Annotated in this window: 36 protein-coding genes and 1 pseudogene (1 of these 37 only partly in view); 15 read left to right on the top strand and 22 right to left on the bottom strand. The window is 45.7% G+C overall.

Annotated elements, in window-relative coordinates:
- Window positions 1–539: 539 nt before the first annotated feature.
- Window positions 540–1,448, bottom strand: a complete 909-nt coding sequence (locus ACED41_RS04695; protein ID WP_371724555.1) for a Tim44 domain-containing protein — start codon at window positions 1,446–1,448, stop codon at window positions 540–542.
- Between the two features lie 196 nt (window positions 1,449–1,644).
- Between ACED41_RS04695 and ACED41_RS04690 the strand changes: the two genes are divergently transcribed.
- The 3 genes from ACED41_RS04690 (at window position 1,645) to ACED41_RS04680 (ending at window position 5,194) form a co-directional block, all read left to right on the top strand.
- Entirely contained in the window at window positions 1,645–2,235 is a 591-nt protein-coding gene (locus ACED41_RS04690) for a TetR/AcrR family transcriptional regulator (protein WP_048613073.1), read from the top strand.
- A gap of 17 nt (window positions 2,236–2,252) precedes the next feature.
- The gene (locus ACED41_RS04685) at window positions 2,253–4,127 is read left to right on the top strand and encodes an MFS transporter (protein ID WP_102320179.1); all 1,875 of its coding nucleotides are present in this window, start codon (window positions 2,253–2,255) and stop codon (window positions 4,125–4,127) included.
- Window positions 4,128–4,273: 146 nt separating this feature from the next.
- Window positions 4,274–5,194 carry a YeiH family protein gene (locus ACED41_RS04680; protein ID WP_017060176.1) on the top strand — a complete coding sequence of 307 codons (921 nt, stop codon included), beginning with the start codon at window positions 4,274–4,276 and terminating at the stop codon, window positions 5,192–5,194.
- Window positions 5,195–5,327: 133 nt separating this feature from the next.
- Here the strand turns inward: ACED41_RS04680 and ACED41_RS04675 are convergent, their stop codons facing one another.
- Window positions 5,328–5,495, bottom strand: a complete 168-nt coding sequence (locus tag ACED41_RS04675; RefSeq protein WP_017060175.1) for a hypothetical protein — start codon at window positions 5,493–5,495, stop codon at window positions 5,328–5,330.
- 106 nt (window positions 5,496–5,601) lie between these two features.
- A complete protein-coding gene (locus tag ACED41_RS04670; protein WP_371724554.1) occupies window positions 5,602–6,480 on the bottom strand; it encodes a LysR substrate-binding domain-containing protein in 879 nt (292 codons plus the stop codon).
- A gap of 193 nt (window positions 6,481–6,673) precedes the next feature.
- Here ACED41_RS04670 and nagE point away from each other — a divergent pair, with 193 nt between their 5' ends.
- Window positions 6,674–8,119, top strand: coding sequence for an N-acetylglucosamine-specific PTS transporter subunit IIBC (gene nagE, locus ACED41_RS04665; RefSeq protein ID WP_371724572.1), 1,446 nt, complete (start codon window positions 6,674–6,676; stop codon window positions 8,117–8,119).
- Between the two features lie 145 nt (window positions 8,120–8,264).
- Here nagE and menE read toward each other — a convergent pair whose 3' ends face one another.
- From menE to ACED41_RS04635, 6 genes are all read right to left on the bottom strand, one after another.
- Window positions 8,265–9,701: an o-succinylbenzoate--CoA ligase gene (gene menE / locus ACED41_RS04660; RefSeq protein ID WP_371724553.1), complete on the bottom strand. Its 1,437-nt coding sequence runs from the start codon at window positions 9,699–9,701 to the stop codon at window positions 8,265–8,267.
- Between the two features lie 64 nt (window positions 9,702–9,765).
- Window positions 9,766–10,773 carry an o-succinylbenzoate synthase gene (menC, locus tag ACED41_RS04655; RefSeq protein ID WP_065583687.1) on the bottom strand — a complete coding sequence of 336 codons (1,008 nt, stop codon included), beginning with the start codon at window positions 10,771–10,773 and terminating at the stop codon, window positions 9,766–9,768.
- 75 nt (window positions 10,774–10,848) lie between these two features.
- Complete coding sequence (gene menB, locus ACED41_RS04650) at window positions 10,849–11,715, bottom strand: 1,4-dihydroxy-2-naphthoyl-CoA synthase (protein WP_017064079.1); 867 nt, start codon at window positions 11,713–11,715, stop codon at window positions 10,849–10,851.
- Window positions 11,716–11,820: 105 nt separating this feature from the next.
- Window positions 11,821–12,618, bottom strand: coding sequence for a 2-succinyl-6-hydroxy-2,4-cyclohexadiene-1-carboxylate synthase (menH, locus tag ACED41_RS04645; protein ID WP_371724552.1), 798 nt, complete (start codon window positions 12,616–12,618; stop codon window positions 11,821–11,823).
- Between the two features lie 9 nt (window positions 12,619–12,627).
- The gene (gene menD / locus ACED41_RS04640) at window positions 12,628–14,352 is read right to left on the bottom strand and encodes a 2-succinyl-5-enolpyruvyl-6-hydroxy-3-cyclohexene-1-carboxylic-acid synthase (protein ID WP_371724551.1); all 1,725 of its coding nucleotides are present in this window, start codon (window positions 14,350–14,352) and stop codon (window positions 12,628–12,630) included.
- A complete protein-coding gene (locus ACED41_RS04635; RefSeq protein WP_065583685.1) occupies window positions 14,349–15,656 on the bottom strand; it encodes an isochorismate synthase MenF in 1,308 nt (435 codons plus the stop codon). Before ACED41_RS04635 ends, menD begins: the two co-directional genes overlap by 4 nt.
- A 296-nt stretch (window positions 15,657–15,952) precedes the next feature.
- Between ACED41_RS04635 and ACED41_RS04630 the strand changes: the two genes are divergently transcribed.
- The 3 genes from ACED41_RS04630 to ACED41_RS04620 all read left to right on the top strand — a co-directional run bounded on the left by ACED41_RS04630 (window position 15,953) and on the right by ACED41_RS04620 (window position 19,513).
- Window positions 15,953–17,185: a pyridoxal phosphate-dependent aminotransferase gene (locus ACED41_RS04630; RefSeq protein ID WP_017060166.1), complete on the top strand. Its 1,233-nt coding sequence runs from the start codon at window positions 15,953–15,955 to the stop codon at window positions 17,183–17,185.
- A 344-nt stretch (window positions 17,186–17,529) separates the two neighbouring features.
- Window positions 17,530–18,114 (top strand): 5'-deoxynucleotidase, encoded by a 585-nt coding sequence (gene yfbR / locus ACED41_RS04625; protein ID WP_371724550.1) that lies wholly within the window; start codon window positions 17,530–17,532, stop codon window positions 18,112–18,114.
- Between the two features lie 55 nt (window positions 18,115–18,169).
- On the top strand, window positions 18,170–19,513 hold the full coding sequence (locus ACED41_RS04620; RefSeq protein WP_017060614.1) for an anti-phage deoxyguanosine triphosphatase: 1,344 nt from the start codon (window positions 18,170–18,172) through the stop codon (window positions 19,511–19,513).
- Window positions 19,514–19,539: 26 nt separating this feature from the next.
- Here ACED41_RS04620 and ACED41_RS04615 read toward each other — a convergent pair whose 3' ends face one another.
- Window positions 19,540–20,139, bottom strand: coding sequence for a tRNA-uridine aminocarboxypropyltransferase (locus ACED41_RS04615; protein ID WP_017060615.1), 600 nt, complete (start codon window positions 20,137–20,139; stop codon window positions 19,540–19,542).
- Window positions 20,140–20,148: 9 nt separating this feature from the next.
- On the opposite strand from ACED41_RS04615, the gene rrtA reads away from it, so the two are divergent.
- A complete protein-coding gene (gene rrtA / locus ACED41_RS04610) occupies window positions 20,149–20,697 on the top strand; it encodes a rhombosortase (protein WP_017060616.1) in 549 nt (182 codons plus the stop codon).
- Here the strand turns inward: rrtA and ACED41_RS04605 are convergent.
- From ACED41_RS04605 to ACED41_RS04570, 8 genes and pseudogenes are all read right to left on the bottom strand, one after another.
- Complete coding sequence (locus ACED41_RS04605; protein ID WP_371724549.1) at window positions 20,688–20,987, bottom strand: ComEA family DNA-binding protein; 300 nt, start codon at window positions 20,985–20,987, stop codon at window positions 20,688–20,690. The two genes, rrtA and ACED41_RS04605, sit on opposite strands and share 10 nt — an antisense overlap.
- A gap of 224 nt (window positions 20,988–21,211) precedes the next feature.
- Window positions 21,212–23,077 carry a peptidylprolyl isomerase gene (ppiD, locus tag ACED41_RS04600; protein WP_102429106.1) on the bottom strand — a complete coding sequence of 622 codons (1,866 nt, stop codon included), beginning with the start codon at window positions 23,075–23,077 and terminating at the stop codon, window positions 21,212–21,214.
- Window positions 23,078–23,295: 218 nt separating this feature from the next.
- Window positions 23,296–23,589 (bottom strand): HU family DNA-binding protein, encoded by a 294-nt coding sequence (locus ACED41_RS04595; protein WP_012604504.1) that lies wholly within the window; start codon window positions 23,587–23,589, stop codon window positions 23,296–23,298.
- Between the two features lie 168 nt (window positions 23,590–23,757).
- On the bottom strand, window positions 23,758–26,109 hold the full coding sequence (lon, locus tag ACED41_RS04590) for an endopeptidase La (RefSeq protein WP_017060619.1): 2,352 nt from the start codon (window positions 26,107–26,109) through the stop codon (window positions 23,758–23,760).
- A gap of 132 nt (window positions 26,110–26,241) precedes the next feature.
- Window positions 26,242–27,522 carry an ATP-dependent protease ATP-binding subunit ClpX gene (gene clpX, locus ACED41_RS04585; protein WP_009847283.1) on the bottom strand — a complete coding sequence of 427 codons (1,281 nt, stop codon included), beginning with the start codon at window positions 27,520–27,522 and terminating at the stop codon, window positions 26,242–26,244.
- Window positions 27,523–27,603: 81 nt separating this feature from the next.
- On the bottom strand, window positions 27,604–28,230 hold the full coding sequence (gene clpP / locus ACED41_RS04580) for an ATP-dependent Clp endopeptidase proteolytic subunit ClpP (RefSeq protein WP_004736080.1): 627 nt from the start codon (window positions 28,228–28,230) through the stop codon (window positions 27,604–27,606).
- A 105-nt stretch (window positions 28,231–28,335) separates the two neighbouring features.
- Window positions 28,336–29,634: a trigger factor gene (tig, locus tag ACED41_RS04575; RefSeq protein WP_017060621.1), complete on the bottom strand. Its 1,299-nt coding sequence runs from the start codon at window positions 29,632–29,634 to the stop codon at window positions 28,336–28,338.
- Window positions 29,635–29,928: 294 nt separating this feature from the next.
- Window positions 29,929–30,111 (bottom strand): annotated as a pseudogene (locus ACED41_RS04570) (hypothetical protein); the annotation flags it as partial.
- A gap of 163 nt (window positions 30,112–30,274) precedes the next feature.
- On the opposite strand from ACED41_RS04570, the gene ACED41_RS04565 reads away from it, so the two are divergent.
- From ACED41_RS04565 to ACED41_RS04555, 3 genes are all read left to right on the top strand, one after another.
- The gene (locus ACED41_RS04565; RefSeq protein ID WP_017060622.1) at window positions 30,275–32,095 is read left to right on the top strand and encodes an ATP-binding protein; all 1,821 of its coding nucleotides are present in this window, start codon (window positions 30,275–30,277) and stop codon (window positions 32,093–32,095) included.
- Window positions 32,096–32,124: 29 nt separating this feature from the next.
- Complete coding sequence (locus tag ACED41_RS04560; protein WP_102393527.1) at window positions 32,125–33,474, top strand: sigma-54 dependent transcriptional regulator; 1,350 nt, start codon at window positions 32,125–32,127, stop codon at window positions 33,472–33,474.
- Window positions 33,475–33,552: 78 nt separating this feature from the next.
- Window positions 33,553–33,726: a hypothetical protein gene (locus tag ACED41_RS04555; protein WP_017060624.1), complete on the top strand. Its 174-nt coding sequence runs from the start codon at window positions 33,553–33,555 to the stop codon at window positions 33,724–33,726.
- A gap of 54 nt (window positions 33,727–33,780) precedes the next feature.
- Here the strand turns inward: ACED41_RS04555 and ACED41_RS04550 are convergent, their stop codons facing one another.
- The 3 genes from ACED41_RS04550 to ACED41_RS04540 form a co-directional block, all read right to left on the bottom strand.
- The gene (locus ACED41_RS04550; protein WP_017060625.1) at window positions 33,781–35,142 is read right to left on the bottom strand and encodes a TRAP transporter large permease; all 1,362 of its coding nucleotides are present in this window, start codon (window positions 35,140–35,142) and stop codon (window positions 33,781–33,783) included.
- Between the two features lie 2 nt (window positions 35,143–35,144).
- Entirely contained in the window at window positions 35,145–35,900 is a 756-nt protein-coding gene (locus ACED41_RS04545) for a TRAP transporter small permease (protein ID WP_371724548.1), read from the bottom strand.
- A gap of 64 nt (window positions 35,901–35,964) precedes the next feature.
- Window positions 35,965–36,960 (bottom strand): TRAP transporter substrate-binding protein, encoded by a 996-nt coding sequence (locus ACED41_RS04540; RefSeq protein WP_016788636.1) that lies wholly within the window; start codon window positions 36,958–36,960, stop codon window positions 35,965–35,967.
- 346 nt (window positions 36,961–37,306) lie between these two features.
- Between ACED41_RS04540 and ACED41_RS04535 the strand changes: the two genes are divergently transcribed.
- Window positions 37,307–37,714 carry a thioesterase family protein gene (locus ACED41_RS04535; RefSeq protein ID WP_004736070.1) on the top strand — a complete coding sequence of 136 codons (408 nt, stop codon included), beginning with the start codon at window positions 37,307–37,309 and terminating at the stop codon, window positions 37,712–37,714.
- Between the two features lie 75 nt (window positions 37,715–37,789).
- Here the strand turns inward: ACED41_RS04535 and ACED41_RS04530 are convergent, their stop codons facing one another.
- Complete coding sequence (locus ACED41_RS04530) at window positions 37,790–38,602, bottom strand: 4'-phosphopantetheinyl transferase superfamily protein (protein WP_371724570.1); 813 nt, start codon at window positions 38,600–38,602, stop codon at window positions 37,790–37,792.
- Between the two features lie 721 nt (window positions 38,603–39,323).
- Here ACED41_RS04530 and ACED41_RS04525 point away from each other — a divergent pair.
- The 3 genes in view from ACED41_RS04525 to ACED41_RS04515 are tightly spaced (each overlapping or abutting the next) and all read left to right on the top strand, a layout consistent with a single transcriptional unit that may run on beyond the window.
- Window positions 39,324–47,177, top strand: a complete 7,854-nt coding sequence (locus ACED41_RS04525) for a phosphopantetheine-binding protein (RefSeq protein ID WP_371724547.1) — start codon at window positions 39,324–39,326, stop codon at window positions 47,175–47,177.
- Window positions 47,177–49,225: a PfaB family protein gene (locus ACED41_RS04520; protein WP_065583680.1), complete on the top strand. Its 2,049-nt coding sequence runs from the start codon at window positions 47,177–47,179 to the stop codon at window positions 49,223–49,225. Before ACED41_RS04525 ends, ACED41_RS04520 begins: the two co-directional genes overlap by 1 nt.
- On the top strand, window positions 49,222–51,844 hold the start of the coding sequence (locus ACED41_RS04515; RefSeq protein ID WP_371724546.1) for a beta-ketoacyl synthase N-terminal-like domain-containing protein. 3,296 nt of this gene lie beyond the right edge of the window; only the first 2,623 of its 5,919 coding nucleotides appear in the window; it begins with the start codon at window positions 49,222–49,224; its stop codon lies beyond the right edge, outside the window. The genes ACED41_RS04520 and ACED41_RS04515 overlap by 4 nt, the downstream gene beginning before the upstream one ends.

Genomic DNA, 51,844 nt, shown 5'->3' with positions numbered 1-51,844 from the left:
AAATCTGCCGGCACTGCCTTCGATGGTTCGAATCCGTCTCCCTCCACCATATTCTCCTTAATTGGAAAATCGAAAAGCCAACTCATTGAGTTGGCTTTTTCGTTTCTGAGCTTTATCTCTTACTAAACGTGTCTTCTAAAACAACCCTCAACTTCCTAAACACTAACCCGCTACTACAAATAACTAATCGAGCTAAATCATTCAAACATCAGTGATCCCATACTTCAGCATGACGCTCACAAACCAGATAAGCAGCGCAGCCTAAACAATTGCTCGATACATGTTCTTCGCATTCGTTCGCAATTATCTGTTTCTGCTGCAAAGTAACCTCAGGCTCCAATACGGGTTCAAAGAACTTTGTCATTACTCATTACATCCAAATAAAATCAGTTAGTTAGTCTCAGGTTAATCCAATCTTTAACTAAGATACATATCATTAGACGCAAAAAAGCCCCTGCTGATTTCTCAGCAGGGGCTTTCTATTATTTGGTGTTATTCCGAATAACTACATCCTATTGATGTTGAGTTAAATCCTGGAATTAACCTTGAATACCAACAATTAACCAAGGTGCATTGTTAGTTGTTAGGTCACGCTCTAGATGCCAGATATCAATGATATCTTCTTCAACGCCATCCGCTGTGTCACGGTAACGACCGCTAAACTGAAGGCTTAGCTGTGCTTTGCTACCATCGTGGTCTGCGCGAACGATTTCAGCATCAACGTACATTACGTCTGTGTGCTGATCACCGTCTAGCTTATTACGCTCAGCTTTTAGGTCTTCAAATAGGCTTGGAGATACGTATTCTTCAATCGTGTTTAGCTCGTTGTGATTCCATGCACCTTGCAGTGTACGGTAGTGCTCACGAGAACCATTGATGAATGCCGCTTGATCAAAGCCCGGTGGGTAGTTATGTGGAACATCGCTTTGTGCACCAAAACCGAAACCACCAGCAGCGCCTTGTGATTGAGGTTGTGTTTGCTCGAAGTTATGAACATTTGGTTGTTGCTTAGGTTGTTCAAACTTGTTCTGACCCATGCCGCCGAATGCTGGCTGTTGGCCACGTGCATTCTGCTGATTCATTGAGCCCTGCTTCGCGCCCAACATTCCACGTAGGAATTTAAACGCTAGGAAAGCAATCAGACCCATGATCAGAATATCCATGAACTGGATACCTTCAAATGCGCCACCAAAGAATGCAGCTAAAAGACCACCAGCAAGTAAACCACCTAGCAGACCGCCCATAAGGCCTTTCTTGCTAGAGTTAGCTGCTGTGTTCTTACCTGTTTGATCTTGACGGATCGAATTCGTGTTTTGTTGTTTTGGTGCTGGAGCCGTTTTAAAGCTTTTGCCAAATGACTTACCACCACCAAACTTTTTCGCTTCCGCGATTGGCGTCACCGCGACTGTTACCAACAGGATCGCGACTAGTGAGAAAAATCGTTTCATTATTATCCTTTATAGGTTTTTTATCTTTCGACACCTTAATCATACTCGTTAACAAAGAACAATGAAATATTCACCGTGTTTACACATGTATCATAATATTGCGGCTATTAATTGATTACTAAACTAGCGAAGGGATTGACGGCACTCAGGGGCAGCATTAAAATATTGAACGATGTTCATTTAATAGAAAGTACCCATGGCAAGACGAAACGATCATACTCGCGAACAATTAGTGCAATTAACCTTAAAAACGGTAACCGACTTCTTAGAAGAGCACTCTTATCACGAGCTAAGTCTACGTAAAATCGCCAATATGATTGGTTACGTTCCAAGTACCTTAGTAAATGTATTTGGTAACTACAACCTACTGCTTTTGCATGTGGTCGCTCAAACATTAGATGAACTGGCGTCAGAATCCGCTGCAACTGTTGAACAATCGAGCAACCCTCAACAAGCTCTATTCAACCTTGCCTACTGCTACCACGATTTTGCACAGAGACACCCTCACCGTTGGCAGCTTATCTTTGAGCACAACATGAACGGTGAAAACCTTCCTGAATGGCAATCGAACCGCATCGATAGAATGACAGGCATGCTAGAACAGTTGCTAGTAGCGATTGCTCCTGAACATACGAAAAGCGAAGTCGTTAAAGCCAGCCGTGTATTATGGTCTGGAGTACACGGAATTACTCTACTTAGCGTTGATGATAAATTTTTCGCCTCTGAGCCTATTGATGGTAAAGAGCTGATCAATAACCTAGTCTCAAACTACTTAACCAACTGGTAATCATCCAAGGAAAGACAATGAACAACAGCAGCCAATCTTCGCTGTTAACGCAAAAAAGGTTCCTACCCTACTTTATTACCCAATTTCTAGGAGCCTTTAACGACAACATATTCAAAAATGTCCTGTTACTGTTTGTTGCTTTCGCAAGCGTAGACACGCTGCCTATTTCCAGCAATCTATTCATTAATTTGGCCGCTGGCCTTTTTATTCTGCCCTTCTTCCTATTTTCAGCTTTGGCTGGTGTACTGGCCGACAAATACGAAAAATCGTGGTTTATCCGTAAAGTTAAGCTCCTCGAAGTAGTGATCATGTCACTGGGTGCGATCGGATTCATCTACGAAAGCTACGGAATATTACTTCTGCTCCTGTTCCTTATGGGAACGCAGAGTGCTTTCTTTGGCCCGGTGAAATACGCCCTGCTTCCACAACAATTAGAAACAAAAGAACTGGTATCTGGTAACGCTCTCGTCGAGACAGGTACATTCTTAGCGATCCTGATTGGTACTCTCGGCGCAGGCATCATTGCATCTGAAGAAGGCGCGAAGCTCATTGCTGCGGTGTGTATTGTTTCGTTCGCCGTGCTTGGCTATGTATCAAGCTGGTTTATCCCACAAGCGCCAAGTAATGCACCAGACCTTAAAGTAAAGTGGCAACCTGTAAAACTGACCCGCGCGACACTGGCGATTGCAAAAAAAGATCGCCCGACCTTTCAAGCTCTGATGTCTATCAGCTGGTTCTGGTTCCTTGGTGCGGCTTACCTAACTCAGTTTCCCAACTTCACTAAACTGCATCTAAACGGCACTGAAAGCTCCGTCGCCTTTTTACTGGCACTATTCTCGGTAGGCATTGCAATCGGCTCTTTAGCTTGTGATAAGTTATCTAATCACCGAATTGAAATCGGCATCGTGCCAATGGGCAGCTTAGGTATCTCGATCTTCGGTCTTCTGATGGCGATATCCATCCCGGAGTCTTTGCCTGACTTTAGTTCTTTCCATCAATTCGTAACCTACTCAGAGCTGTGGCCACTGTTTGCTTACCTTCTGCTTCTGGGTATCTCTGGCGGTGTCTTTATTGTTCCTCTGTATTCACTGATGCAGTTACGTGCCAAGCCCGACGAGCGTGCCCAAGTGATTGCCGGGCTCAATATCTACAACTCACTGTTCATGGTGGGAAGTGCGGTATTAGGTATTGTTTGCCTTAGTGTTCTAGATCTTTCAATTCCGCAGCTGTTTATCTTGCTCGCAGTGGGCAACACTTTGGTGATGCTGTACCTGTTTTATCAGGTGCCTATCTACGCTTTCCGCTTCTTTACGTGGGTGGTCACTCACACCATGTACAGAGTTAAACATAAGAACTTACATCACCTGCCAGAAAAGGGCGGTGCGTTGATTGTCTGCAACCATGTGAGTTATATGGATGCACTGCTGCTGAGTGCGGTTTGCCCTCGCTTGATCCGTTTTGTGATGGAAGAGGATTACACCAAGTTGCCGCCAATTCGACGCTTCTTGAAAAGAGCTGGGGTGATTCCAATCTCCGCGACCAACCGCAACTCGATTCGAAACGCTTTCAAAGAAGTAGAGCGTGCCCTGCATGAAGGTCACATCGTGTGTATTTTCCCAGAAGGAAAGCTCACCTCTGATGGCGAAATGGCTGAGTTCATGCGTGGTATGGAGCTGATCATCAAACGTTCCCCTGTCCCAGTGATTCCTATGGCTCTTAAAGGATTATGGGGTAGCTACTTTAGTCGTTACAAAGGCCGTGCCTGCAAAGGGTTACCCACTCGCTTCTGGACTAAGCTAGAGATAGAAGCTGGCGAGCCGATTTCACCTAAACAAGCCTCTTGTGAAACGCTTCGACAGTCAGTCTCTGACCTTCGCGGATCATTACGCTAGTTAACCAGCCCTTTATTCATATCAGTTGAACAAGCGTTAAGTTTTCCTTAACGTTTGTTCAATTCATTTAGACTTACTTATCATTTTATTGAACGTATAGTGGTCTCATCACAATAACGCCACAACAAAACAAGACTCTAAATACAATGAACCTAAAAAAGTCCGTTCCATTTTATCTTGCTGCACTGTTTTGCTTAACGCCTTGGGTTAGCTCACCGACAGCCCTGGTTATCGGTTTCCTGCTTGCTAGTTTAGGATTAGTCCCTGAACACTTGGAAGTCGGCAAGCTTACCAAAAAGCTACTGGCCTACTCTATTGTTGGCTTGGGTTTTGGTATTCAGTTTGAAAAAGCATTAGCAGTAACAGGCGATGGTATTGGGCTCATTGTAACGACGATTATCGGTACATTAGTCATTGGTTGGTTCTTGGCGAAACAAATGGGGCTAGACCGCACTACGGGCTATCTTATATCTTCTGGTACCGCGATTTGTGGTGGTAGCGCGATAGCAGCAGTGGCACCCGCGATCAAAGCAGACGATGAACAGATTGGCTTGGCATTAGCCACCGTATTCGTGTTGAACTCGGTTGCTCTATTCTTATTCCCGATGATTGGTCACGCGCTTGAGCTCAGCCAACAAACATTTGGTACTTGGGCAGCGATAGCGATTCACGATACGTCTTCTGTAGTAGGTGCAGCTTCAGCGTATGGCGAAGAAGCACTGACGACAGCGACAACATTGAAGCTCGCTCGCGCACTTTGGATCATCCCAATCGCTTTAATTAGTGCGATGATCTTCAAGAACGATCAAAAGAAGATTACGGTTCCCTACTTCATTTTCTTCTATTGCGCCGCTATCGCGGTGAGTGACTTACTGCCACAATTTGAGATGGTCTATCAAGGAATCTTTGATGTGTCTAAGCGAGCACTGGTCGTGTGTTTGTTCTTAATTGGCTGTGGTATTTCAGTTGAGAAGTTAAAAGCGGCAGGGCCGAAACCACTGATGTTTGGTATTACAATGTGGGTCATGATCTCAACGGGTTCATTGGCGTGGTTAACTCTCGCTTAGCCCGCATAGAAACGCTTTAGATGTTTGTTCGGTGAACTAGACACTCAAGTTAGCGAGCAACAAAACAAAAAGGCAAAGCTCTAATGGGCTTTGCCTTTATCGTTTGTGGTAAGGGTATTCTTTGTTGTAACAATCACGAATCAAACAGGGGCTTATCACTCTTCTTGCTCTCTCTTTTCATTAAAACAAGTACCACAACCAACACAAATGCGGTGAGCTCAGCCAACGAACGAGTCAACCCTGACGAGATGATTGCTTGGCCTATCTGCAGTAAAACCGCAATGGTGAGGGCAATTTTCATAGTAAGACCTTATTCTATAATCCGTTATTTATATGGCTTATTATGATGGATGGTTATAAAGATAATAAATTCTGTTTTGAACTATCTAATTGCTAAATTAACTAACCTAGCGCAACTGCCCTTCTAACCACTTAATAAAGGTTCTTACCTTAGGGCGTTTTTCCGTGCCTAGCGGGCAGATTAAGTCATACCCTTGGTCTGTATCCATGCTCGGATAAGGTGTTATCAGCTCACCAGTCTGAACATACTGCTTAACAAAATGATAGCGCCCCATCGCGACACCGATATTGCTGAGGGCACTTCTTACGCCCATATCCCGGTGGCTCACACAGTAAAATTGCTCAAACAAGTTCACATCTAAGCCGTGGTGTTTAATCCAACGCTGCCATACATCTGACCCTAGTGCATGAATTAAATTAATCCGGTGCAGCGATTCTAAGCCATCATCAAAGATGTCGTGTTCAGCCGCGTAACTCGGTGTACATACCGGAATATACTTTTCACCAAACAGGCGCTGTCGATGCATGTCTTTGAGATTTTCAGCACCATAGTAAATAGCGACATCGAGATGATTTTGATGAAAATCCTGCTCTTCTTGCGAGAAAATATTGAGATTAAACTTTGGGTATCGCTGTTTAAAATCAGCCAACCTCGGCAGTAACCAACTGTTGGCAAATGCAGGACTGGTACCGATATTGATCTGTCCATACAAGTCTGTGTTGGTAATGTCTTCGATCTCACCAAAAATAGAGCTTAACGACTTGGATAACGTTCGTTGAAAGCGCTGACCTTCTTCCGTTAGTTCCAGTTTACGAGTCCCTCGCACAAACAAGTTAAATCCGAGTTCACCTTCTAACACTTTGATTCGATGGCTAACGGCTCCCTGAGTCAAATGCAACTTTCTAGCCGCTAGCGTAAAGCTCATTTTCTCTGCAGCAACATTAAAAGTATGAAGATTTCTAAGTAAAGATTGATGGTTAGCCATACGAACTCATGCATTAAAAATTTTAATTCATACTACTACCCGTTTCGTTTGTTTGCATTAAGAAATAAGTTTTTAATAACCGCAGTTACTTAAAATCCTGCCTCGATCAATATTTGACTCCATACGTTGACGAGCAGAAACATTAAAAAAATTAATTACAAACTTAGGGGCACATATGAATATACTCGGGTATATGCAAAAAGTAGGTAAGGCATTGATGGTTCCCGTAGCCACACTGCCAGCTGCAGCAATCCTTATGGGGATCGGCTATTGGTTGGATCCTGTTGGTTGGGGTTCTGAAAGTATCTTAGCCGCATTCTTGATCAAATCTGGTGGCGCGATCATCGACAACATGGCGGTTCTATTCGCGGTGGGTGTCGCATTTGGTTTGAGCCGTGATAAGAATGGTTCTGCGGCACTGTCTGGCTTTGTGATGTTCCTCGTCGTCACCACGCTACTTGCTCCGGGCTCTGTTGCTCAGTTAATGGATGTTGAACTCAGTGAAGTGCCTGCGGCATTTGGCAAAATCAGCAACCAATTCGTAGGTATCATTGTGGGTATCATCTCTGCTGAGATCTACAACCGCTACTCAACGGTTGAACTTCCTCAAGCTCTAGCGTTCTTCAGCGGTAAGCGTTTGGTTCCTATCCTGACCTCAATCGCAGGTATGGCTCTCTCTTTTGCTCTACTTTACATCTGGCCAGCTGTTTACGAAGCTCTGATCGTTCTGGGTATTAAACTAGAAAGCATGGGTGCGGTGGGTGCTGGTCTGTTTGGTTTCTTCAACCGTTTGTTCCTATCAGTAGGTATGCACCACGCTCTTTACCCTGTGTTCTGGTTCGACGTTGTTGGTATTAACGACATTCCAAACTTCTTAGGCGGCGCGCAATCTATCGCTAACGGTACGGGTATTCCAGGTAAAACTGGCATGTACCAAGCGGGCTTCTTCCCTATCATGATGTTTGGCCTACCAGCAGCAGCATTGGCGATGTATCACTGTTCTGATGCGAAAAACAAAAACCAAGTATTCGCAATCATGCTTGCGGCAGCTATGGCTTCATTCTTCACGGGTATCACAGAGCCACTAGAATTCAGCTTCATGTTCCTAGCACCCGTGTTGTTCCTACTGCACGCAGTATTAACAGGCCTATCGCTTTACATTGCAGCAAGCATGGAATGGATGGCAGGCTTCGGCTTCTCTGCTGGTTTCGTTGACCTAGTACTATCAAGCCAAAACCCACTCGCGGTTAACTGGTACATGCTACTGGTTCAAGGTGTGGTGTTCTTCGCGCTTTACTACGGTATTTTCCGCTTCGCTATCATCAAGTTCAACCTACGTACTCCAGGTCGTGGTGAAGAGATGGAAGCAGAAAAAGAAACTGAAACGCCAGAAGCATTGGCTAACCTAACCAACAGCTACATTGAAGCGGTTGGCGGTGCAGACAACATTCTAGAAGTCGATAACTGTATTACTCGTCTACGCTTAACTGTGAAAGACTCAGGTGCAGCAGACAGCGAGAAACTGAAGAAACTCGGTGCGGCAGGTGTGGTACCGGTTGGGAAAGGTGGTCTACAAGTTATCATTGGTCTAGGTAAGGTAGATAAAGTCGCTGAACAAATGAAGAAGGCACTCGCTTAAGCTAAACAACCAGCTGGAAAGATAAAACCCTTAATGACCAGATAAAACAGTAAGAATTTGTGATGGCTTCACCACCGTCACACCCCCCTGAAGCGCAATTACGACTAGTCACCGTGTATTGCGCTTCATTTTATTGCTCTTCGCTCTATTTAGAACGGGTCTGCTGTAACCACTGCGCCAATCCAGCGCGCGAAACCTTAATACCATGTTGTTCCTGCTGAGGCATTCGATAATACTCAATAGGAAATTTGAACCGTTCAAGACGACCAGTTAACTGCTCGATAAACCACTCTTTGGTTGGCAACTCAGCACAATCGACAATCGCTGCAGGTCGAAATCCGAACTCATCATCTTCAATGGGAACAATAAAAGCCTGATTAACCTCAGACAATTGATTGAGTACTCGCTCAATTTCTTCGCAATGAATGTTCTCACCACCAGAAATAAACTGGTTGTCGGCACGGCCAATAATCGACACTTGTTCGCCAAGCCACTCACCAAGATCTTTGCTATCAAACCAACCGCTCTTATCAACTAATGGCGTTAAGTTACCTTGATAGTAATACCCGGACGCGAGCGTCTCGCCACCAATAAAGATACGTTGTTCTTCAATTTTTAGCTGGCGATGGTTAAGGACAAAACCGGCGGTGCTGCCGGCATCAACGGGCTTCGCGGTCACGGTTGAAGCCGCTTCAGTCATGCCGTATCCAAGCCATGTTTCGATGCCCATTTGTTGAGCTTCGAGCCCAAGTGCTTCTGGTATATGACTACCACCCAAAAGTACATGCGTTAAAGTAAGTGCTTGCTTACTCTTTAACAATCGATGTAGTTGAGTAGCGACCAATGAAGCATGACTGCATTCTTCTATATCGGTTTCAAGCTGACCTGTGCCTATTTTGATGCAACCACCAGCCGCCAACCAACGATGAACTATCGCCAGCCCCGACACATGGTACATAGGTAAACTCAGTAACCACGTGTCACCTTGTTGATAACGAAACACCTCAAGCAGCCCTGACGCAGAGCATAGGTGCTGCTCAAGTGTATGAGCGACCGCTTTTGGGTTTCCGGTAGAACCTGAAGTGAATGCGATGCTCGCTAGATTTTGCGGATTGAAATTGGATTCTTGAGGTGTCGTTATCTGCTCATCATCACCATCAAACTTCAGTTCACTTAGGCAAGGCAAGGTCACCAACTGAGTATTCAAATCGGCAGTCTCTGATTGCTCTATTCCGCTATTGCCCAAGAGCCAAAGGTAGCTCTGTTGATCTGCTTGATATAAGGAATCGAGCTTTTGCTTCAGGCGTAAACTAGGCTGAGGCATCGTAAACGCACAAACCACACCCAAATTGAGTGCGGCAAGATAAACAGGGATCACTTCAGCTTGATTCTTACCAACAATCGTCAGTACATCACCTTCAGATAGGCCTTGATGAGATAGCTGTTGTTGGTACTCACTAACCAACACAAACACTTGCTGCCAAGTATAAGTGCGGTGAGTGGTCACTAACGCTGGTTGAAGTGGGTTTTGCTGCGCCCACTTTACCCAGAGCGGGGGATGATTAGATTGTGGGCGCATCATATGATAACCAAAAATAGATTAAGAACTTGTTAAGCTAACTAAATAGCCATTCAAATAGCTCGGTCTAAGAAGACCAAATCAATTGTTGCTTTTCAAGCGTAGAGACAGGCAACTGACAGCCCGGCCAAGAAACCTCTAGCTGCTGCTTGAACAAGCCAATCGTATCCAACCCCGGCACTTCATTTGGCAAATATTGCTGCGCCAGACGAGCAATCTGAGTCAGACCTAGGCTCGACTCAATGCTTGAGCTCAATACAGGTTTCATTCCAAGCTTCTGTGCTCGCTCAATGATTGCCACGCAACGCTCGACAGAACCAATAAGAGTTGGCTTGATCACGACTGCTTTAACACCAGTAAGGTCGCTAAGATCAAATTCCGGGCTGCGCACCGCTTCTTGCAGTGTCTCGTCCCACGCAATCGCCACACCATGGTCAATGGCAAAGGCCAAACTGTCTTCTGGCTTTTGGCAAGGCTCTTCGATAAAGCTTATACGCTGGCGCATTGACGGCGAAATGTATTTAATGAATTGCTTCGCTTTCTCTGGCTTCCACGCACGGTTGGCATCAAGTCTTAGAATCAAATCAGGGATCGACTCAAGGAATAAGCTAACCAACATGCCATCGCGAATCGCTTCGTAGAGGCCGACTTTCACTTTCGCGACCTTCTCGCCTACCATCTCATTCAATACAGGAATCAGTTCATCTGGATCGCCTGTACACAAAGGCGCCGCTTGGTAGTTACCTTGAGCGTTAAGATCGCCTCGCAATTCCATCATCGCCATTGAAAAGCCAAACGCGACAGAAGGATACAGCTCGTCGAAAGGCGTTTGAGGCTTATTGTGGCTCCAAAGCTCTAATTCGTGTTGAAGCTGAATGCCAGCTTGTTCGGCATCTTCTTGGCTAAAACCGGGCAAAGGCGCAACTTCGCCAAAACCAGTTTTACCATCACACTCAAGTTGGATGATATAGCCAACACGTTCGTTCAACTTATTGTCACGAAGAACCACACCACTATCCATAGGTAATTGATAACGGTAAAGTTTAGCGTGACGCTGAGAATTCACTGAGTTCATAAAGTTTCCTAAAAAACGGGGAACATCAAAACAAAACGAGCCGCTATTAGCGACTCATTTTGAAGAGGAGAAAGACTATGGATTACGCGGGAACTTGTCGAAGTCCGGTCGACGTTTCTCGTTGAATGCGTTGCGGCCTTCTTGGCCTTCCTCTGTCATGTAGAACATCATGGTTGCGTTACCAGCCAACTCTTGTAAGCCTGCTTGACCATCACAGTCAGCGTTCAGTGCCGCTTTCAAGCAACGCAGTGCCATTGGGCTGTGTTGAAGCACTTCACGACACCAACGAACTGTCTCTTTTTCTAGGTCAGCAACAGGAACAACGGTGTTTACAAGGCCCATGTCCAGTGCTTCTTGTGCATCGTAGAAGCGGCACAAGAACCAGATTTCACGTGCTTTCTTTTGACCAACGATACGAGCCATGTAAGAAGCACCCCAACCGCCATCGAAAGAACCCACTTTAGGACCCGTCTGACCGAACTGCGCGTTTTCAGCTGCAATAGTAAGGTCTGCCATCATGTGAAGTACATGACCGCCACCGACTGCCCAACCCGATACCGCTGCGATAACTGGTTTTGGACAAGTACGAATTTGACGTTGGAAATCAAGTACATTCAAGTGGTGCGTACCTGAGTCATCTTGGTAACCGCCGTAGTCACCACGGATACTTTGGTCACCACCAGAACAGAACGCCTTCTCACCAAGACCAGTCAAAATGATTACGCCAACTTTCTCGTCATAACGAGCATCAGCCAGTGCATTGATCATCTCTTTTACGGTTTGTGGACGGAACGCATTGTGCACTTGAGGGCGAGCAATCGTGATTTTCGCAATACCGTCATCAGACTTGTGGTATTGAATATCTTCATATTGACTGCTTTCATCGCGCCAGTTAACGGCTGCGTAAAGTTCTTCTTCTGTGATGCCTACTGTTTTAGCCATGATGATTCCCATTGTTCTATTAGAGAGCGCGACTAGCGTAGAGTCGCGACGGTGTTGCTCTGCTTTCTATAGCGCTTGATACGATAGGTTCGCTCAGTCAGTTCATCAACGACTGGCGATACATTGGATGATCAGATTTGAAAACATCTCTGGTTGCTCAAAATGAACATTATGACCCGCGTAATCCACCTGACTATATTCAAAGCCACTATTCTCAGCTAGCTCCATGAATTTACGATCTTTTTCTCCACATACATAATGCAATAAATGCTCATGAGATTTCAATGTGGCACGTAAATCCGGTTGCTTAGCTAACGAAGTAGATAACAACATATTTGCTACGGATACTCCAAGGTTACCACTACGCTTTATGACCAAAGTTTGTCTTTGCTCATGATTTAGTGAAGAAAAGACGCTTTGTTGATACCAATCGTCTAAAACATCTTCAATCGACTGCTGTGCAAAGCGAACAGCCCATTGCGTATCGTGTACTAACCTTTGTGCTCTTTCTTCATCACATTCCAAGCCAAAGTTGCCACCTTCAATGATGACTTTCTCTAGGTTGAGTGCCTCAAAGCAAGGGCTTGTCACCCCATACATAGCGAGCCTTCCGCCCATAGAATACCCAATCACCACGATAGGATAATCGGCAGGAAGATCGTTGAGAGCCAGTTGGGATGTGATGCACTGGACTATCTTGGTACAGCAATGATCAAAGCCTACAGGGTCGATAAACCGGCTTTGTCCGTGTCCGGGCAAATCTATGCAAAGACGAGGAAAGTCTTCGAGGAAGGGGTGGCATGCACTCCAATCATCCCCGCTTCCGAGTAAACCATGTAAAAAAACAAGCAAAGGTTTGTCAGAAGATTCTTGTACTGCTGGGTAATAATTGGAGTAAAGCATGTAAAGTCCTTAGGCTAATGCCTCGGTGAGCATTGAGCTGAATTGCTTCAGCAAAGTAGACGCTTGTTCGGGAGGCGTCTTAACTTCTACGAGCAAGGTACCCTGACCTTGTTCAAAATGTTGTTCGATGAGCGTTTGATAGCAATTCAAGGTTTCTGGCGCCGCATAACCAAGATGGAATTGCGCAGCAGCATGTTCAAAATTGAAACCATGAGGCATTTGATATAGAGACTGTTTTTGTTGCTCAGGAACCGGCAAAAAATCAAAGATTGCCCCACCATCGTTATTGGTAACCACAATAACCATTGGTGTTGTGCTGTGAGTAAGTAGCGCCAGCGAATTTAGGTCGTACAACAAAGAGGTGTCACCAATCAGCATCATCAAAGGATTCTGGTTGGCTTTTATCACTCCCGCAGCCGTCGCCACCAAGCCATCAATGCCCGATGCACCGCGGTTGCTGTAGACTTGAGTCGCAGAGATTGATGACAGCATATCCACTAGCCTTACCATCAAGCTATTTCCCACAAAAAGCTCTCTGCCCTTAAGTCTAGACGACAAGTCAACGGCAACGCTCAACTCTGTCAGTTGGTCGTTATTAGAGATTTGCGCCAACGCTAACTGCTGAACCGTATTCGCGACTTTCGCCAAAGATGCCGCCCAGCCAGCATGTTCTCCCAACAGCGTTGGTAGATGTTGCTCTGATAACCAATGTTCGATATCAGCGACAATATGAGTTTGAGGCAGATGATCTTGATTAATACGATGTGCATCTGGTGAAACAACGATGTACTGCGATGAACAAAATGTGGCAGCTTGTTCTTTTACCCATTGGTTAAGACGCTTAGATACGATGCGCTCACCAAACTGGATAATAAAATCACACTGACTAAGCTGTGCTTTGGCTGCGTCACTTTGCATCCATAAATCATAGTGTTTCCAGTCACTACTGACACCCGATTGAGGGTCACAGAATACTGGCCAGCCCAAAGCTGTCGAAAACTGCTTGGCTTTAATTGCAGCTTCATTCTCGATAGAACCAATAATCACTGCGCCTTTACGAGCGACATAATCACTTGCTGAGACAGGCTGAGCGATTAAATGACTGGGCAAATAAGTGTTCGAGTAAAGGCAGGTTGAAGCTCTCCAAGCTGCCACGCTCTTTGTATAATCCGCATACATCTCGGCGCTATTAGCGGAATAAAGCGGTTCTGGGAACGGACAGTTGATATGAATAGCCCCACCGACGCTGCGCTGTTTCGCCAGTGCGTTATCAACCGACGTCAAAAGCCAATTCAAAGAAACTTGTGTCGTTGGACTTGGAAGGTTTAGTGCCGTTTCAACGTGAGACGAAAAGATACCCTGCTGCTGAATCGCTTGATTGGCACCACAGTCGACTAAATCAATCGGTCGATCGGAGGTCAACAAGATTAGCTTTTCTCGCGTTAATCCAGATTCAGCGGTCGCTGGTAGAAGGTTAGCTACGGCAGTTCCAGAAGTAACAACCACCGCAACGGGTTTGTTGCTCGCTTTAGCTAAACCTAAAGCCAAGAAGCCAAGCCCGCGCTCATCAAAGTGCGTATGTAAGGTTAGCTTAGAGTTAGCTTCGGCTTCGAGTGTTAATGGTGTTGAACGAGAGCCTGGCGCGATGCAAACATGTTCAACACCGCTGCGGGCAAGCTCTTCAAGTAATGTGTTACACCAAACTCTGTTTAATACAGCTTGGTCGTGATTCATGACGCCACACCTAATGGTGGGTGATCAGAAATGAGACTGAGCAGAGTCGACATCTTCTTATTCAGCTCTTGCCACTCATGTTCGGCAACCGATCCCGGCACGATCCCCGCGCCAGCAAACAGTTGTACTTGATCGTTTACAATCAAGGCGCTTCGAATCGCCACGCAGAATTCCGCTCGCTGATGACTGATATAGCCTACAGAGCCTGCATACCAACCTCGTGCAAACGGTTCGTGTTCAAGAATGAAATCCATCGCCTCTTTACGAGGTAAACCCGCCACCGCAGCAGTTGGCTGTAAGGCAGCAAGCAACTGCACACCATTAACGCCATTGTTGAGCTGAGCATGGATATTGCGCTTCAAATGCTGCACCTTACGCAAGCGCACTAGACGCGCATCCTTTTCAACATGGACCGTTTGAGAATGAGGAGTGAGACGCTCAATGATGTCGTCGACCACATACTGGTTCTCATTGAGGTTTTTGCTGTCTTGAGAAAGCCAGTTGGCCAGTTCCATATCCTCAGTAGCGTTCTCTCCGCGACCAATGGTTCCAGCAAGCGCCTCGGTATCAAGCTCCGTACCATGTCGGCTATATAAGCGCTCTGGTGTCGAGCCAATGAAACTGTGTTTAGAATCCAGCACCAACATAAAGTGGAAACTGTGGTGATTTTGCAGATAGCTGGCTTTAAGTAATTGAGCTGCGCAGATAGGCGCATCGAGTTGCAGTGTGGTTTTACGTGCTAAAACGACTTTTTTGTACTCTTCATCGCTAATGCCTTGCAGCACTTTATCGACAAGGTTGCCCCACTGCTCTCTTTCTGGAACGTGATTGATCTGTTCAATATGGGCAGACAAAGGCGCCAATATCGCGGCTTCTACAGAAAGCTTATTCAAAGCATTAATAGAAGAAACGCGATCAGGGGACAAATTAACCGCCAGCGACCAAGTATTGTCAAAGCGGATCAATTCAACCTGAGGAAGGAAGAAAAACGACTCCATGCAGCGACGGTTCTTTGCGGTGTGCCCATCAAACGAGCGTCCACCCCAGATTCGTTGGTCTTCACCAAGAATAGCGTACGCGGGTGCAGGATCTGAAAACGTATGTAACTGTCCGAGCGCAACAACCTCTTCACGAGTGTCGCGTGACTGCCAGTAGAACTTAGGAAAGAGCGGTTGAGCATGAAGCCATTCTATAAATGCAAACGATGGTTTTTGCGTTAGAACTTCAACACAACGAACTTCGCTTGCTTGGGCATTTTGTACTCGCTCAATCAAAGCGGAGATAGTTTGCTGGAAATGTGACAAATCGACCTCGTTCACATCTAAATTATTATTATATTAGTTTGATACTTTATGGGCAGTACCCACTTAGATCAAGAATGTACTATATCTTTTCAACATTCCTGTGATTTTAAGCGATCCCGCCCCTTTATTCATCTTAGCCAATAACCAAGAAAGCGATTAATTAAAATTTAGAAAAGAGTGACAACAAAAAGGCTAAACGTGACACTGAAATGCGACATTCATCAGATTTTTATTCTATCAAACGCCATTTTGCGGTACTTTAATAAAGTATTTAAATTAATTTCAGGAAATCGGCAATGCAAAATATCGGGATGTCGTCAAAACTCAACAGCGTATGCTACGAAATCAGGGGGCCTGTACTCAAACATGCTAAGCGCATGGAAGAAGAAGGGCATAAAATACTGAAGCTTAATATTGGTAACCCCGCCCCATTTGGTTTTGACGCCCCTGATGAAATCCTTGTTGACGTAATCCGTAACCTACCGACATCTCAAGGTTACTGCGACTCAAAAGGCATCTATTCAGCCCGCAAAGCGGTTGTTCAGCACTACCAGAAAAAAGGCCTACGTAACCTTGATGTAGAAGACGTTTACATTGGTAACGGCGCATCAGAGCTTATCGTTATGTCTATGCAAGCGCTACTGGATAACGGTGATGAAATCTTAGTTCCCGCTCCGGATTACCCACTATGGACAGCGTCTGTTGCGCTTTCTGGTGGTACACCGGTTCACTACATGTGTGATGAAGATGCTGATTGGTATCCAGATTTAGACGACATGCGCGCGAAGATCTCACCAAAGACGCGCGGCATCGTTCTTATCAACCCGAACAACCCAACAGGCGCGGTATACAGCCGTGATTTCCTATTACAAGTGGTTGAGATTGCTCGTGAGCACGGTTTGATCATCTTCGCCGATGAAATCTACGACAAAGTACTTTACGACGGTGCGGTACACACTTCAGTGGCAACGCTTGCTGAAGACGTATTAATGGTCACGTTCAACGGCCTATCTAAAGCTTACCGTGTATGTGGTTTCCGTGGTGGTTGGATGTTCTTAACAGGCCCTAAACACCTAGCGAAAGGCTACGTTGAAGGACTAGAAATGCTGGCCTCAATGCGTTTGTGTGCCAACGTTCCGATGCAACACGCTATCCAAACCGCACTCGGTGGCTATCAGAGTATCAATGAGCTGATTCTTCCAGGCGGTCGACTGCTTGAACAGCGTGACCGTGCATGGGAACTGATCAACAAGATCCCTGGCGTTTCTTGTGTGAAACCGAAAGGTGCAATGTACCTGTTCCCTAAAATCGACACCAACATGTACAACATCAAAGACGATCAGAAGTTTGTACTCGACTTCCTTAAGCAAGAGAAGGTGCTATTGGTTCAAGGTACGGGCTTCAATTGGCCGAAACCGGATCACTTCCGTATCGTGACTCTGCCGCACATCGAAGATCTAGAAATCGCAATTGGTCGTTTAGAGCGCTTCTTACAGACTTACAGCCAAGACGACCTCATCGAAGGTTAATGAGCACAAAGAAAGATGGCTACAATTTGCTGTTTTAAAAGACTTTAACTTGTATTCATTCACTTCTATGCTTAAAAGGCTCCTGTTTAGGAGCCTTTTTTGTATCCGCTGTCTCGTATCCCTGTGCAAACACAAGATACGAGTGGAGTATTGTTTATACCAATCACAGTAAGTAAGTGTTCAGAAATAGCGTAGGGAAAAAGCTTGAGAACAAGGCAGCTATTTTCGACAAGCAGCTTCGATAAGTAGTTATTCTACAATCAAAAATTCTAACATAGTTATCGAGTTTTTTAACAAGCTAGGATGACCAGTTATTTACTACGATTGGTACTATAAGGACATTTATGAAACAGAGCCATTTCTTTGCCCATCTCGCACGCATGAAGCTAATTCAACGCTGGCCCCTGATGCGTTCGGTATCAAGCGAGAACATTTCAGAACATAGCCTACAGGTTGCTTTCGTGGCACACGCCTTGGCACTGATCAAAAACAAGAAGTTTGATGGTCAGCTTAACCCCGAGCACATTGCTCTGCTTGGCATGTACCACGACACCAGTGAGGTACTGACGGGTGATTTGCCAACGCCAGTTAAATACTACAACCCGGATATTGCACAAGAGTATAAGAAGATAGAAGCCGCGGCAGAACAAAGACTGCTTTCGATGTTGCCAGAAGAGTTCAGAGACGACTTCGCCCCCTTCTTAATATCTGGTACTGCGAGTAAAGAAGAGCAAAGCATCGTCAAGCAGGCAGATACTATCTGTGCGTACCTGAAATGCTTGGAAGAGCTCAGTGCGGGCAATCATGAATACGAGCAAGCCAAGCGCCGATTGGAAGAGACACTCGAACAACGCAAAAGCCCAGAAATGGACTACTTTCTCTCCACATTCGCACCGAGCTTTGAATTATCACTAGACGAGATAAGCTAGCTGGGTATAAGTTGTTTTTAATTAGCTAAATAAAATCAATTTGATAGGTGCTATTTTGAATTCTCAACTCGAACCACCCTTTGTACTCGAACAAGAATGGCAGCATCGAAATGACGATGAACATAAAATAAGACGGGATGACCACCGCAGCCCGTATCAGCGTGACCGTGCGCGCGTGCTTCACTCTGCTGCTTTCCGTCGCTTACAAGCGAAAACCCAGATCCATGGCACCACGGTCAACGACTTTCACCGAACGCGCCTTACCCACTCTCTTGAGGCCGCTCAGCTTGGCACCGGTATCGTCGCTCAACTGAAGAAAAAGCAGCCCGAATTTCGAGACCTATTACCCTCAGACAGTTTGATTGATTCACTGTGTTTGGCTCACGACATCGGTCATCCACCCTATGGACATGGCGGCGAAGTCGCACTCAACTACATGATGCGCGACCACGGCGGCTTTGAGGGCAACGCTCAAACGTTTCGCATAGTCACACAGCTAGAACCTTACACTGAACATCACGGGATGAACCTATCTCGACGCACTTTGTTAGGTCTAATTAAGTACCCTTCTCTGCTGAGTGAGGTTCAAGCTAAATTGCAGTCTGAACCCGTTAAGCATCAACGACAACTCCGAGCTAAAGATTGGATGCCAGCAAAAGGCATCTACGATCATGATGAAGAGTTGTTTAACTGGGTGCTTGAACCGCTTTCAAGCAGCGACCAACAGCTCCTAAAACAGAAAAGAAAAACGCATACCGAGCCACTTGAGCACAACAAGACCAAATATAAGTCACTGGATTGTTCGATCATGGAACTTGCTGACGACATCGCGTATGGCGTGCACGATTTAGAAGATGCGATTGTGCTTGGCTCTGTGACCAAAGCTCAGTGGGTCGAATCGGCTTACCCTCAACTGAAAGAGATGGCCGACCCATGGATTTGTGAACACCTAGATTCAATTACAGAGATGCTTTTCTCTGGTGAACAGTATCGTCGAAAGGATGCGATTGGTGGGATAGTCAACGCACTGTTGACCAGTATCTCGATTAAGCGAGTGGAGGCTAACTTTGAGAATGTACTGTTGGCTTACAATGCGGTGCTCGAGCCGAGCATGGACGGCACACTCGATAAGCTGAAACACTTTGTCAGCGAGTTCGTTATTCAAGTGCCACAGGTTCAGGTCATCGAATACAAAGGTCAACAGATCATCATGGATATGTTTGAAGCATTCAGCGCAGATCCTGAACGCTTGCTGCCACTGCCCATCAAGAAGCAATGGCTACAACATCAAGATGAGTCTCGAAAAATGCGCGTGATAGCCGATTACATTTCATCGATGACTGATGATCTTGCGCAGAAAATGCATCAGCAACTGTTCTCAGCTCATACCGAGTTTTAATTCCTGACTCACTTTACTAAAACGGCTTAATCTAAGTAGTTTTTCTCAAACACGCCCGGCGGCATTTGATTGATTTGAAACTGAATCATTTGGTCAAATGCCGTTAGCAAAGGGCTAAAGTCGCCATCACGCTCTAACAAGCTAAGTAAATGATAGCCAGCTTCAACGGTTGAAAGGCTATTTTCACTGGGTGCTTTGCGAATTCGGTAATTACCCTTGAGATCTTTCGGTAAATGAACCGTGTTCAACGCATGCAAATTACTCGATACTTGCCACATCTTGAATGCTTTCTTCCACGTGCCATCCAATAAAATCACACGCAGCTTCTTATTGGGAGATGTCGCCGACTCAACTGAAACAGAGTTTTCGCTTGGGTATAAAATCACATGTTGATACTGTTCATCGCACAACAATGCGTTGAGTTGTTCGTTGTCTGAAAAGTCTTCGCCAACAAACGTCACGCTGTTATTAAGAGATAACGAGAGAATACGCGCTGTTCCCATCGGACGATGCTCTTCTGATGGGTGCTGAAGAATGATAAGCTCAACATTCGATTCGAGTGGTGTAACCCACTGACAAATACAAGCTTTCAAAGCCTTGCTGCATTGGGGGCAATAACGAGACATGGATTTAATGTGTACCCTGTTTTAATTTTCATTTCACTTTTATGCGTCTTATTCCAATTTGAGCCAATACAAGCTTGGGTCGTTTGGGATAGCAATGCGATTGCCGATGGGCAATGGTGGCGAATCCTAACAGGAAACTTTTCACATACCAACTACTCGCATCTTCTGATGAATCTAGCAGGCTTGTGGATCATCAGCTACCTGTTTCAACCGAGTAAAAAACAGCTTGTTGTTGCTTTGCTTGTGATCAGTTTAGTGACTGGCGTCGCTCTGTTGTTTTCAAGTATTCAGATCTACGTTGGCCTATCGGGCACTTTGCATGGGTTGTTTGGCTTATTCGCGCTCAGAGAGGCTTTAAACGGCAGGAAGTCTAGTTGGCTGTTAGTATTCGGATTAGTCGCTAAAATCGCTTGGGAGCAGCTTATTGGCCCTTCTAGCACGACTGGTGAACTGATTAATGCTCGTATCGCGATTGAAGCCCACCTAGCAGGTGCATTGGCCGGAGGCTTCATATCTATCGCTTCATTTCTAACAAGTAGAAAAACGGGTCAAAGTTGAATTCTTTCGCGGTTCTTTTCAACCGTCGCTTCACCTATCCCTTTGACACTCACCAAATCATCAGCAGTAGTAAATGCCCCGTTCTGATCTCTGTAATCGACGATTTCTTTGGCTTTCTTGTCACCCACGCCAACCAATAGTGCTGAAAGTTCTTCTGCCGTCGCGGTATTGATGTTGACCGTAATCTCAATGCCTTCGTAAACCTCAGCCTTGGTTGGGCTGTCTGCAAACACGGCAGGGCTTAAGAGCATCAGAAATGAAAGAATTAGTGTTGAATATATCGTGCGCATAAATAGTTCCTTTGTTCAAAAAACGTAACTTATGCATTTGCCGCGCTAGATAACACAATCACCAGATAAAAATAAAGCGGATCACCTAAGTGACCCGCTTCGTTATACATCTTATTTTCATCAGCTTGTTTGTTGGCTCACAAATCTGAATTAAAGCCTAACAATCACGTGTTGATTTCAGTAGTAAGCTCTAACTTGAGCTTGCTACTGAGGTAATCAAACGCTTACTGACCTTGACCCACTACGTAGTATTCAACGTCTGCGTTTTTACGAAGTACGTTTAATACGTTAGTCAGGTCTTGTTGGTTACCAACTCGCTCCAACTGTGCACCAATTTGAGTGCTGTAGGCTGGGTTGATCTCAGCCGTTACTTTAGAAAGCTCAACAACAACGATATTACCGTCTTGGTCTTTAGATTGACCGAACACAGCTTGACCTGCTTCTGGTTTCGCTAGAGCGAATACAGATGCCGCTAATGGCGAGTTACGGTCAATCGTTTCAAGTTCAGTGAACTCAAGGTTGTTGTCCGCTAGTACTGCTTCATTGCCTTGCTCAAGTTCGTTCACTAGAGAAACACCTAGCTCAACCGCTTGCTGCTCTGCTTGTACAGCAGACAGTGCAGCGACAACTTGATCTTTCACTTCAGCTAGAGGAAGAACTGTCTCATCACGAGTCTCTTCTACACGAACAACAATTACGTGCTCAGGTGCAACTTCGATAACTTCCGAGTTTAGACCGTCTTCTTTCACTTCAGGGCTCAAGATAGCTTGCATAACTGCAGGCGTCATCAGAACTTCTGGAGCGTCAACTTGAGAGATGAAATCTGTCGTTGTGATCTTCGCGTTGATAGCTTCTGCAGAATCAACTAGAGAATCTGGGAATTCAAACGCTACTTTTTCTAGCTCAGTTTGTTGCTCGTAGAACTGATCAACTGCGTGTTGGTCTAGAAGCTCTGTCTTAATCTCTGCCGCTACTTCAGTGTAAGGCTGAGCTTGAGACGCTTTTAGTTCGTCTAGCTTGATGATGTGGTAGCCGAAATCAGATTTAACTAGGCCAGTAGTATCGCCAATATTCTCAAGAGCGAAAGCCGCGTCTTCGAATGCAGGGTCCATAACATCGCGCTCAATCCAACCTAGGTCACCGCCAACGTCTGCACTACCGAAGTCGTCAGATTTCTCTTCCGCTAGCGTAGCAAAATCAGCGCCTGCATTTAGCTCGTCTAGGATTGCCTGAGCTTTCGCTTCGTCATCGCCTTGAACTAGGATGTGGCTAACTTTACGTTGCTCTTCCGTTGAGTACTTGTCTAGGTGCTCTTGGTAGTATTTCTGTGCTTCTTCATCGCTTACTTCAAGCTGAGACTTAAGCGCTTCAGCAGAAAGCTCAATGTAAGATACCTTAGCTTGCTCTGGACGAGTGTAAGCTGCTGGGTTCTCTTGGTAGTACTGTTCGATTTGCTCGTCAGTTAACTCGATGTCTTTTGCAAGGTCAGCAACAGACAGTGTCACTGTGCGAATGTCACGAGTTTGTGCGATAAGCTTGCTCTGAGTATCGATTTCGCCCTGAAGAACGAATTCACTGCCTTGAAGTGCAGTCACAAGCTGGTTGCGCATAAGGTCACGACGCATGTATTCAGCGAAGCTCTCTGCGCTGAAACCTGCACGACGTAGTGCCGATTGGTAAACTTCTTGGTCGAATTGACCCGCCGTTTGGAACTGAGGCATTTCTAGAATCATGGTGCGGATTTGAGAATCACTGATTCGTAGGCCTAGAGACTCAGCTTGCTGCTCAAGCAGTACGTCATTGATCATGCGATCAAGTACTGATTTACGGAAAGACTCTACGTAAGCAGGGTCTGCAAGCATTTGCGCGAAGTAATCGCCAAGTTGAGACTGCATACGATTACGTTCGTTTTGGTAAGCCTGTTCGAACTCACCACGAGCAATTTCTGTGTTGCCAACTTTAGCTGCTGCGTTGTTACCGCCACCGGTGATGTAGCTGCCTACACCTGCGAATACGAATGACAGGATAATCAACCCAAGGATAATTTTTACCGCGATGCTATTCACGCCTTCGCGTAATCGATCCATCATAATTTAAGTGCTCTCCGGATATGAAGCATTGGCTTCAAAATAAAAATCTATTCACGCGATATTATCAGAAAAAGAAATGCGCATCAGTAGGATGCGCATAATTTAAATAAGTTCAATGTGCTTTGTACACATACTGTTTAAGAATGAAACATCATTTTTCAAACAGTAAACGCATTTTACTGCCTTCCCCTCTTAAATGGAGGTTTCAGCAGTGAAAATTAGTTACATGCGTCTTTAAGTGCTTTACCCGCTTTGAAGCCAGGTACTTTAGCTTCTGCGATTTGGATCTCTTCACCAGTTTTTGGGTTACGACCTGTACGAGCAGCACGAGTACGAACACTGAAAGTACCAAAGCCAACAAGTGCAACTTGGTCACCAGATTGTAGCGTTGTGCCAACTGCTTCGATGAATGCGTCTAGAGCGCGGCCAGCTGAAGCTTTAGAGATGTCTGCGTTTTCTGCGATTGATTCTACTAGTTGTGTTTTATTCACTGTTTTTCCCCTATGTGTCATCTGTGACTACTTCTGATGACTGTACGTTCCATTTTGGTTTTAATTTAGCCGCAAGCCTTATTGCAAAAGGGCTGCCGCTTTGATCAATAACTTAGCGTCCAAAAAAAACGCTGACAAGCCTTTTCGGGCCTATCAGCGTAATTCTTTACTTATTTTTGCTATGCATCACTATTTTTTCACGTCAAACTCGACCCCTGACGGATCTCGTTCTAGCGCGACTTTGAGTACTTCATCAATCCACTGAACCGGGATCACCTTCAAGTCAGCGATTACGTTGTCTGGAATCTCTTCCAAATCACGCTCATTGTCTTTAGGGATCAGTACAGTTTTGATGCCGCCACGGTGTGCAGCAAGCAGTTTTTCTTTCAAGCCACCGATAGGTAAAACTTCACCACGAAGGGTAATTTCACCTGTCATACCGACCTCTGCTTTAACCGGGTTACCCGTCAAGCTAGAGACAAGTGCAGTACACATTGCGATACCCGCACTCGGGCCATCTTTCGGTGTAGCACCTTCTGGTACGTGAACGTGAATGTCACGTTTTTCGTAGAAATCTGAGTTGATACCCAGTTTTTCAGCACGAGAACGAACCACTGTCATTGCCGCTTGAATCGACTCTTTCATCACGTCGCCAAGTGAGCCAGTTTGCGTTAGCTTACCTTTGCCCGGCATTGCTTCGGTCTCGATAGTCAGTAGATCACCACCCACTTGAGTCCACGCTAGGCCTGTTACTTGACCGATACGGTTGCTTTCATCCGCTTTACCGAAGTCGTGGCGTTGAACACCTAAGTACTCTTTCAGGTTATCAATGTTAACCGTTACAGACTTAAGATCGCTGTCTAGCAAGATGTTCTTCACTGCTTTACGACAGATCTTTGAGATTTCACGCTCTAGGCTACGTACACCCGCTTCACGCGTGTAGTAACGAATGATGCCGATGATTGCAGAGTCTTCAATCTCAATTTCATGAGGCTTAAGACCGTTGCGTTGAACTTGCTTGTCCAGTAAATGGCTCTTAGCAATGTTCAGCTTCTCATCTTCTGTGTAACCAGATAGACGAATCACTTCCATACGGTCCAGTAGAGGCCCAGGAATGTCCATCGAGTTCGATGTTGCCACGAACATAACATCTGACAGATCGTAATCTACTTCTAGGTAGTGATCGTTAAATGCGTTGTTTTGTTCTGGATCTAGAACTTCTAGAAGTGCTGAAGATGGGTCGCCACGCATATCAGAAGACATCTTATCGATCTCATCTAATAGGAACAGTGGGTTCTTAACACCAACTTTAGACATCTTCTGGATCAGTTTACCCGGAAGTGAACCGATGTACGTACGACGGTGACCACGAATCTCAGCTTCATCACGAACGCCACCAAGTGCCATACGCGTGTACTTACGACCCGTTGCCGCAGCAATCGAACGACCTAGCGAGGTTTTACCTACACCAGGAGGACCAACAAGACAAAGGATTGGGCCTTTTAGCTTGTTGATACGGTTTTGTACTGCCAAGTATTCAAGAATACGTTCTTTAACACGCTCTAAGCCGTAGTGGTCTTCGTTTAAGATCTCTTCCGCTTTCGCTAGATTCTTTTTCACTTTTGAACGCTTAGCCCAAGGAACGCCCACCATCCAATCAATGTAGCTACGTACTACTGTTGCTTCAGCAGACATTGGCGACATCATTTTCAGTTTTTGCAGTTCTTGCTCGGTTTTTTCACGAGCTTCTTGAGGCATCTTAGAGTCTTCGATCTTCTTCTTCAGAGTCTCGAATTCATCAGGAGCGTCGTCCATCTCGCCAAGTTCTTTCTGAATCGCTTTCATTTGCTCATTCAGGTAGTACTCACGCTGAGATTTTTCCATTTGCTTCTTAACGCGACCACGAATGCGTTTTTCAACTTGCAAGATGTCAATTTCTGACTCCATTTGGCCCATCAAGAATTCCAGACGTTCAGTCACATCTAAGATTTCTAGAACGTGCTGCTTGTCTACCAGTTTAAGTGGCATGTGTGCAGCAATCGTATCAGCAAGGCGAGCTGCCTCATCAATACCGTTCAGAGATGTTAGAACTTCTGGTGGAATCTTTTTGTTCAGCTTAATAAAGCCTTCGAATTGATTGATCGCGCTGCGAACAACCACTTCTTGTTCTTTTTCGTCAAGTTCTGAGGTTACAACGTATTCTGCGTCCGCTAAGAAAAACTCACTTTCTTTGAATTGGTGAATTTTTGCACGCTGCTGACCTTCGACAAGCACTTTAACAGTACCATCAGGGAGCTTTAGTAACTGAAGAATGGTAGCGACAGTTCCTACTTTAAATAGGTCGTCAATTGAAGGCTCATCAGTGTCCGCTTCTTTCTGCGCTACAAGTAGTACTTGTTTGTTAGCTTCCATTGCCGATTCAAGGCAAGTAATCGATTTTTCACGACCAACAAACAATGGAATAACCATGTGTGGGTAAACCACTACATCACGTAGAGGTAGCACGGGGATTTCGATACGCTCGGAACGTTCCAAGTTCATATATTTCTCTCTTCCGCTTTAACTTATAAAGCAGTATATGGGGCTTAAACGACTGGATTCAATGGAAGAATAAAAAAAAGGAGGTAATTGCTTACCTCCTTTTTCAATTTGAGTGACTTGTCTAAAAAAGACCTACTCTGCAACAGCTGCTTGGTTATCTGAGTTGCTGTAAATTAATAGTGGTTCTGACTCACCATTAATTACCGACTCATCAATCACAACCTTGCTTACATCAGTTGAAGATGGCAGTTCGTACATAGTTTCTAGTAGAACACCCTCCAAGATAGAACGTAGACCACGAGCACCTGTTTTACGGTTCATTGCTTTCTTAGCAATGGCACGTAAAGCATCTTCACGGAATTCTAACTCTGTATCCTCAAGCTCAAATAATGCTGCGTACTGTTTTGTAAGTGCATTCTTTGGCTCACATAGGATTTGGATTAGCGCTTCTTCATCAAGCTCTGTCAGTGTTGTTGTCACAGGTAGACGACCAATGAATTCTGGAATCAGACCATATTTCACTAGATCTTCAGGTTCTACTTGAGTGAACAATTCACCGATAGTTTTGGTTTCATCTTTTGAACGCACTTCTGCGCCAAAGCCGATACCTGAACCTGTTTCTACACGCTGTTCAATCACTTTATCTAGGCCTGCAAACGCACCACCACAGATAAATAAGATCTTAGACGTGTCCACTTGCAAGAACTCTTGCTGTGGATGCTTACGACCACCTTGAGGTGGAACTGAAGCTACTGTACCTTCAACAAGTTTTAGTAGAGCTTGCTGTACACCTTCACCAGACACGTCTCGCGTGATTGATGGGTTTTCAGCTTTACGAGAAATCTTGTCGATTTCATCGATGTAAACAATGCCGCGTTCCGCTTTCGCTACGTCGTAATCACATTTCTGAAGCAACTTCTGGATGATGTTTTCAACATCTTCGCCCACGTAACCCGCTTCGGTTAGTGTTGTTGCGTCTGCCATTGTGAAAGGAACGTCTAGGAAACGAGCCAATGTTTCAGCCAGTAGTGTTTTACCACTACCAGTAGGACCGATAAGAAGAATGTTACTCTTACCTAGCTCTACGCCTTCAGCTGTCGTATCACCATTACGTAAACGCTTGTAGTGGTTATAAACTGCAACTGCTAGCACTTTCTTCGCGTATTCTTGACCGATTACATAGTCGTCAAGATGCTCACGAATCTCACGCGGCGTTGGCAGCGATTCCGATTCTTTCTTAGGAAGAACATCTTTAATTTCTTCACGAATAATGTCGTTACAAAGATCGACACATTCATCACAAATGTAAACAGAAGGACCTGCGATTAACTTGCGAACTTCGTGTTGGCTTTTGCCACAGAAAGAGCAGTAAAGCAGTTTACCGCTACCACCCTCTTTGCTTTTATCTGTCATTCGCTAACCTCTTAGCCTTAACTCTCTATGCTTGAGTGTATATCAATTTGAATCACTTTGCGTCAAACAATTGCCCTGCAATTATTGACCGCGGTGATTAAGAACTGAATCCACCAAGCCGTATTCTACTGCTTGATCAGCAGACATGAAGTTATCACGATCTGTATCGCGCTCAACAACTTCTAGAGGCTGACCAGTGTGCTCTGCCAATAGTTTGTTTAGCTTTTGTTTGATCGTTAGGATCTCTTGCGCGTGAATTTGAATATCAGACGCTTGGCCTTGGAAGCCGCCAAGTGGCTGGTGAATCATTACACGTGAGTTTGGAAGCACGTGACGCTTACCAGGAGTACCACCCGCTAGTAAGAATGCACCCATAGAGCAAGCTTGACCCATACATACTGTGCTCACGTTTGGCTTGATGAACTGCATTGTGTCGTAGATAGACATGCCTGCTGTTACGCTACCGCCAGGTGAGTTGATGTAAAGATAGATATCTTTGTCTGGGTTTTCTGATTCCAAGAAAAGCAGTTGAGCCACGACAAGATTTGCCATGTGGTCTTCCACTTGACCTGTTAAGAAAATGATACGTTCTTTTAATAGACGAGAATAAATATCGTAAGAACGTTCACCACGGGAAGTCTGTTCAACCACCATAGGAACTAGTGCGTCCATAATCGATGGCATTGTATTTTTTTCTTGGTAGCTCATATTCTTATGTCCCTAAAATAAATGGCCCGAATGATTAAATCATACGGACCATTGTTAGCAGAATTGTTGACCGTACGTCAACCTTCTACGTCAGATATTACTATATTAAGCAGGTTGCTGATTCATTAGCTCGTTGAAGCTAACTTCTTTATCAGAAACTTGAGCTTTAGCGATGATTGCATCAATAGCTTGCTCTTCTAGAGCAACATTGCGCATGTTGTTCATCATTTGCTCGTTTTGCTCGTAGTAAGCAATAACTTCTGTTGGATCTTCGTATGCTGTAGCCATCTCTTCGATGATAGCTTTAACTTTCTCGTCGTCAGCTTTTAGTTCTTCAGTCTTGATTACTTCACCAAGAAGAAGACCTACAACTACGCGACGTTTAGCTTGCTCTTCGAACAGCTCACGTGGAAGTTGGTCAGCAGCTTCAGTGTTGCCACCGAAACGTTGAGCAGCTTGTTGACGTAGAACACCGATTTCTTGATCGATAAGAGCAGAAGGTACGTCGATGTTGTTTTCGTTAACTAGACCGTCGATAGCTTGCTCTTTGATGCGGTTCTTAACAGCTTGCTTAAGCTCACGCTCCATGTTCTTACGAACTTCAGCTTTAAGACCTTCAACGCCGTCAGTTGCGCCGAACTTAGCAACGAATTCTTCGTTTAGTTCTGGAAGTTCACGAGCTTCAACTTTGTTTACTTTGATTGCAAACTTAGCTGCTTTACCTTTTAGGTTTTCAGCGTGGTAATCTTCTGGGAAGTTTACGTCGATTTCGAATTCCATACCTGCTGTTTTACCAACGATACCGTCTTCGAAGCCAGGGATCATGCGACCAGCGCCCATCTCTAGTGGGAAGTTCTCAGCTTTGCCGCCTTCAAACTCTTCACCGTCGATAGAACCAACGAAGTCGATAGTTGCACGAGAACCAGCGTCAGCAGCAGCTTCAACTTCAGTCCAAGTTGCTTGTTGCTTACGTAGAGTTTCGATCATCTCTTCAACGTCAGCTTCTTTAACTTCTACTGCTGGTTTCTCAACAGTGATGTTTTCTAGACCTTTCAGCTCAACTTCTGGGTAAACTTCAAAAGTTGCGTTGAATACTAGGTCAGCGCCTTCGTTGTTTTCAACTGGTGCGAAAGTAGGTGCGCCAGCTGGGTTGATTTTCTCTTTAACGATCGCTTCGATGAAGTGACGTTGCATTACTTCGCCCATCACGTCTTGACGTACTGCTTTGCCGTACATTTTAGCAACCATCTTCATTGGCACTTTGCCTTTACGGAAACCATCGAAACGACGGTTTTTCGCGATGTTGCGTAGTTCAGCTGTAACTGCATCTTCGATGTTAGCAGCAGGAACAGTAATATTAAGACGGCGCTCTAGGCCTTCTAGCGTTTCAACAGTAACTTGCATTATATAAACCTCAAAACTGGCTCAGTAATCTGAGCATATGAGCCGTAACTTAGCTTTAATTCAAAAGCCGACGTTGTTGGCTGCATCCTTGTGTAGTGCTCTATCCGAACACCTAATTTAAAATCGAGCATTGATGTCTGAATTGATTATTCAACCAAACACCAGACTAATCAGCGATATCTTCGTTCTTCATACGTCGATTAAAACGCAATAAAGCTTGTTTTCAGAAACAAGAAAGGTATCTCCGATTAGCCTCAGGACAGAAATTTTAGACGCGACATTCTAGCGATCTGTTTAATCTCTGTCGAGCCGTTCACCTCTGCATGATGATGAATGCTCTAAATTCGTCCAACTAAGTGATACAAAAACGATCAAATCATCACTTAGCACAACAGAAATGGGGACAATAGCGACTTTTTCAAGGGAATCGAGGGCTTTTTTTGCTAAAAACCTTAAAAAGAGATCTTGCTCTTGTTTTACCCCTCAGAGTCGATAACTTTTTCAACAATCCCCGTTACAAACCCTTAACCTACATCCATCTGTTCACTCTCTGCTTTCAGCAAAAACTACCGCTATTTGCTACCATAAACGAGAGAAGACAGGCTTGATTGTTTACCAAAGAAATCAGCGGAGAGCCTTCATGTTTCAAGCTTTTAAAATCCCAATACTGTTAATGGTCACATACAGTTTACTGATGGTGTTTGGCGGTCATTGGGTGTGGAGCACGAGCCATGAAAGTTTGTTAAATGATCATCAATCTAAGCTGGACCGCTTTTCTGTTCATATTTCAAGCCAATTGGATAAGTTCGCGCACATTCCCGAGCTGCTTTCAAAAGACAAAGAGCTGGTCGATGCCCTGCACTCTCCAAGTAACTCTGCGCAAATCGAACTCACTAATCGTTATCTAGAGCACGTAAACTCGGTGATTCAAGCATCCGACACCTACCTACTAGACAGTATCGGCACCACCATTGCAGCCAGTAACTGGAATCAACCGCGTTCTTTTATTCGTCGTAACTTTGCTTTCCGCCCCTACTTTCAAGAAGCGATTATTGGCAATGAAAATCAATATTTTGCGCTAGGTTCAACCTCTGGAAAGCGAGGCTATTATTATTCTTACCCCGTCTCCTATGCCGCCGAGATTATTGGCGTCATTGTCGTAAAGATGGATTTATCGCTGATTGAAGCAAGTTGGAAAGGCAAACAGAGTTTTTTTGTTGCTGACGATAAAGATCAAATTGTATTTATGTCGAGTAACCCTGAGTGGCTGTTCAAAAGCCTTCAGCCGCTAAGCGAAGTACAACACACTCGAATTCAAGAAAGCAGGCAGTATCTCGATACAAAAATAGAAAGCCTGCACTTCTCCGGCGATTTAGACAGTGCCACCAGTCGTATTGAGTCGCCACACAAACTCGTCCAAGAGCAGTTCTTTAGTTCTTCGCGTTTCCTAGCCGAACCAAGACTCACCATACGGGTATTTTCTCCAACCCACTTAGTTTGGTGGGACTTGGTTGCTTACCTTGTGGTTTTGAGCCTAATCTTTGCGATTATTTATCTAACAATGCAGCTCAACCACCATAGACAACAAAGACGAGCACAGATAGACAGGCTGCAATCCGAAGCCAAGCAAAAACTCGAATTTCAAGTGCTTGAACGTACATCGGAGTTACATGTTGAGATCAAACACCGTATCGAAACCGAGCATGTTCTGAGGCAAACCCAAGACGAGCTCATCCAAGCCGCCAAACTAGCAGTGCTAGGGCAGATGTCAGCGAGCATCAGTCACGAACTGAATAACCCGCTTGCCGCGATTCGCAGTTATGCCGACAACGGCCGATTGTTTCTTGCCAAAGAAAAAACCGATCGTGTCGATGACAATCTATCGCGAATCTCGGCACTCACTGATCGTATGGCGAAAATCAGCCACCAGCTTCGCTCGTTCGCCAAAAAATCTACTGCGGAAGAGCTACACACCTTACAAATACTCCCAGTTTTACATTCATCGAAAGAGCTGATGAAGCCACAACTCAAGAGCGAGCGAGTTAAGGTCAACGAACTCCCTGAGACCTTTGATGCTTGCGTGCTCGCCAACGCCATTCAACTGGAACAGGTGATCATTAACCTGCTGACCAACGCGATTCAGGCGGTGGAACAACAAGATGACAAACAATTAGCTATTCTGTTAGAGATTAGAGAGTCCGACCATCAACAAGCCAATACCTTGCTAATTCATGTCGATGATAACGGCCCCGGCTTCACCTCCCCTTCTAGCGGAAACTTTTTTGAACCCTTCCATACCACCAAGAAAAACGGACTTGGACTTGGGCTATCGATTTCTCAACAAATAATCAACGGAATAAATGGCAAGCTCGTTACCGGTAGTAGCCCTCAAGGCGGTGCTCGAATCAGCATAGAGTTGCCCCTTGTTGGACATGAACAGCAAACAAAAACTCAGCAATAACCAGAATACAAAGAAGTAAAGGAATCACTATGTGTCACGTCTATTTCATTGATGATGAATCCGATCTAAGAATGGCGATTGAACAGAGCTTCGAGCTCGCCGACATTGATGCCGAATTCTTTCCCGATGCGGAGTCTGCTCTGCTCGCGATTCAAGAAAACGGCTTACCTCACGTGATCATCACTGATATCTGTCTACCAGGTCTATCCGGGCATGATCTGCTCAACACCGTGATGCACAAAGACAAAGAGATCCCCGTGATCATGATTACTGGTCACGGCGATATTTCAATGGCCGTTCAAGCCATCCAATACGGCGCCTATGACTTCATTGAAAAACCTTTCGCTAATGAACGCCTAATCGAAACCACTAAGCGAGCGATAGAAAAACGTCAGCTCACACTAGAGAACCTTGAGTTAAAACGTTCACTCAAAGCCAGCCAAGCGCTCGGCCCTAGAATCATTGGTGATACGCAATCCATGACTGAGCTGCGCTCCATCATCACCCATATTGCCGACACCAATGCCGATATATTATTGTTTGGCGAGACAGGTACAGGTAAAGAGTTAGTAGCACGTTCTCTGCATGAACAAAGCAGCCGTCGAGAGCAAAACTTTGTCGCGGTCAACTGTGGTGCTGTTCCTGAAAACCTGATTGAGAGTGAACTGTATGGCCATGAAAAAGGGGCATTCACGGGCGCAGAAAGCAAGCGAGTGGGTAAATTCGAGTTTGCTCAAGGCGGAACTCTATTCTTAGATGAAGTTGAATCCATGCCGATGCAGGCACAAATTCGCCTATTACGCGTCTTACAAGAACGCGTTATTGAGCGAGTTGGTTCAAACGGTTTAGTGCCACTAGATATTCGAGTGATAGCAGCAACCAAAGTCGACCTAAAGAAAGCCGCTGAAGAAGGCTCTTTCCGCCAAGATCTCTATTATCGACTCAATGTTGTGACCTTAGATTTACCGCCGTTAAGAAGCCGACAAGAAGATATCCCAGCACTCTTCCACCACTTCTTACTGGTCGCTGCGGCGCGTTATGGCAAGACTGCCCCTGCCCTTCCACAAAAGGAGCTGCACGCACTTTTGGCTCATGATTGGCCGGGAAATGTTCGAGAATTACGTAATACTGCAGAGCGTTTTGTACTTTTAGGTAAGCTTTCTCACTTATCAGACAGCGCCACTGAAACTACTCAAGAACTGTCTTTGGCAGAATTGGTATCTGACTTTGAAAAAAACACGTTGAAGCAGGCACTTATTGAATGCAATGGCAGTATAAAAGAGACCATGGAGAGGCTGCAATTACCGAGGAAAACCCTCTACGATAAGATGCAAAAGCACCAGCTAACGAAAGAATCTTATAAGGTAGAACCAAACTAAATTAGATTTGGGAGCAAGATCACCTATACTTATTTCGACAACAGGATGTTATGCAATAAATATAATAAGGAAGTGGTTATGGGTGAGAAAACAAAAGTGCCATCGATTACCGATACTTTCGAGATAGATGGTATTTTTTATGCTGACAATCATGTCGATCTACACACGCCAGAATTAGAGGCAAAACGCGCTTTGTATGAGCAGATAAAGCCTCATTCAAATCGTGGCAGAAATATAGATGAGGAGGTCTAGCGACCTCCTCATTTTTTATGGATTAAATTCCATGTCAGTGAATGACTCAAATAGCTACTTGGTTATGATTTCCGGTCCCATCAATGTGGTCGGTAACCATGTAGATACCCACGGCACGTAAGTGACGATAATCAGGAACAGGAACATCACGCCTACCCAAGGCAGTGCCGCTTTCACCACGTTCATCATCGACATCTTGGCGACCCCGGCGGTCACAAACAAATTGAGCCCGACAGGCGGCGTTATCATCCCTATCTCCATGTTCACTACCATCATGATACCTAGGTGGATTGGGTCGATACCGAGTGCAATCGCGATTGGGAAAACCAGCGGAGCAACAATGATCAGCAAGCCTGATGGCTCCATGAACTGCCCACCAATCAAGAGTAAAACGTTCACTACAATCAAGAAGGTGATCGGCCCTAAGCCTGCAGATAGCATAGACTCAGTGATCATTTGAGGAATGCGTTCTTCGGTCAGTACATGCTTAAGAATCAGAGCATTGGCAATGATAAACAGCAGCATGATCGTCAGCTTGCCTGCATCGTAAAGTGTGTCTTTGGTGTCTTTATGGAAAAACGTTTGGAACACCTTAACCAAAGCAGGCTTTGTATTGTTCTTGTCAGCGAAAGGCCCCATATCTTTATAGATAAAGTTGGCAATGAAGAAGGCATACACCGCAGCCACTGCCGCCGCTTCTGTCGGAGTAAAGATGCCGCCGTAGATACCACCTAGAATGATGACAATCAGCAGCAAGCCCCAGCTCGCATCTTTCGCAGCTGCGAACATCTCGCCCCAGCCCACAAATGGCTGTGCCGGAATCTTCTTAATACGTGCTGCGATGTAGATAGCAATCATCAACATCACACCCGCCAGCAAACCAGGAATAACGCCACCTAAGAACATACGACCTACCGATACATCGGTCGCCGCCGCGTATACCACCATCACGATGGACGGTGGAATCAAGATCCCCAACGTACCTGCGTTACAGATAACCCCTGCCGCGAACTCTTTTGAGTAGCCGTTTTTGATCATACCTGCGATAACGATACTACCGATCGCCACTACCGTTGCAGGAGATGAACCAGAAAGGGCTGCGAACATCATACATGCCACAACCGACGCCATCGCCAAGCCGCCGCGGAACCAACCCACCATCGCGATAGCAAAACGGATAATACGTTTCGCCACACCACCTGTAGACATAAAGCTAGAGGCCAAGATAAAGAAAGGAATCGCTAAGAGTGTGTAGTGGCCTGCAAATGCATTAAACAGCGTTTGTGCGACTGAAGCTAATGACGCATCTGAGTGCATCAATAAGAATATTACGCTCGATAAACCGAGGGAAATTGCAATTGGTACACCGACCAACATGAAAGCAATTACCATTAAAAATAGAAATAACATTGCCATGATTAGTCTTCCTCACCGTTAGATTTTGTACTCGACTCATTCGCTTTGTTCTGCGGAGTCGAATTCAATACCGCTGTTGCATCTTCGTCAGGGCCCGCTAGCACGTCTGCTTTCAACGCATCCAGCTCTTCTTCGGCTTCGTGTCCTGCAATCATGCGGTCAAGCTTGCCTGTGACGACTTGGTAAGCAACTTGAGCAAAACGGAACGTTAGCATTGCCATACCAATCGGCAGCGCCATATAAGGAATAAAACGTGGCAGTTTCTCGTATCGCTCGCCTTCATTCAGCCAGTCAGCAAGAAACTGAAGCATCTCTGGCATTGGAATATCGTCGGTCTCGTACCATGCGCGATCGGTCGCGAATGGGTACCAATAATTCCAAGAACCGATAAGAAGTAAGATTGAAAATGCTAGGCAGCTTGTCACGGCGATGAGCGCATACACTTTGCGTAGCTTTTCTGGGGCAAGGTTGATGATCACATCAACACCAATGTGGAAGTGTTTTTTAACGCCATAAGATGCGCCCACTAACACCATCCAAGCAAACATGAACACGGTCAGTTCCAGTGCCCATAAGATGTTGTCATTGAATGCGTATCGAAATACCACGTTGGCAAAAGTAAGTAGCGTCATTGCGCCAAGGAAAAATGCGATTAGTGACTCTTCAATCACATCCGTAACTCTTCCGACTTTGGAAAAAAGAGAGGTTTCCAGTGCTGATTCGCTAGAATTTGGTTGTTCCATTTGAGGCTTTTCCATAATTGACTCCGCTTATAATTGTTTTAATAAGGAGTGACGAATACTCGCCACTCCCTTAGCGGTGTTATTGGTTTGAAGCTAACGCTGCATCGATAAGGTCTGAACCGATGTCTTTTTCAAACTTCTTCCATACTGGTTGAAGTGCAGCTACCCATGCTTCACGCTGTTCAGGCGTAAGTGTACGAACCTCACCACCCGCTTCGATGATGTTGTTTTTGTTCGCTAGGTTAACTTTTGAAGATTCTGCGTTACGCGTCTCAGACACTTCTTGAACGATAGTGCCAAGCTGTGTGCGTACATCTTCAGGTAGGTCTTTCCAGAAGTCGTTTGACGTTACAACTAGGTAATCCAAGATACCGTGATTAGTTTCGGTCACGCCGTCTTGTACTTCAAAGAACTTCTTACCGTAGATGTTTGACCATGTGTTCTCTTGACCATCGATAACTTTAGTTTGCAAGCCACCGTACACTTCTTTGAAAGACATCTTCTGTGGGTTAGCGCCTAGTTGTTCAAACTGAGCCACCAATACATCCGATGCTTGAACACGGAATTTCAAACCTTTTGCATCTTCAGGGCTGATAAGAGGTTTGTTCGCCGACATCTGTTTCATGCCATTGTGCCAAAACGCAAGACCTTGCAGGCCACGACGCTTCATCGCGTTCTTCAGCTTTTCACCAGATTCTGAGTTTTGGAAACGGTCAACGGCTTCTACGTCTTCAAATAGGAAAGGAAGGTCAAAAATGCGGTATTTCTTAGTGAACTTCTCAAATTTTGACAGCGATGGCGCCGCCATTTGAACATCACCATTTAACAGGGCTTCCAGTACCTTATTATCATCGTAAAGTGTTGAGTTAGGGAAAACTTGCATACAAGCTTTTCCATTCATTTCTGTGTTTACTCGCTCTTCCAGTAAAGAAGCGGCGATGCCTTTCGGGTGCTTATCGGTATTGGTTACATGACTGAATTTAATCACGATTTCACCAGGGTCACAGTTTGCAGCAGCATTAAAACTTGTAAGCGCCAGAGCAGATACAGACAGCAGGGTAAGAGGCTTAAACATTATTATTCTCCTTAGTAAACAAAGCAGCCCTTCAATGGGAACTGCGTGCTTTCACTAAGGCAATTAGCGCGCCATATTGACACAATTCATTAACAAGCCTTTAACCGCAAGGCTTCATCAGATCTGCCTGCAGTTGTCGCTAACTCGCTACAAAAATTAATGGGTGGAAAATGACACATAGAATATTTGTAAATGGGTGGGAGTTGACCAAAGCATCAGTGATAAATGAGGTCTGACCAAAAGCCCCTTTCACGATGATGCCTTGAAGTAATTTCAACCTATCCTGTAGAGTGCTGCACAACTTAGTCAGATTTACTGATCCACTACTTACCAAGAGTTGCTACCCATGAGTCAGATCTACCATCACCCAGTACAGATTTACTACGAAGATACCGATCACTCAGGTGTGGTTTATCACCCTAACTTTCTTAAATACTTTGAGCGTGCGCGCGAGCATGTGTTGGGCAGCGATAAACTGGCAGAGTTGTGGAATGAACATGGACTGGGGTTTGCGGTGTATAAAGCCAATATGACCTTTCAAGACGGCGTTGAGTTCGCAGAGATCTGCGATATCCGAACCTCTTTTGAGCTCGATGGCAAATACAAAACCTTATGGCGACAAGAGGTATGGCGTAAAGATGCAACCAAACCTGCCGTGATTGGTGATATCGAGATGGTTTGCCTAGATAAAGACAAACAACTTCAGCCTGTACCCGCAGAAGTATTAAAAGCGATGCTTGGCGAAACGAGTTAGCCAATATTACGAATGGCTGAGAGCGAGCCGTGTTCAAGATTAGAAGCTAAAGGTTCTAGTGTAACGAACGTAAACTCAGCCAAGTAGCTTCGATTTGGGGAAGCACTTAATCTCTAATTGCATAGGAAGCGTTGCACCACCAAGCGTCACGGCAAATCGAAACTGGTTATCCAGCCTTCCTAAACTGCATTGCCAATCTGTTGAAGTATTGTCATTTTCAGCAGCATCCAACCCTACACCGTTATGGACAATGATTCCTCCATGTAACTCTGGTCGTAAACCCGACGAATGAACTGGCAGCGTTTGTTGAGTTAGATTGGAAAAATCGAACGAAAAACTTTTCAATGATGTGGCCAACCCCTTACCTGTCGCTTTGATGTACGACTCTTTCAGTGCCCACAAATCAAAAAAACGTTCTCTTTGAGATACCTCATCCAGCTCGAGTAAATCGTTAATCTCAAATTCCGAAAAGTAATGCTTCATGATCGCCGCGATGTTGGTCGAGCTTCTTGCATGTTCTATATCCACCCCAAGCTGCAGTGGTTGCCCTTTCGTTCGGCAGACAGCAATCAGTAAATGATCTTGACTGTGGCTAATATTGAAATTCAGTCCGGTTTTGTGTTGCTGCTCTGCAATCAAGCTTGGTTTGCCTTTTTCACCATACTCAAATCGCCACTCTTCAGCCGTCAAATCAGAGTAGATCGACAGAACCTCTCGTAAGTAGTTACGAACATAGAACGCTTGGATCTGAGATGAAGGCATTCGATAACGCTCAACCTTAGCGACTTCATCGTCGGTCAGTTTCTGTTTAAGGCACGACACATGATCAGTACCTTCATCCAAATTGCTTAGAGAACAAAGCCACAAATCAACGACTGGTGTTTCCATCTTTTGAGTACTCACTTCTTAAAAATCACTATTCATAAAGCCATCAATAAAACATCAAAACGAACAAATTTAACTCACCTATGTTTTGAGAGAAACATAGAGAATTTGGGCAGGAAACACCCTTCATATGCGGACTTAAAACTAATTTTTCAAATAATAACAAATTAAAACACAGATCACACTTAGCCTTACGGAACAGTCATCTATTAAATGTTACTTACAAAAATCTGACATAGATCTCACCAAGTCAAAAAATAGAGTATAAACACTAAAAAACTACTCATATCCATTAATTATCAATAAGTTAATTGCATTAAAAATACAAAAAACAAAAGTTCAGTAAAATCATCTGGTCTGAACAGATCATAGTGGCCTCTGGGAGCATTGTATCGGCCACTCACCTCGGGTAGCCTGCTCAACCATTAAACAAATTCACACGTTTTTATTGCGGATACCTGCTTTGCATAAAGCAGTACTTTGGACAGGATTTAAATGGACATTAACCTCACATTCGAATACCCCCTTCACGCATGAAACACGTTCTCAACGTCTGCAAGTCAATGAACTTCGCACCCCCTATTTCAGTCAGGTGGCCAACTTTCGGCAGCCTTACTCTTCAGCTGCGTTTGCCCAAATCTGTTTCAGATTTATTTTCGATTCAATTAAAAGCGCAGCCTCAAAACACGACATCGCCCTCAGTGATTTCAAGTGGAGACTCATAATGAGCCAACCCGAAAAAAATACACCGGAATCAGTCGACGACACTCGACTTAATAAACGTCTTAAAGACATGCCTATTGCTATCGTTGGTATGGCAAGCATGTTTGCGAACTCTCGCTACCTAAACAAATTCTGGGATTTGATCAGCGAAAAGATCGATGCAATTACCGAAGTGCCTGATACACACTGGCGCCCAGAAGATTACTACGATTCAGATCGTACTACGCCAGACAAATCTTACTGTAAGCGCGGTGGCTTCATCCCAGAAGTTGACTTCAACCCTATGGAATTCGGCCTTCCGCCAAATATCCTAGAACTGACTGATACGTCACAGCTGCTTTCTCTGATCGTGGCAAAAGAAGTACTTGAAGATGCGAAACTTCCTGAAGGTTACGATCGCGATAAGATCGGTATTACACTCGGTGTAGGCGGTGGTCAGAAGATCGCTCAAAGCTTGAATGCTCGTCTTCAATACCCTGTTTTGAAAAAAGTCTTCAAGAGCAGTGGCATCAACGACGAAGACAGCGAAATGCTGATCAAAAAATTCCAAGACCAATACATCCACTGGGAAGAGAACTCATTCCCTGGTTCATTAGGTAACGTAATTTCAGGTCGTATTGCTAACCGCTTTGACCTTGGTGGCATCAACTGTGTAGTAGATGCTGCGTGTGCAGGTTCTCTAGCCGCAATGCGCATGGCACTGAGCGAGCTGGTTGAAGGTCGCAGTGAAATGATGATCACTGGTGGTGTGTGTACTGATAACTCACCAACCATGTACATGAGCTTCTCTAAAACCCCAGCATTCACTACAAACGAAACCATTCAACCTTTCGACATCGATTCAAAAGGCATGATGATTGGTGAAGGCATCGGCATGGTTGCTCTTAAGCGCCTTGAAGATGCTGAACGTGACGGCGACAGAATCTACTCAGTGATTAAAGGTGTCGGTTCTTCTTCGGATGGTAAGTTCAAGAGTATTTACGCGCCTCGCCCTGAAGGACAAGCAAAAGCACTCAAACGTGCTTATGATGATGCAGGTTTCGCACCGCACACGCTTGGCCTACTAGAAGCGCACGGCACAGGTACTGCAGCAGGCGATGTTGCTGAATTTGGTGGCTTAAACTCGGTATTCAGTGAGAACAATGAAGAGAAGCAACACATTGCGTTAGGCTCTGTGAAATCTCAAATTGGTCACACTAAATCAACCGCGGGTACTGCAGGTTTAATCAAAGCTGCCTTAGCACTGCACCACAAAGTACTGCCGCCAACGATTAACGTATCGGCTCCGAATCCTAAACTGGATATCGAAAACTCGCCGTTCTACCTAAACACACAAACGCGCCCTTGGATGAAACGTGTCGACGGCACACCACGCCGTGCAGGTATCAGCTCATTCGGTTTTGGTGGCACTAACTTCCACGTGGTATTGGAAGAGTACACACCAGAGCACACTCGCGGTGACAAATACCGTCAACGCCAAGTGCCGCAAACTCTGTTATTCAGCGCAGAATCTCGTCAAGCACTGATCAATGAACTTAAACAGGTTTCAACTCAAACTGCAGATGCAGCGTTCAAACTGGAAGCGCTTGCTGAGCAACACGCTCTACGCGAAGTTGACGCTAAGCATGCTCGTCTTGGTTTAGTTGTAACTGACCAAGCAGACCTTCAAGCGCAACTGACTCAAGCGATTCCTATGCTTGAGAGCCAAACCAAAGCACATTGGCAGATGCCAAACGGTACTAGCTACCGTGAGTCAGCACTGATTGCTGAAAACGGCACTAGTAAAGTAGCAGCGCTATTTGCAGGTCAAGGTTCGCAATATCTCAACATGGGTCGCGAGCTTGCTTGTCATTACCCAGAGATGCGCCAACAGCTTGCTCAAGCGGACCAAGTATTTGGTCAGCACAAGAAGACGGCTCTGTCCCAAATTCTATTCCCTATTCCAACCTTCACACCAGAAGCAACCAAAGCTCAAGAAGCGGTGTTAACCAACACGGCCAATGCGCAAAGTGCAATTGGTACTGTGTCTATGGGTCAGTTCGACATCATGACTCAAGCTGGCTTCAAAGCAGACATGGTTGCAGGCCACAGCTTTGGTGAACTAAGCGCACTATGTGCTTCGGGTGTTATCTCGCAAGACGATTACTACCAACTAGCTTTCGCTCGTGGCGATGCGATGGCGGCGACACCTGAACAAGGCGACAGCGGTACTATGTTTGCGGTCATCTTAGACGCAGACAAACTTCCAGCCGTTGAAAGCTGCATCAGCCAATTCGAAGGCGTGAGCATTGCCAACTACAACGCTCCGACTCAATTGGTTATTGCTGGTCCAACAGCAACCGTTCAGCAGGCAGCCCAAGCGCTAACTGAGCAAGGCTTCAAAGCAATTGCTCTGCCAGTATCTGGTGCTTTCCACACCCCGCTTGTTGCTCATGCTCAAAAGCCATTTGCAGCTGCAATTGATAAAGCTTCATTTAGCGCTCCAACGCTGCCGCTTTACTCAAACGCAACGGGCAAACTGCACAGCAAAGACGCTAAAGCGATTAAGAAAGCATTCAAACAACACATGCTGCAATCGGTTCGTTTCAGCGAGCAAATTGAAGCGATGTATGAAGCAGGCGCGCGCGTATTCGTTGAGTTCGGTCCGAAAAACATTCTTCAAAAGCTGGTTGAGAAAACACTGGCTGATAAAAACGAAGAACTTTACGCAATCAGCATCAACCCAAGCCCTAAAGGAGACAGTGACCAACAGCTTCGTTTAGCTGCGGTTCAACTGTGCGTGACAGGTGTTTCATTAGACAACATTGACCCTTACCAAGCTGACATTGCTGAACCTGCAAAGGCATCACCAATGAACATCAAGCTGAATGCAACCAACTACATCAGCCCTGCTACTCGTAAGAAAATGGATCAATCATTGGCTTCGGGCAACGTCACCGAAAAGACTGAGATTGTTGAAGTGAAAGTTGAAGTCGAGAAAATCGTGGAAAAAGAAGTGATTAAAACAGAAATCGTTGAAGTACCTGTGGCTGCTCCTCAAGCTTCAAATGTACAACAGTCAGTTGCAGCAGCGCCAAGTGCACAAGCAGCTCAGCAACCTCAAGTGGCACAACCTGCATCGGCGACTATTCAACCAACAGCTTCAGTAACGGTTGATGAGTCTTCACTGCAATCATTCTTCAATGCTCAACAACAAGCAGCAGAAGTACATCAGCAGTTCCTTGCAATTCCTCAGCAATACGGTGACACGTTCAACACCCTAATGTCTGAGCAAGCGAAAATGGCAACAGCAGGCGTAGCAATTCCTGAGAACCTACAGCGTTCTATGGAGATGTTCCACCAGCACCAAGCTGAAACGCTAAAAGCTCACGCTCATTACCTAGAAATGCAAGCGCACAGCAACAACTCAGCACTTAATATGCTGACACAAGGTTCAGTACAAACGGTACAACCAACCTTCGTTGCGCCAGTAAATGCTCAGCCAGTGATTCAAGCTCCAGCTACTCAAACTACTCCAGCAGCTATCGTTCAACAGCCTGTAGCTCAAGTGCAAACAGCTCCTGTACAAGCTGCGCCGGTTCAAAATACAACAGTTCAGAAAGCTCCAGTACAGAAAGCAGCTCCTGCACCACAAGTAGCGGCTCAAGCGGCAGCACAGGTTGCAGCTCAGCCTGTGCCAGTTAAAGCACAACCGGCTCCTGTGGCTGCACCTGTAGCAGTACAATCAGCCGATGCTGAAAAAGTGATGCTAGAAGTAGTCGCTGAGAAAACGGGTTACCCAACGGAAATGCTTGATCTAGAAATGGACATGGAAGCAGACCTTGGTATCGACTCAATCAAACGCGTAGAGATCCTTGGTACCGTTCAAGACGAAATGCCAAACCTACCTGAGCTGAACCCTGAAGATTTAGCTGAGTGTCGTACTCTTGGCGAAATCGTCGAGTACATGAACAGTAAAAGCATGAACAGCAAGATGCCAACATCAGCATCAGCGCCTGTGGCAGCAAAGCCAAGCGCAACTGCTCCTGTTCAAGCTGCTAACGGTCTTGATGCAAAAGTCGTTCAACAAACCATGTTAGAAGTGGTTGCTGAGAAGACAGGTTACCCAACGGAAATGCTTGATCTAGAAATGGATATGGAAGCAGACCTTGGTATCGACTCAATTAAGCGTGTTGAGATTCTTGGTACGGTTCAAGATGAACTGCCTACTCTTCCGGAGCTAAACCCTGAAGACTTAGCTGAGTGTCGTACTCTTGGCGAAATTGTTGCTTACATGAACAGCAAGCTTCCAGCTTCTGCTCCCGTGTCTTCACAAGCAGCAGTAGTTGCTCCGGCAACAGCTAGCAATGGTCTAGATGCGGCTGTCGTTCAAAAAACCATGTTAGAAGTGGTAGCAGAGAAGACGGGCTACCCGACTGAAATGCTAGACCTAGCAATGGACATGGAAGCTGACCTTGGTATCGATTCAATCAAACGTGTTGAAATCCTAGGTACGGTTCAAGACGAACTACCGACTCTTCCAGAGCTAAACCCTGAAGATCTCGCTGAGTGTCGTACTCTTGGTGAGATAGTCGACTACATGAACAGCAAGCTTCCGGCTTCTGCTCCAGTAGCGGCTCAAATATCTGCACCAGCGCAAGCAGTATCAAACGGTTTAAACGCAGAGCAAGTTCAAAGCACAATGTTGAGCGTAGTGGCTGATAAAACGGGCTACCCAACAGAAATGCTAGACCTAGCAATGGACATGGAAGCAGACCTTGGCATCGACTCAATCAAACGTGTTGAGATCCTTGGTACAGTTCAAGACCAACTACCAACCTTGCCAGAGCTAAACCCTGAAGACCTAGCTGAGTGTCGTACTCTGGGTGAAATTGTAGACTACATGAACAGCAAGCTAGCTCCGAATTCGGAAGCAGCGACAGTAGCTCCTGCTCCAGAAGCCGCTGTAGAAAGCACGAGCAACGACCTAAACCCTGCTCACGTTCAATCAACTATGATGGAAGTGGTTGCCGACAAAACAGGCTACCCAGCAGAAATGCTCGACCTAGCGATGGACATGGAAGCTGACCTTGGTATCGATTCGATTAAACGCGTTGAGATCTTGGGTACGGTTCAAGACCAGCTACCAACGCTGCCAGAGCTAAACCCTGAAGACTTAGCTGAGTGTCGTACTCTTGGTGAAATCGTTACCTACATGCAAAGCAAGCTATCCGTTGCTGCACTTGTAGCGACTGCTAAAGCTGAATCAGTAACGCCTATCGCAGAAACAGCGACAGCGGAACTTCCTCCACACAATGAGGTAGCGCTAAAAAAGCTACCAGCGGCAGATAAACTCGTCGATTGTTTCTCAAAAGACGCTTGTGTCGTGATCACAGATGATGGTCACAACGCCGGTGTTCTAGCAGAAAAGTTTACCGCTAACGGCATTCAAGTTGCTGTAGTGCGTAGTGCTCTTTCTGCCGCGTCACCTTTAAACAGTGAAATCGCAAGCTACACACTCAACAGCGTCGATGATGCTGGTGTGACTGCAGTTATTAACGACATCGAAGCAGACCTTAAAACGTCGAACAAAGTGATTGCTGGCTTCATTCACCTACAAGCTATCGTTGATGCTAAACAAAGCAACGAGCAAGCGGTTAACTTGAATGCAGACTCAAGAGCTTCACTGACGACAGCGTTCTTATTCGCCAAGCACCTAAATGGCCAACTGAATGCCGTTTCTGGTCGTAGCGTGTTCTTCACACTAAGCCGTATCGATGGTGGCTTTGGTTACCTAGATACTAAGCAATTAGCGAATGCAGAACTTAACCAAGCGGCTCTATCTGGTCTAACTAAGACACTGAGCCATGAATGGTCAAACGTATTCTGCCGTGCATTGGATGCTGACGCTTCTATTGATGCTCGTCACCTAGCTGAAGCTATCACAGGTGAACTGTTCGATATCGATACCAACACGGTTGAAATCGGCCTTAGCCATACGGAAAACGGTGAATCTGGTCGTGCAACACTGATTGCGACAACACCAGGCGCTGCACAAACTAAAAACACAGGCGCTCAACTCACCAAGAGCGACAAAGTTCTCGTAACTGGTGGCGCTAAAGGCGTGACGTTTGAATGTGCACTGACGCTTGCTAAGCAATGTAAATCTCATTTCGTTCTTGCAGGTCGTAGTAAGCATATTACTTCAGTTGAGCTACCTCAGTGGGCACAAGGTAAGCAAGAGAAAGAGCTAAAACCAGCGGCTATCGCTCACCTACAAGCAACAGGTGACAAACCAACGCCGAAGAAAGTAGATGCCTTGCTAAAACCTGCATTGAGCAGCCTTGAAATCAACGCAGCACTTGCCGCTTTCAATGAGATCGGCGCGAGCGCTGAATACCTAAGCCTAGATGTATCGAACCATGAGTCAGTAGCAAAAACACTGGCAAACTTCGAAGGCATCACAGGTCTTATCCACGGTGCAGGTGTACTGGCTGACAAGCATATTCAAGACAAAACGCTTGATGAACTGAACATGGTTTACGGCACCAAAGTGGGCGGACTAGAAGCGGTTCTTGGTGGTCTTGATAGCAGCAAGCTAAAACTGATTGCGATGTTCTCTTCGGCGGCGGGTTTCTACGGAAACACAGGCCAAAGCGATTACTCAATGTCCAACGAGATCCTGAACAAAGCGGCTCTACAGCTGTCTGCTCGTAACCCTCAAGCGAAAGTGATGAGCTTCAACTGGGGACCGTGGGACGGTGGCATGGTCAACGCAGCACTGAAACGTATGTTTACAGAGCGCGGTGTGTACGTAATTCCTCTTCAGGCGGGTGCAGAGCTATTTAGTTCTCAACTACTGAACGAAACTGGCATTCAACTGCTGGTTGGTACGAGCATGCAAGGTTCTGACAACAAGGAAGCTGCTGTAAAAAAGCTTAATGCGGAGTCTGTGCACCTTGCAGAGAGTCCGCTGAATACAAGCATTACTGTGACACGTCATCTTGATCCAAAGGCATTGCCTTTCATTCAAGATCACTGCATTGCCGGTAACCCAGTGTTACCGACAGTGTGTGCCATCCAATGGATGCGTGAAGTCGCAGAGCAACTGTTAGGGGTGAACGTTAGCGTTCACAACTACAAACTGCTGAAAGGTGTGATTTTTGATACTGATGAAGTGAAAGAGCTGAAACTGGTTCTTTCCTCTGATGCTAAATCAAAAGATCAGCTAAAAGCAGTAATCAGCTGCCAAGGACGACCACAGTATCAAGCTCAGTTGCAAGTTGCCTCTGTGCAAATGTCTGAAGATGTTCAACAAGCGTCGACAAAACGCTTTGAAGCCAGCACTTCAGCACCTGTAACAACGGCACAAGCTCTATACAGTGACGGCACTCTGTTTCATGGACCAAGATTGCAAGGTATTACCTCAGTTGAGCGCTTTGACGACTTAGGCTTATTGGCTCAGTGCCAGTTGCCTCAGATTGAAAACAGCGACTGCGGATCATTTATTCCTAAGCAAGGCTTTGGCGATAGCCAACCATTTGCTGAAGATTATCTGTTGCAAGCCATGTTGGTATGGGCTCGATTGAAATACGGCGCGGCAAGCCTACCGTCTGCAATCGGTGAGTTTGTGTGTTACGCACCGATGCACAATGGTGACCAAGGTTGGCTAGAACTGAGCGTGATAAAAAGCACGACTCGTTCACTGCAAGCTGATATCTCGCTTTACCACCAAGATGGTCGTTTAAGCGCAGTAATGAAAGGTGCCAAAGTCACCATCAGCAAGAGCTTAAATGACGCATTTTTGCCAAAATCTAGCTCAGCAGTGCCGAAGAAAGAAGCGACTAAGAACCCAGAAAAGGAGCAATTGTCATAGTGACTGTTCCTACTAATAAAGCGATGCCATTGCGCATCGCTCTTTTAGCTCAGCCAGCAAACGCGGCTGAGCTTTCTGCCGACTTATTTCCCTCGTTCCCAGAGATGATAACTGTTGTGGTTGATGGCAATTTTAATCAAGCACTTGCTCACGCCATCGAGACAGTCAATCAAGGTAATGTCGTTAAGCTCTGTTTGGATCATCACTCACCATCATTGTTGATGTTAAGTGCGCTGAATGCTGCTCAGAATAAGATTCACCCACACGCGAATTTGGCGAGCTTTGTAGATACAGCTACCGGAAATAGCATTCAGCTAGCTCTGGATATTGCACGCCGCCCCGCTTCAGATTTAAGTCATCAACAGCAACACTCTGACTTATCGGCTTCGCAGCAGTTTGATGAATTGTTGAATATAGTTAATGCGATATCGAGCCGTTCATTACCGAGCCATTCATTACCTAACCATTACTGGTTCACTGAGCCAAACAAAGCACGTGTTGCTGCGTTAACTTTCAGTGACGATAGCCCAAAAGCCACCAGCCTGATATTGACTCAAGCGACCGGTTTGCACGAGCCAAAGCCATTGCTATCCAGCGAGAGTTTGATGTTTGTGGTTTCTGGCTGCGAGCAAACTGAATTGGTTTCTCAGTTGGCCTCACTAAGAGCTGAGCTTAAATGCGTTAGTGATTCGGCAGACAGAGAACTTGCTATCGCCAGCTTGATGTATTCAAACCTAAGTCATTTCCAAAGCGCTCAACACAATGCTGACTGTGGTGCGAATATCGTGATTCAGGCGGCTTCAATCGATGCTGCACTGCAAGAGATCACAGCGCTAGAAAATGCGTTGCCAAAAATAATGGCTGACAATAGCCAATACAAGACTCCAGCAGGCAGTTGTTTCTCACCAAAGCCTCAAAGCAAAGGTGGCGTTGCATTTGTTTACCCTGGTGTTGGCACGGTTTATCCCGGTATGTTGCGCGATTTTCACCACCATTTCCCACAGTTATTTGCTCGTTTAGAACGTGAGGGTAACTTGAAAGAGATGCTGCAGGCAGAGAAAACCTACGCTGAAGATTCGCAAGAAATGTCGCTTAGTGAATTGGCAATTGCCGGTGTAGGCAGTAGTTACCTGTTAACACAACTGCTATGTGATGAATTCAAAGTGCAGCCAGATTTCGCTTTGGGTTACTCCAAGGGTGAGGCTTCCATGTGGGCGAGCTTAAATGTTTGGAAAAACCCACATGCGCTGATTGAGATGACTCAAACTAGCCCTATTTTCACCACGGCAATTTCTGGCGAACTCACTGCAGTGCGTCAAGATTGGCAGCTGAACGGCGACGAAAGCATCCAATGGAACAGCTTTGTGGTTCGCAGTGATGCGCAAGCGATTGAGGCTCTGTTACCAGAGTTTCCACGCGCTTATCTCGCTATCATCCAAGGTGACACTTGCGTACTGGCAGGTTGTGAAAGCACATGTCGTGCATTGCTCAAAAAACTGGGTAAACGTGGCATTGCCGCGAATCGTGTTACCGCAATGCACACCACACCAGCATTGAGCCAACATAGCCAAGTGCGTAAGTTTTACACGCAACCACTGTTCGACGAATTGCCAAAGCATATCCGCTTTATCAGCGCAGCAGGTCTAACGACGGGCGCACCAATCAATATCGACAGCGACAGCATCGCCCTTTCAATTGCCGATACTTTCTGTTCGACGCTGGATTTCACCGCGTTGATCCAGAGTGTGCGTCAGCAAGGTGCTCGTCTGTTTGTCGAAGTAGGTGCCGATCGTCAAACCAGCACATTGATCGACAAGATCAATCGTAGCGACAACGTAGCCGACCAGTACTGCACAATCGCTTCCAATGCCAAGGGTGGTGACGATATTGTCACGCTCATCAAGTGTATTGGCCAGCTCATTACTCATCAAATTCCACTGTCTGTCGAGCCACTTATTCAAGGGCTAGAACAACAGATCACCGCCGCTAAGCAATTACGTGGTGTGCCTCAAGGCAGCGCAGTGAATCATCAAGGAGAGCTAGTATGAGTTCTCAATCGAACCAGTATCAGGCTCAAACTAAGAATAAGCAGCAAGTGAAGTGCAATAAGATCGCGATTGTTGGTATTGCTAACCAGTATCCAGAAGCGGATACGCCAAAAGACTTTTGGCAAAACTTGCTAGATAAAAAAGATTCTCGCACCACATTAAGCGCTGAAAAGTTAGGTGCTAAACCGGAAAGCTATCAGGGCGTGCAAGGCGAATCAGACCGCTTTTACTGTGATAAAGGCGGCTACATCGAAAACTTCAATTTCGACAGCAATGGCTACCGCTTAACAGCTGAGTCATTCAACGGTGTTGACCAAAGTTTCCTATGGGCTTTGGACACCAGTCGTAAGGCTTTAGTCGACGCTGGCATTGATCTGAATGCCGATGTTTTAGAGCGCACAGGCGTGATCATGGGTGCCCTTTCGTTCCCAACCACACGCTCAAACGACTTGTTTCTGCCGATATATCACTCGGTGGTCGAGAAAGCACTACAAGCTAAATTGGCTAATGACCAGTTTTCACTGCTGCCAACCAATGAAACCGTGCAAGACCTCAACCCGATCAACGGTGCGGCAGCACACAACGCCTCTAAGTTAGTGGCTGATGCATTGGGTTTAGGCAACGTCCAACTTAGCCTAGATGCCGCATGTGCAAGTTCCGTGTATTCATTGAAGTTAGCGTGTGATTACTTGAACACGGGCAAAGCCGACATGATGTTGGCGGGCGCAGTATCCGGTGCTGACCCATTCTTTATCAACATGGGTTTTTCCATCTTCCACGCTTACCCTGACCACAGTGTGTCGGTTCCGTTTGATAGCAACAGTAAAGGTCTATTTGCTGGCGAAGGTGCCGGTGTTTTAGTCCTAAAACGTTTGGCTGATGCAGAGCGTGATGGCGACAACATCTACGCAGTCGTCAGTGGAATCGGCTTGTCGAACGATGGCCGTGGTCAGTTCGTATTAAGCCCAAATAGCAAAGGACAAGTCCAAGCCTTTGAACGCGCTTACGAAGCTTCTAACCTAACACCAGACAGCATCGAAGTAATTGAGTGTCACGCAACCGGCACACCGTTAGGTGACAAGGTTGAGCTAACCTCAATGGAACGTTTCTTTGCTGACAAACTGAATGGTTCTAACCCGCCATTGATTGGCTCTGCGAAGTCCAACCTCGGTCACTTACTGACTGCGGCGGGTATGCCGGGGATCATGAAGATGATTTTTGCGATGAAAGAAGGTGTTCTTCCGCCAAGTATTAATTTGGACAAGCCGCTATCGTCGCCAGAAGGTTTATTTGGCTCACAGACGCTACCAACGCAAGTTCAACCTTGGCCAAGTAAAGCGGGCAACTCAGAGCGCTGTTCGGGTGTTTCTGTATTTGGTTTCGGTGGTTGTAACGCACACTTACTGCTTGAAGCGTACTCAGATAAGAGTCATGTAAACCAGACTCTAGAGTCGGCATCTCCAAGCCTACAGCCGTCTAATTTAAGCATTACTGGCCTAGCGTCTCACTTCGGTTCTCTGCAAAGCATCAACGCGCTGAGCACTGCGATTGAAACCAACAACGATGCTTTCATTGCTTTGCCTAAGAAGCGCTGGAAAGGTTTAGACCAACATCCAGAACTGCTGAATCAGTTTGGTTTACACGGCATTCCAAACGGGGCTTACATCGATCAATTCGACCTCGATTTCCTACGCTTCAAAGTACCGCCGAATGAAGATGACCGTTTGATCTCTCAGCAGTTGCTACTGATGAAAGTTGCAGACGAAGCGATCAAAGATGCCAAGCTTGTGGCAGGCCAAAAGGTTGCAGTACTGGTAGCGATGGAAACTGAGCTTGAGATGCACCAATTCCGTGGACGCGTAAACCTGCATAGCCAATTGGCTGACAGCTTTGCCAACATGGGTATTGAGCTAACACAAGACGAATACCAATCGCTAGAAACCATCGCGATGGACAGTGTGATGGACGCAGCCAAGCTGAACCAATACACCAGTTTCATCGGCAATATCATGGCTTCGCGTATCTCGTCATTGTGGGACTTTAATGGCCCTGCCTTTACGATTTCAGCTGCTGAACAGTCAGTTGCGCGTTGTATCGATGTCGCACAAAACCTGATGTCGCAAGAATCGATGGACGCAGTTGTTATTGCAGCCGTTGACCTTAGTGGCAGTGCAGAACATGTGATTATCAAGAACAGCGTGAGCCCAGTGTCGCTTGATCCAAAATTCGGACAACCGCAAGACGGCAGTTGGAATGTGGGCGAAGGCGCAGGTGCAATTGTTCTTGTGGAAGAAGGTCGAGTAGCGAGCAACCAAGACACAGCTTACGGCAGCATTAACGCCTTGGCCTTTGGCTCAAGCGAGCGTAACAACGCCGTTGTTGATGAGTTACTGACTCAAGTCGGTATGAGCTCAAACGATGTTTCTCTGCTTGAGCTTAACCATGCACCTGAGTCTTTGTCACACGAGCTTGTATCTCTCAACTTAGAAGTTACCAAGACCACTCAAGCGAGCCAACGTGTTGGTCACTGCTCTGCAGCTTCTGGCATGGCAAGCCTGCTACACGGTCTCCTCAACCTGAACCTTGAGTCTCTGAATCCAAATATCAGCTCTAAGAGCG

The sequence above is a fragment of the Vibrio sp. 1F255 genome (assembly GCF_041439145.1).
GTDB lineage: Bacteria > Pseudomonadota > Gammaproteobacteria > Enterobacterales > Vibrionaceae > Vibrio > Vibrio crassostreae_C.
This window is presented reverse-complemented; position numbering and strand designations above follow the sequence as displayed.

Coding starts and splice junctions, on each gene's coding strand:
- ACED41_RS04525 (WP_371724547.1), top strand. CDS start 39,324: ATGAGCCAACCCGAAAAAAATACACCGGAATCAGTCGACGACACTCGA.
- ACED41_RS04595 (WP_012604504.1), bottom strand. CDS start 23,589: ATGACACATAGGGGAAAAACAGTGAATAAAACACAACTAGTAGAATCA.
- yfbR (WP_371724550.1), top strand. CDS start 17,530: ATGAAACAGAGCCATTTCTTTGCCCATCTCGCACGCATGAAGCTAATT.
- ACED41_RS04695 (WP_371724555.1), bottom strand. CDS start 1,448: ATGAAACGATTTTTCTCACTAGTCGCGATCCTGTTGGTAACAGTCGCG.
- ACED41_RS04560 (WP_102393527.1), top strand. CDS start 32,125: ATGTGTCACGTCTATTTCATTGATGATGAATCCGATCTAAGAATGGCG.
- ACED41_RS04555 (WP_017060624.1), top strand. CDS start 33,553: ATGGGTGAGAAAACAAAAGTGCCATCGATTACCGATACTTTCGAGATA.
- ACED41_RS04540 (WP_016788636.1), bottom strand. CDS start 36,960: ATGTTTAAGCCTCTTACCCTGCTGTCTGTATCTGCTCTGGCGCTTACA.
- ACED41_RS04670 (WP_371724554.1), bottom strand. CDS start 6,480: ATGGCTAACCATCAATCTTTACTTAGAAATCTTCATACTTTTAATGTT.
- ACED41_RS04690 (WP_048613073.1), top strand. CDS start 1,645: ATGGCAAGACGAAACGATCATACTCGCGAACAATTAGTGCAATTAACC.
- ACED41_RS04615 (WP_017060615.1), bottom strand. CDS start 20,139: ATGTCTCGTTATTGCCCCCAATGCAGCAAGGCTTTGAAAGCTTGTATT.
- ACED41_RS04685 (WP_102320179.1), top strand. CDS start 2,253: ATGAACAACAGCAGCCAATCTTCGCTGTTAACGCAAAAAAGGTTCCTA.
- menC (WP_065583687.1), bottom strand. CDS start 10,773: ATGAACTCAGTGAATTCTCAGCGTCACGCTAAACTTTACCGTTATCAA.
- clpX (WP_009847283.1), bottom strand. CDS start 27,522: ATGACAGATAAAAGCAAAGAGGGTGGTAGCGGTAAACTGCTTTACTGC.
- menE (WP_371724553.1), bottom strand. CDS start 9,701: ATGATGCGCCCACAATCTAATCATCCCCCGCTCTGGGTAAAGTGGGCG.
- menB (WP_017064079.1), bottom strand. CDS start 11,715: ATGGCTAAAACAGTAGGCATCACAGAAGAAGAACTTTACGCAGCCGTT.
- ACED41_RS04545 (WP_371724548.1), bottom strand. CDS start 35,900: ATGGAAAAGCCTCAAATGGAACAACCAAATTCTAGCGAATCAGCACTG.
- ACED41_RS04565 (WP_017060622.1), top strand. CDS start 30,275: ATGTTTCAAGCTTTTAAAATCCCAATACTGTTAATGGTCACATACAGT.
- ACED41_RS04550 (WP_017060625.1), bottom strand. CDS start 35,142: ATGGCAATGTTATTTCTATTTTTAATGGTAATTGCTTTCATGTTGGTC.
- tig (WP_017060621.1), bottom strand. CDS start 29,634: ATGCAAGTTACTGTTGAAACGCTAGAAGGCCTAGAGCGCCGTCTTAAT.
- menD (WP_371724551.1), bottom strand. CDS start 14,352: ATGAATCACGACCAAGCTGTATTAAACAGAGTTTGGTGTAACACATTA.
- ACED41_RS04630 (WP_017060166.1), top strand. CDS start 15,953: ATGCAAAATATCGGGATGTCGTCAAAACTCAACAGCGTATGCTACGAA.
- menH (WP_371724552.1), bottom strand. CDS start 12,618: ATGCTTTACTCCAATTATTACCCAGCAGTACAAGAATCTTCTGACAAA.
- ACED41_RS04530 (WP_371724570.1), bottom strand. CDS start 38,602: ATGGAAACACCAGTCGTTGATTTGTGGCTTTGTTCTCTAAGCAATTTG.
- ACED41_RS04605 (WP_371724549.1), bottom strand. CDS start 20,987: ATGCGCACGATATATTCAACACTAATTCTTTCATTTCTGATGCTCTTA.
- nagE (WP_371724572.1), top strand. CDS start 6,674: ATGCAAAAAGTAGGTAAGGCATTGATGGTTCCCGTAGCCACACTGCCA.
- ppiD (WP_102429106.1), bottom strand. CDS start 23,077: ATGATGGATCGATTACGCGAAGGCGTGAATAGCATCGCGGTAAAAATT.
- ACED41_RS04675 (WP_017060175.1), bottom strand. CDS start 5,495: ATGAAAATTGCCCTCACCATTGCGGTTTTACTGCAGATAGGCCAAGCA.
- lon (WP_017060619.1), bottom strand. CDS start 26,109: ATGAACTTGGAACGTTCCGAGCGTATCGAAATCCCCGTGCTACCTCTA.
- clpP (WP_004736080.1), bottom strand. CDS start 28,230: ATGAGCTACCAAGAAAAAAATACAATGCCATCGATTATGGACGCACTA.
- ACED41_RS04680 (WP_017060176.1), top strand. CDS start 4,274: ATGAACCTAAAAAAGTCCGTTCCATTTTATCTTGCTGCACTGTTTTGC.
- ACED41_RS04535 (WP_004736070.1), top strand. CDS start 37,307: ATGAGTCAGATCTACCATCACCCAGTACAGATTTACTACGAAGATACC.